Genomic DNA, 52,290 nt, shown 5'->3' with positions numbered 1-52,290 from the left:
TGGCAAAACTCAGTCGTAAGGTGTAATTCTTTAATAAATTCAGACATAAAAATAGGCCACAACTTCTGTTGTAGCCTATTATGAGCCCTTTGAAAGATCGTTCAATTAGCTTAAACGATCTGCATTAAGCGCTAGGCTGGGTTGTATTTATGCGTTATGTAAGCTTACTGCTTTTGCATACGGCTCATTTCTGCATGGCAGCTTTGCATTGTTAATAATGTTTTAGCCAGTGCAGCTTCGCAATCAGCCGGTTGTGGTTTATCCATAGCGGCTTTAATTTCTACAAGCGTTTTATCTTCTACTTCTTCAAGCTCTTTTACATACGTGCTGTCGTTATGTGAGGTGAATGTAGTAAGTAAGGCTGTGTATGCACGTCGTGCTTCAACTGCGAAAGATGAACCATCTTCGCGTTCGCCTTTTTCATTAATTGCATATGGCTGCAAGCGCTCAACACTCACTTTTCGGGCATCTATCATACGCTGAAAAAGTGCGCCAATAGCAGGGTCTTCAACTTTTTCCTGTGCTTTTTGATAAAAGTCGATGCCGCTGTTCATAACTTGAATGATGTCAGTAATATGATTTACTTCTGATCCTTGATGGGTGTTCATAATGACCTCTTTTATTAAATGAATGTATAGTTCAATTTAATAAAAGCAATGTATGTTCCACGTTTTTATTTTTATGTAGTTGTTTGATTTTATTAGTTTAATTGTGTTTCAGAAAGGGGCTAAGTTAATGAGGAAAGTATTAACTTAGCAATTTTTACATTATATTGTGTAATAAAGTTATTTTAGCTCTTCAGCTACTTCAGCTACTTTTTGGCGTAACCAGATATGGCTCGCATCGCGATGTAACAGTGGGCTCCAAATCATATCAAGCTCAAAAGGAGGAATTGGAAACGGTGGCTCTAAAATTTTAAGCCCCGGATCATCTAAGTATATATTTGCGGCTTTTGAAGGAAGGGTCGCAATCAAATTTTTCTCTTTAGCTAAATGAATCGCTACATGGTAGTTACGCGTAAAAGTGGCAATGTTACGATGTTTACCAAAGTGGGCAAGTGCTTCGTCAACCCAACCAAGTTTTTGCACATCTTTAGGGTCCATGCCCACACCTACACCAAAACCTGTTTTACTCACCCATATATGGCGCGCTTTTAAGTAGCTGTCGAGGCTAAAGTTTTCAATAATAGGGTTGTCGGCCTTAACTAAGCAGCAAAAACTGTCTTTCCAAATACGTTTATGATGAAAAGACTGAGGTAAGTTTTCAAAACGGTTGATTGCCATATCTACTTTACCGTTTTCTACATCATGAAAGGTTACATCACTTGGTGTGAGTATATCTAAAGTAGTATCGGGGGCTTCTTCGTGTAGTTTACTTAATAGCTTTGGCGCTAACGTACTTGCAGCGTAATCACTGGCCATTATTCTAAATACACGTTTACTCTGGCTTGCCTCAAATTCTCTATTAGGTGCTAGGGTTTCTTCAAGCGTCATTAATATGCCACGAATAACGGGTTGTAACTCTAAAGCGCGCTCTGTCGGGACCATACCATCGCTGGTACGAACTAAAATAGGGTCGTTAAATAAGTTACGAAGACGTTTAAGGCCATTACTCATTGCGGGCTGCGTAATACTCAATTGATTAGCAGCGCGTGTTACGTTGCATTCTCGAAGCAATGTATCGAGATAAACGAGTAAATTTAAATCTATTTTACTTATATTCATTGTGTGTCCTTTGCGTCTACCAGTGATGGATAAATCGCTGTGCTGTCGGGTATGGGTAAATATGACTTACCTGCCCATTTTTTATATTTTGTTGCGCCTGCTTCCAAAAGCTAACATCTATAAGCTCTGGATGAGTGCTGAGGAAAAACTTTTTATACATAGGATTAGGCATTACAAATGTACATAACTGCTCTGGGAATACATCTTGTGGTGCAACAGAGTAACTTTGTTCATCCATCAAATAGTCGTCGTAGCTCTTTGCTTTTGGTAATGCTCTAAAGTTCATATCTGTTAGGTATTGAACTTCATCGTAATCGTAAAAAATAATACGTTTGTGCTTACTTACACCAAAGTTTTTTAAGAGCATATCGCCAGGAAATATATTAACGGCAATCATTTCTTTTAGAGCTTGCCCGTATTCTTCAATCGCGTCTGCGGCACTTTCTTCATCAGCATTTTCTAAAAATAAATTGAGTGGTGTCATGCGCCGTTCAATATATAAATGCTTGATGATCAACCATTCGCCTTCAATTACCATTGATGAGCCAATTGTTTTATGTAATTGCGCAAGTAAATTACTATCAAAACGCGCCAAAGGAAATACGACGTTAGAATACTCTATGGTATCGGCCATTCTGCCAACGCGATCATGGTTTTTTACTAGTTGATAACGCTTTAATACGGTATCACGGCCGAAGGGCTTACTTTCACCAAATTTGTCTTTTATTACTTTAAAAACATAACCAAATGAGGGAAGGGTAAATACCATCATCACCATACCGGGAGTACCCGGTGCAATTGTAAACTCATCACTAGAGTGAGATAAGTGATTTAAAAACTCTCGATAAAACTCAGTTTTACCCTGCTTATGAAAACCCACTGCGTTATAGAGCTCAGCAAGTGTTTTGTTTGGCATAAGCTGATTCAAAAACCGGACAAGTGCTGAAGGTGCATGAGTCTCTACCATAAAGTAGGCACGGGCAAAGCCAAAAATGACACGCATTTGAGATGATTTAGTTAAAAGTGCATCTAAATATAATCCGTTATCTTCATCGTGTAACACGGCGATTATAAAAGGCTGAACCCCACTTTTTGAAACAACACGACCAACAATATAAGCTGCTTTATTACGATAAAAAGGTGTGTGTAAAATATCAAAGCGCATTTGCCAAGGTTGGTGATGTGTATCGGGTGCTTGTTTATAAAAAGCTTTAACAAGAAGGCGAATATCACGCTCTAAATTTACAAATGGGGCTTTAAAATCAAAATGATTAATAATGCGTTTTATTGTTGGCTTTAGCCCATCAACTACTGGAAAGTATGTCCTATATTCGGCCTCAACAGGTACTGAAGGAGCATCTTTCAAAGTTGCTTCTACAAATATAAAGTCATTATGAAAATAGCGCCTATGGTACAGCCGGCAAAATACAGAATTATAAAAGGTTTCGGCGAGTTCTGCTTGAGGGTGGAAACATAAAAAGTGCTGATATATCTTTTTAACTTCGAGCCATAGGCTTTCATCTAATTGCTCTGTTGGGGTTTCTTTTTTTAGCGCTTGTGTGGTTTCGTTAACACGATCATCATAATAGCTGATACGCAAACGGCTGATATCATTAATTGCTTGCCAATCTTTTTTTGCAAAGGCGAGAGGGGCTTTGGCCGTTGTTTTTTGAAATAGCTGATAGTGCCTTTTAAAACCCGTTAAAATTAATTCAGCAATATGGCGAGGCTGCATTTGCACTCCTTAATAGTCCCTAGAGCTTATACTCTATTGTGTTAAGGGTATGTTATTTTAAGTTTAAAACCAAGATAAATATTATTTGCTAATTAAGAGTGATTTATTGGTATTGAGCTATCTTTTTTTCGAGAATTTTAATTTGTTTAGTAATAACCAATACATCTTTTTTGTACTCTTTATTAATTATTTTTAGTTTTTTAGTAATGTCTTTGGTAATACGCTTTTTATCTTCAACGGCTAGAATATGATTTAACCGCTCTTGTTGTTTGTATTCAGCACGCTGCTTATTACGATCAAGTATTGTTAGTTTATGGTTATTACTGCGAAGCTCTGCCTGTAAGCCAGATAGAAGCCTTTCACGCTCAAGTTCGTTTAGTTGTTTAGTGTAGTCAACCTTAGGACCAGAATACTGATTACCCGTCGTGTTAACTTTATAAGTCGTTGCTTCGTCGTCACACGGCAGTTGAGAAAAGACAGTGCCTTTTTCTGTTACACATTTGTAGTAAGTGGTATCGCTAAAGCTAAAAAAACTGATAAGTAAAAAGCTAGAATGGAGAATATAACGAGAAGTTTTAAACATACATGTCATCCTTGGTTTTTATATCTAACAACAATATAAAACTATAACCTAGCTTGGTGGTATATCAAGCTAGGTTAGGATAACTGTTATTGGGTAAAGGTTTTGAGCTTTTTAATACTCTGTACTAAAAATGGTATATCTAAACCTTGTTCAATAGAAAAACCTTCAGCGGCAGAGATGTTTTTAAAGTTACCATCTGAATCTATTAAGGTAATCCTATCTTTTTTATAGGCTATAACGACACCCTGAGAGTAGTTAACGCCCATATCATCTTTTTTCTTGTATAAATTAACGCCCAGCATTGTTTGCTTGGCAATAGCTTTACAATTTAAATATTGGCCAACGCTTGTTGCAATTAAATCGCTAGGTTGAATAAGTCCATCTACTTTAGAAATACGTTTGTCGGAGCTGTATAAAGTTGAGGTGGTTACTACTTCTTGCTTGTTATTGGCAAGACTAAAAGCAAAAACCTGTGTTTCATCATCTCGAACAGTAGGGTTATCACTCGCTTTAATTACTCGAATAGCACTAGAGCTATGTGCTTGATCATTAATAAAGCTTAGTTCTTCAATGCCAGTTACTTCAATGCTACGGCGCTGACTTTGCCATGCGGGAAGAGTTTGATCTCTTAAAATTGCTGCTTTATAAAAAGCTGGCAAACCATACACTAAGCTAAATAGCATATCGTCGTGATTAGTTGGCTGTAAAAACTGCTCTGTTTTGTGTAAGTTTTTATTATCGGCAACAAATTTAGCGAGTTGTTGCTGGGTTTCAAATACAAAAATATCTACATTGGCTTGTGTGTAGTCTTCACACTTATCAAGCGGGCTTGGCATTTGATAACTAATGTTTTGGTTATTAATTTTTACGTTATGTGCTTGCTTATAGCTTTCTATATCAAGCAGGTCATTTTTAGCTAATAAACTTTTAGCGGTAGTAGGGTATGACAGTGGTAGTACATTATCTTGCTTCGTTACGTCAAAGTTTAAATTTGCGTCAGCCCAAATATGAATACTGTGACTAAGTGAAAAACACACTATTAAAAATGAAATTGCGTAACGTGCAAATTTATATTGTTTTAAGCGTTCAAGGTGTTGCCATGTGTAATTACTCACAAGAAGCTGAAAGCCTAAAATAAGTAATACAATCCCACTGGCTAAAATGGTTGTTAAAGCAGGTGAACTGGTTAAACGATGCCACAGTAGAGAAATAATCTCAGGTAAGGCAGATATACTTAGGTGATAACCCAAATTAACGTAAACATAAGCATCAAGGGTAAGCAGTGAAGCGCCTAGTGTGGCTATAACAGCCGCCATGCCTCGTATATGTCGTGGGTAGGGGAATATTAAACTAAGCGGAAATACCGTCAGCACAAACGCTAAAAAGGCGATAAAACTAGTGTGGCTTAACCACGTTACTAGCATATAAGTAATGCCCATAAAGCTTGTTGGTGGCGAGTCGGCAAATAAGTAGCTTAAGCTAATAAATAGCGCCAAGCCAATATTGGCAAAAGTAAACCAATGGCCCCAGCTTAATAGCTGACTCGCTTTTGATGAAAACTGATTGTGCTGCGATAAATTCATAGAGTTTATTTAACCGACTGTGATAGAGCTTTTGCAAAGTTCTCAGTTACGGCTTGTCTTTTCCCTGTTGGTACATGCTCTTTTAAGATATGCGTGATAGAATTTCCTAAACACATAAGGCTTAAATCTACCGGCGCATTGTGTTTAGTTAGCACATCAATAAGCTGATCGACGATTTGTTCTACTTCTTCATTAGAGTATTTTGATAAGATTGGCATCAGTTGGTTCAATAAAATAGTTATATTCTCGTATTTTAACACTAGAGGCGTGAAAAACAAAGATGACAACAGACGTTAAAAAATTAGTCGTTCATTATGTAGACAAAAAAGACGACGATACGCAAATTCACCTTCGAAATGATGAGATGGTAATTAACGATAAAGTAGCCGTTTTTATCGAACAATTACATCATGCATATAATGGTAAGCCAGGTAAAGGTTACTGTGCTTTCAGTGGTGATAAAAACAGCGTTGTAGCATCTGCAATGCAAAGCTACCGTAACGATGAGCTAGGCTTTTGGCATATGACCGAGCAAGCCTCAACGGTTTTAAAAGAAGAGCTTGATAAGTATGCATTTAGTGAAACAGGCTATTTAGTATTTTGTCATTATCAGTATGTTGCTACCGATTACATGTTAATTGCGATGATTAACATTAAAGAGCATTACTCTATGACCTCTGAGCTTGATTTAGCGGCTTCTCGCCATTTAGATATATCTCGCATGCAACTCGCTGCTCGTATCGATTTAACAGCGTGGGATACGCAAGCTGAAGATAATCGTTATATTTCGTTTATCAAAGGGCGTGCGGGTCGTAAAGTTGCTGACTTTTTCTTAGACTTTTTAGGCTGTGAAGAGGGTATTGATTCAAAACAGCAAAGCCAAGTAATGCTTAGCGCAGTAGAGGATTATTTATCAGAGCAACAGTTTGATAAATCAGAAAAAGACGATTTACGTAAACAAGTATTTGATTACTGTAATGATTGCGTAACCACAGGCGAAGATGCAAGTGTGAGCGATCTATCTGCAACGCTTACAAAAGGCGATGACAGCCCGTTTGATAGTTTTTGCAAAGAGCAAAGCTATGACTTGGAAGAAACTTTCCCCGTTGATAAAAAAACAGTAACCAGTATGGTTAAGTTTTCAGGTCTTGGTGGTGGTGTAAGTGTAAGTTTTGAACGTAAACACTTAGGCGAGCGCGTAACGTACAACGAAGCAACCGATACACTAGTGATTAAAGGCATTCCGCCAAACTTAAAAGATCAGTTACAACGTTTTATGGAAAATGAAAAAGAGTAGTGTTTAAGTACCTAAATTAAAAGAAAAAGCCGTGTTATAACGCGGCTTTATTAATTAGATAACGATAATAACTATTTGTTCGTCTTACAAGTGATTTTCAAACCAATAATTGAACTTTTCGGGTTAAAGTCAGATCGAGCATGACAGGCGAAATTACGATGAGTCCATCTCCAATTACCTCTTCCATAGCGAAGAGTGTTCTCAGTCTGGTCTTCTAATCCCATCTCCATCATTCGTTTATTGATATCAGAAAAAGTAGCATTGAAAAAGCCATTGCTATCAGTTCTAGAAGAAAAATCTTTTGTGTATATTTTCCCTTGGTAAATAATTTCACCCAAACCATTAATAAATCTTGCTGTCACACTATGGATAGGAACAGTTGAGTATTGATAACGACTAGGTGCTAAAAAGGAATGTTCAAAGTTGAAGCTTTTTTTAGGAGTTATATATTGCTGTTCAATTAAGTCTAAATTTAATAACACTATTTGGTTCCAACCCACATAGTTTAGGGCTTCTTTAATAGAATTAACCTCTTTTGGAGTCTTGTTAATTATTGGACTTTGCGAAGTGCTGTTGTTCTGTTGAGGATTGCCTGATTCATCACCTTGCTCACAAGGGATATCGGTAAACGATACTTTGCCCAGTTCGTCTTCACACTTGTATACTTTTGCTTGTAAAACGAAACTTGAAAATAAAAGTATCGTGAACATAATTTTGATCATATCAATCCTTGGTTATTATAGTGAATTTATTTTTTTTTGAATGAGTTCCATATAGCGTAAATGGACTTGGATCTCACATTTATTTTCAGCTATCTGGTCCAGCGAGTTATCAATGGCATATTTAATTGATTCATTTTTTTTATAGTACTCTTGTTGTTTTTCAAGGTGAGTTTGTAACCTCTGGTTTTCTTTTTTTAATTTTTCTTTAGTATTTTCGTGCATTCTTAACCCTACTAGGGCTTTTCTTTTTGGAGTGTCAGAATCATGGAATTTTGAACGAGTAATGCCTTGAAATATATTCCCTTTATATGCAATAAGCTTATTACAGCTGAGCCTAGCTCCTGTTCCTTTAATTATTACTTCAGAGCCCGGAATATGTTTTTCAGGCTCATCTTCAAAGCCATGAATACGGTTATTAGTTTTAACTACAACTTTTTGCACAGTAGGTGTAGATTCAATTCCTTCAACTACTTCTGCTCTTTGATCTGTTGGAACATCTGAGAAATGACGTACACCATTTTTATCGACCCAACTGTAAACTTGTTGTGAACTGGCTGTCGCTGAAAATAATATAAGACCAAAAAATAACTTCCGTTTCATTTGGTTATTGGGCATGTTGCCTTCTTATGGATTGACTCAAATATGTATTTAATTATAGTGTTATATTAGGCTAAAAACCCGTTACTATGTCAAGGAGGAATTATCAATATGAGAGGAGTTATTTATTGTTTATTGGCTACTTTTTTACTATTTGTTTGCTACAGCAAATTAACAGAGAAGAAAATAGTGAGTGACTATTACAAAATGAGCGAACAAATTCAAATTGACGCAAAGCTCAAGAGCTTAACGGCAGATCAAGAGTTCCACCAGCAAATGTTAGATGCTGGCAAGAAAAGTGAAAAGCATTTTTTACTCTATAGTATTGATCCAACCATGCCTAAAGTTGAGGAGTTAGAGCAACGCTGCACAGATCTAACTCTAAAGTCATATAGATCAGAATCTATTTATGATAAAAATATTGCAGAACTTGAATGTGATAAATATGAAGCGTACAAATTGGCGAATGAAAGCTAACTATTAATAGTTTAAGTAGGTATTAAACAAAAAAGCCCCGCTATTTATTAAATAGCGGGGCTTTTTAATAAGTGTTAGTTATTAATCAACACTCAATGTTTTAGTCATTGCAGAACTTGCACGACCAGCAGGTTTGATAGAACCCGCACGTAAACCACTGTCTGGTACTAGTTCACGTTTATCGTGAGCCATTGCTACAGATGTGTGTTTTACTTCGCTATCAGCTACAGGAGTAGGCTGTGCCATTGGCGCACTTGCAGACCCTTGAGTAACCGCTGTTTTAACATGCGGTGCTGATTTTTCAGTTTTCACTTTTGCTTCAACTTTAGCTGGCTCTTCAGTTACTACTGGAGTTTCAACTTTAGCTGGTTCTTCAGTTACTACTGGCGCTTCAACTTTAGCTGGCTCTTCAGTTACTACTGGAGTTTCAACTTTAGCTGGTTCTTCAGTTACTACTGGCGCTTCAACTTTAGCTGGCTCTTCAGTCACTACTGGCGTTTCAACTTTAGCTGGCTCTTCAGTTACTACTGGCGCTTCAACTTTAGCTGGCTCTTCAGTTGCTACTGGAGTTTCAACTTTAGCTGGCTCTTCAGTTACTACAGGAGTTTCAACTTTAGCTGGCTCTTCAGTTACTACTGGAGTTTCAACTTTAGCTGGCTCTTCTACAGCTTCAACTTTTGCTAAGTCTTCAACTGCAACGGCTTGTTCAATTTGCTGCGCTGCATCCACAGGTGTTTCTTCAGATTTAGCTTTAAGCTCTGCTTCATATTCTGCAGCAGCTTGATCAGCAACTGGAACAAATGCAGGGGCTTCGTCAGATTTAACTTCTGCTTCACCTTCAGGACGTCGACGACGTTGACCTGATGCACGAAGATGACGAGGAGAACGGCGTGAACGTGTACGTGTTTGCTCTTGCTCGTCTTCAGTCGTTGCTGCTTCATCGTTAGAATCAACAACGTCAACTTTCTCTTCTTTAATGTGAGCTGTTTTTTCTGCCGGAGCTTGTGTTTGCTTTTCTACAACAGGTGCTTGCTCTTGAACTTGTGGAGTGTCAGTAACTACCGCTTGTTCAGGTGTTTGCTCTGTTGAGTTTGCTTGCTCAGCGTTTTCATCTTGCAGACGTACTTTTTTACGTATGTTACGACGTTGACGGCGAACCTTAGGCTTTTGCTCTTTAGGCTCTACAGCTTGAGCTGGCTTAGAATCAGTTTCTACTTCTACTTCTGCTTTTACAGGGGCTTCAGTTTTAACTTGATCTTTTTCTTCGCTTTTATGCTCTGGGCGCTTACGAGAGTTAGGGTTACGACGACGCTTATTGCGGTTCTCGTTTCTCTCTTGAGTCTCGTTACTTGTTGCTGCTGGTGAGTCTGTTTTAACTTCCTCTTCAGCTGCAGGGCGCTCATTGCGTGGTTTATTAGTGCGCGGGTTATTATTACGACGACGTTGGTTGTTATTACGACGACGATTATCGTTACCACGGCGAGCGTTATTACGCGCTTCTTGCTGCTCTTTTTCTACAGCTTCTTTTTTCTCTTCTACTGTTTCGCTTGCAAATAACGATTTAAACCATTTAGTGATTGCTTCAAACAAGCCACCTTCAGTTTTAGTCTCTGTTACTACAGGCTGAGCTACTGGTGTAGGCGCTGCTTGTGGAGCTGGTGTAGAAGGCATTACAACACCTTTTAGCATTGGCTCTTCACGTACTGGTGCACTTGGTGATTTTGACATCTCAAATGCTTCAGGTTCTGGCGCAACAACTTGTCCGTAACTTACCGTTTCAAGTGTTTCGTCTTTACGTAAACGCATAACTTCGTAATGTGGTGTTTCCATATGTTGATTAGGAATAATCACTACGTCACATTTATGATGCTTTTCAATACGGTGAACACTACGACGTTGCTCATTTAATAAATAAGCAGCAACGGCAACAGGCACTTGTGCATTTACTTGTGCTGTGTTGTCTTTAATTGCTTCTTCTTCAATTAAACGAAGAATAGAAAGTGCGATAGATTCGTTTGAACGAATAGTACCTTGGCCACTACAACGTGGACATGGGCCTTGGCTTGCTTCACCTAATGAAGGACGCAAACGCTGACGCGACATTTCAAGTAAACCAAAGCGTGAAATTTTACCAATTTGAACACGAGCACGATCTGGGCGAGCAGCATCTTTTAAACGATTTTCTACTTCACGTTGATGACGTGGAGGCGTCATATCGATAAAGTCGATAACAATTAAACCACCTAAGTCACGAAGACGTAATTGACGTGCAATTTCATCGGCTGCTTCTAAGTTAGTATTAAGTGCTGTTTCTTCAATATCGCCGCCTTTAGTTGCTTTAGACGAGTTGATATCGATAGACGTTAGTGCTTCAGTTGGGTCAATTACAATTGAACCACCAGAAGGCAGACGTACTTCACGCTGGAACGCAGACTCAATTTGGCTTTCAATTTGGTAATGCGTAAATAAAGGAGTGTCGCCTTGATAAAGCTTAACACGGCTCATAAAGTCAGGACGAAAACGCTCAATGTGCGCTTTAGCTTCTTCAAAAACACGTGGTTTATCAATTAAAATTTCGCCAATATCACGACGTAAATAATCGCGTATCGCACGGAATATTACATTGCTTTCTTGGTGTATTAAAAATGGCGCTTTAGCACTATCGGCTGCTTGTCTAATTGCTTCCCAATGTACTAATAATGCTTTTAAATCGTAGTTTAATTCTTCAAACGATTTACCAACACCCGCTGTACGAACAATTAAGCCCATACCTTTAGGAAGTTCTAAACGACCCAATGCTTCTTTAAGTTCAGTACGTTCATCACCTTCAATGCGACGAGAAATACCGCCAGCACGTGGGTTGTTAGGCATAAGCACTAAGTAGCTACCAGCAACACTGATAAAAGTAGTTAACGCAGCGCCTTTTTGGCCACGCTCTTCTTTATCAACTTGTACTATAACTTCTTGACCTTCTTTTATTACGTCGCGGATGTTAGGGCGACCATGAAAAGTGTAACCTGCAGGGAAGTAAGTACGGGCAATTTCTTTTAAAGGAAGGAAACCATGGCGGTCAGCACCGTAATCAACAAATGCTGCTTCAAGAGATGGTTCAATGCGAGTGATTTTGCCTTTATAAATATTGGCTTTTTTCTGTTCGTGACCTGGGCTTTCGATATCTAAATCATATAGGCGCTGGCCATCAACCAGTGCTACGCGCATTTCTTCTTGCTGCGTTGCATTGATTAGCATACGTTTCATATTGTTACTCTACTTATTTATGTCGCTGACATGACGATGTTTTTCTCGCCTGTTCAGTTGTCCCTATTTTTAGAATGTGCAGCCTCACGACTGGGTCTTTAACGGAACGGCTCTGTTTCTCGTATGCAGTATTTTAAATGCTGGCAAACAATAGCAATTATTATCGCTATTAAATTCTTAATGGTGCTAAAACTGTCGGCTTTTCAGCTACGTTTACAAGTTTTACCCAGAAGTCGGCCTGTCATATTAATCTTACTAAATATCATTCATATTAGGCGCGTAGGGCTCATTAAGTTGGTGAGCAATACATACTGATGTATCGCTAATATCCGTTTTAAGAGCAAAAATCGCTGCCGATGTTAATGAACGCTTATTTATTAGATTTTTTTAGTTCTAAATAAGCTGCTATACGGTACTACAATAATTGAGCTAGTGCTGAACGACGTTTTTTACGTCGTCACTATCAGACAAATTATCTGTTCATTGCTTTCTCTAGCACGTTAAAAATCGCTTCATGTTCAAACTTAACCAGCAATATATTACGCGCATTGCCGTTAATTGATCGCACGTGTTAACTGAGGAGGCATAAAAGCTTTGGAAAACTTAACTCGGATCTGTATGATCGGCTACCCAGAATGTGCATCACGAATGTTTTAATGTGTTAAAAAGCACCGTTGTTATTTGCAAATACTAAATATTTGCGCTGCTGATTATCCCACTATTATTACAGTGTTAGCAACTAAATTATTTTACTTAAATTAGTGATTAGGCAATGTCAGAAAAAAACGACTTACAAGTAACTTATGTCACGATCAACGAAGACCATTTAGGTCAGCGTATTGATAACTTTCTTATTACCCATTTAAAAGGGGTGCCTAAAAGCGCTATTTATAAACTTTTGCGCAAAGGTGAGGTACGCGTTAATAAAAAGCGTATTAAGCCTGTATATAAACTACAGCTTGAAGATGTACTTCGTATTGCACCTATCAGGGTTGCTGAGCGTGAAGAATTTGTCCCATCAAAATTAGACAAAGTAACTCGCCTAGAAAACGATATTTTATTTGAAGATAAATACCTTATCGTAATAAATAAACCATCAGGTATGGCTGTTCATGGCGGCAGTGGTTTAAGTTATGGCTTGATTGAAGCTTTGCGAGCACTTCGCCCAGAGGAACGTAGCCTTGAGCTAGTTCATAGGCTTGACCGTGATACATCAGGTTGTTTACTTATAGCAAAGCGTCGTTCGGTGTTAACAGCATTGCATGAACAACTTCGCGAAAAAACAATGGAAAAAAATTACTGGGCACTTGTAGAAGGGCAGTGGGATTCTAAAACTAAAAACGTAACCGAAGGGCTGCGTAAAAATACACTTAAATCGGGCGAGCGCGTAGTACGCGTAGATAACACTGAGGGAAAACCTTCACATACTCGTTTTAAAGTACTTGAACGTTTTAACGATTGCTCACTTGTACAAGCATCGCCTGTTACAGGGCGTACGCACCAAATTCGTGTGCATACGCAATGTAAAGGTCACCCAATAGCGTGCGACGATAAATACGGTGACCAGGGTTTTGACGATTCTATGCGTAAAGTTGGGTTAAACCGATTGTTTTTACACGCACATGATTTAAGTTTTTATCACCCTAAAAACGAAACAACTATGCGTATTGAAGCGCCCCTTGATAAAACGCTTAAAAATACATTACTAAAATTACGAGATGCAAAACTGTGATAAAAGTGACTCCAATTAAAAAATATAAGCTCGTCATTTTTGATTGGGATGGCACTGTTATGGATTCAGTCACTAAAATAGTTAACTGTATTCGTAGTAGCGCCGAGTCACTTAATTTAGTGCCACCTAGTGACGAAGCCATTAAAAATATTATTGGTATGTCGCTTGAAAAAGCAATTGACGTTTTATTTCCTGATAATGTAGTGCAGCACCAAGCGTTAATTTCAGGTTATAAATATCAATACAGTGTGGATACTACTCCCACGCCTGTATTTGCTAATGTCGTCAGCGTTTTAAATGCCTTAAAAGAGCAGGGCATTGTTTTAGCGGTTGCAACAGGTAAAGGTAGGGGTGGGCTAGAGCGTTTGCTTGAACAAAGTCAATTGCGCCACTTTTTTAGTGCAACGCGTACTAGCGATGAAGCGCAATCAAAGCCCTCTCCAGATATGTTGTATCAATTACTTGAAGAACTTGGCATAAGTGCTCAACACGCTGTAATGATTGGCGACACTCAAATAGACATGACTATGGCAAAAGCTGCGGGCATGGATAGAATTGGCGTAACAATGGGTGTACACAACGCACAGCAGCTAAATAAGCTTAGTCCTGTTGCAACAGTAGATAACTATCTGCAGTTGCAACAGGTTTTGCTTGGCTAATTTATTTAACTAAAACTTGTTTTGAGCAGTAAGTACATCAATACCAAACTCAGCCAGTAGCTGGCTGAGTTTAATTAATGGTAATCCAATTAAGCTATTAGGATCGTCTCCGCTTAGTTTTTCAAATAAACAGATACCCAACCCTTCACTTTTAAAGCTGCCAGCACAGTTATAAGGCTGCTCTGCATCGCAATAAGCGCTAATTTGTGCATCACTGAGTATTTTAAACGACACATTAAAAGGTTCTACGCAGGTTTTTTTAGTGCCAGTAACAATATCGTAAACACAAAGCCCAGTTAAAAATGTTACAGTATTACCGCTAAATAAATTTAGTTGCTTTACAGCATTTTGCTTATTGTGTGGTTTACCTAAAATTTGATTATTGAACACCGCGACTTGGTCTGATCCAATAGCTAACCCTTTGTTAAAGTGTTTATTGGCTGCTGAGGCTTTTAATTCACTTAAACGCTTAACCAATTCGGTAGGTGTTTCGCATTCAAGTGCTGATTCGTCAACGTCTGGTGAAAACGTATCAAATGGTAAATTAAATTTTTGTAATAAAGACTGCCTAAAAGGCGAGCTTGACGCTAAAATGAGTGGATGCTTCACGGACTGTTTTCCTACGATAATTCAGATTGAGTTAGGATAAATCAGATCCGAGAGTAAAACACGTTAAAAACCAAGTAAAAATGGTTTTTTACTTTGACTAACAAACTAACTATCTATATGATGCAGCCCCTATGCAAAAGGTGAAAATTCCCATCACTCTTCATCCAGGCAAAGCAGCGCAGCACCGTTTAAAGTATGACGGAATTGTACCGCTTGAAAAACTTACTCGTTTAGAGAAAGTTGTGCAGGAAGAAGTAGGTGAAATAGCGGTAAAAATACATTGCAAAAACGATGATCAAGGTTTCGCTGTGATTAGAGGCAATTTGTCCACACACGTTACTGTCATTTGTCAACGTTGTAATGGTGATTTAGGGTTGGATTTGGTTCAAGACTTTGCATATTCACCAGTAGGTGAAGATACAGAGTTAGATATTTTTCCAGAAGACTACGATGAAGTAGCGCTTGATGAAAATGGTGAAGTTAACGTTTTTAATTTAATTGAAGACGAACTAATTTTAGCAATTCCATTAGTGGCTACCCACAACGAAGCTTCATGCAGTTATTCAGCAAAGCCTGCCAGCTTTGGTGTATTAAAGGCGGAAGATGATAAACCTAATCCATTTGATATTTTGAAACAACTTAAGAAAGATTCTTAGGAGAAGACTATGGCTGTACAAAAAAGCAAAAAGTCTCGTGCAAGACGCGGCATGCGCCGTTCACACGATGCGATCAGTGGTCCAACTTTAACTGTAGATCAAACATCTGGTGAGACTCATCGTCGTCACCATGTGACTGCAGATGGTTACTACAAAGGCGTTCAAGTAATTTCTAAATAAGAGATTACTTATATGCTGAAAGATCTAACCATAGCGTTAGATATGATGGGGGGCGATTACGGCCCCCGTTCATCTATTCCTGCTGCCGTTTGTGCAGTAAATGCTCATGCCAATTTAACTCTCATTTTATGTGGCAATGAACACGTTATATCTAAAGAACTCGAATCCCTCGATTCTCTACCTCATCCTAGACTCATAATTCGTCACTGTAGTGAAATAGTCACCAATGCCTGTGAACCTGCAATTGCTGTGCGTTCAAAAAAAGATTCATCTATGCGTGTTGCCCTAGATTTAGTTAAATCGGGCGAGGCTCAAGCATGTGTTAGCTCAGGTAATACCGGCGCTCTATTTTTTATGGCTCACTATGTATTAAAAATGCTGCCAGGTGTTAAACGTGCCGCACTCATTTCATCTGTTCCTACAGAGCTTAAAAACCCAGTATATTTACTCGACTTAGGTGCTAATGTGCATTGTGATTCGCAAATGCTCTATCAGTTTGGCATTATGGGCTCTATTGTTGCTGGCCAAGCACTTGGTTTGGATAATCCTCGCGTTAGTCTATTAAATATTGGCGCGGAGGACATTAAAGGCCACGACGACATTAAACTAGCTGCACAATTAATGCAGCAAAGCCCACATATAAATTATATTGGTTACAGCGAAGGAAGTGATATTTTTTCGGGTAAGGCTGATGTCATAGTATGCGAAGGGTTTGTTGGCAACGTAGCACTTAAAACATGTGAAGGCATTGCCAAGCTTATTATGAATAAGTTTACAACCGCGCTCGAAAAGCACCTTTTATATAAATGTATGGCGTTTATATTGCGCCCAATAATAAAAAAACTCTATAAAAGGGTGAACCCCGACCAGTATAACGGTGCTTCTCTGGTAGGATTGCGCGGTATTGTCGTTAAAAGTCATGGAAATGCGTCAGCTAAAGCATTTCAAGCAGCAATTGATGAAGCGGTAAAAGAGGTTGAACGTCAACTTCCTGATAAAATAGCCGCTATTTTCGAAAAAACACATTCTAAAGACACGGCGGTTAATCAATAATTGATGTGCCGTGTATTTCATTATTTATTTGTTTAATTAAAAAGAGCAAAGTATGGCACAAAAAATTGCACTTCTATTCCCAGGTCAAGGCTCGCAAAGCGTTGGTATGTTACAAGAACTACTAGAGAGTTCTGACATTGTTAAAGCAACATTTGCAGAAGCGTCAAATGCACTGGGTTACGACTTAGCAGAGCTAGTTCTTAATGGCCCAGAAGAAAAATTAAATCAAACCCACCGCACACAACCTGCATTACTAACTGCAAGTGTTGCTATTTACCGTGATTGGTTAGCAGCTAACCCTGATGCAGACGTTGTTATGGCGGGTCACAGCTTAGGTGAATACTCAGCGTTAGTATGTAGCGATGTATTAAGCTTGAGCGAAGCCGTAAAGCTTGTTGAAAACCGTGGTTTATACATGCAAGAAGCCGTGCCAGCAGGCGTAGGTTCAATGGCTGCTATTATTGGCTTAGGCGATGAAGAAATTAAAGCGGCTTGTGCTGCCTCAGCGCAAGGTGAGGTTGTATCTCCAGTTAACTACAACTCTCCTGGTCAAGTTGTTATCGCAGGCCATAAAGCGGCAGTAGATAGAGCATCGCAAGCATGTAAAGATGCCGGTGCTAAACGTGCATTACTACTTTCTGTTAGCGTACCTTCACATTGTGAGTTAATGAAGCCAGCAGCTGACAAGCTAGCAGCAGATTTAGCCGCTTTAACATTTAATACACCTAAGTGTGATGTAATTAATAATGTTGATGTAAAAGCTGAAACGTCAGCTGATGCAATTAAAGACGCACTAGTACGTCAGCTATACAGCCCAGTTCGCTGGACAGAAACAGTACAAGCCTTGGTTGCGCAAGATGTAACACAAAGCTACGAATTTGGTCCTGGTAAAGTATTAACAGGACTTGCTAAACGAATTGATAAAGCAATGATCTGTGGCTCAGTAAACGACGCCGCTTCAATTGATGCAGCTAAATAAGAGTATATAAAATGTCTAATTTATTTTCATTAGAGGGCAAAATTGTCCTAATTACTGGCGCCAGCCGTGGTATTGGTAAAGCAATTGCAACAACATTAGTTGCACAAGGTGCAAAAGTTGCAGGTACTGCGACAAGTGAGTCGGGCGCTGCTAAAATCAGTGAATACCTAGGTGACAATGGTAAAGGTTATGCATTAAACGTAACCGATCCTGCATCTATTGAAGCAACACTTGCTGCAATAAAAGCTGATTTAGGCGATATTGACGTACTTGTAAATAACGCAGGTATTACACGCGATAACTTATTAATGCGTATGAAAGAAACTGAGTGGGACGATATTATCGACACTAATTTAAGCTCAGTTTTCCGTTTATCTAAAGCGGTACTTCGTCCAATGATGAAGAAAAAGAAAGGCCGTATTATTAACATTGGCTCAGTAGTGGGTACTATGGGTAATGCAGGTCAAGCTAATTATGCAGCGGCTAAAGCGGGTGTAATTGGTTTTTCTAAGTCACTTGCGCGCGAAGTTGCATCACGTGGTATTACAGTTAACGTAATCGCACCTGGTTTTATTCAAACAGACATGACTGATAATTTAACTGATGAGCAAAAAGCAGCAACACTTGCAAATGTTCCAGCAGGGCGTTTAGGCCAACCAGACGAAATTGCTGCTGCAGTATGTTATTTAGCATCTGACGCGGCTGCGTATGTATCAGGTGAAACTTTGCATGTAAATGGCGCGATGTACATGGTTTAATCGCCATTGTACCTAGATTACTACTTAATAAAGTTAAGCAAGTTACCTCAAAAACATTGAATTATTTGTGAACTTGCTTTAAACATACTTGAAATCGCTGCGAAAATAAGCGATAAAAGACAAAACACACACTCAGAGGTTTGACCAGACAATTATTTATGGTCAAATCATTGAATCAGAGAATTATGCGGCGTAAACTACGCCGCAATCTGAAAATAACGCATTGGCGTTTTTAATAAAGGAAAGAAGAATGAGCGATATCCAAGAACGCGTAAAGAAAATTATCATTGAACAACTAGGTGTTAAAGAAGAAGAAGTTAAAAATGAATCTTCTTTCGTAGATGACCTAGGTGCAGATTCTCTTGATACTGTTGAACTAGTAATGGCTCTTGAAGAAGAGTTTGACACTGAGATCCCAGATGAAGAAGCTGAGAAGATCACTACAGTACAAACTGCTATCGATTACGTTACAGCACACGCTGAGTAATTAATCGCACGTTAAAGGCAGCATCCGCTGCCTTTAATTTTTTATATCCAAACCACCTCAAAGTTCGTGATTCAAAACTTAAATCTCTATGCTCAATTTTAGCTAAAAATTAATTTTGATAGTGTTATGCGTTTTTAATCTATTTTGGGACTAGCACTTTGAGGTAGCTTGGGTATGATCATCCCCTTGTAAAATATCCCTTATTGGAGGCAAACCGTGGCTAAACGTCGAGTCGTCGTAACTGGCTTAGGAATGTTGACGCCGCTAGGTAATGATGTTCAATCAACCTGGCAAGGCTTATTAGATGGTAAAAGTGGCATTCAAACAATAACGCACTTTGATACATCAAAATTTGGTACTAAATTCGCTGGTTTAATAAATGATTTTGATGCTACTGCATACATGTCAGCGAAAGATACTAAAAAAATGGACTTGTTTATTCAGTACGGCATTGCAGCGGGTGTTCAAGCCTTTAAAGATTCAGGCCTTGAAATCACTGAGCAAAACGCAGCACGCATTGGTGTAGCTGTAGGCTCAGGTATTGGTGGGCTTACGTTAATTGAAGAAAACCACATTAAGCTATTAAACAGTGGTCCGCGCAAGTTATCGCCATTTTATGTGCCGTCTACCATTATTAATATGATCTCAGGTCATTTATCAATGATGCATGGACTTCGTGGTCCAAATATTTCAATTGTAACTGCCTGTACTACTGGTTTGCATAATATTGGCCATGCAGCGCGCATGATTGCCTACGGTGATGCAGATGCAATGGTTGCTGGCGGTGCAGAAAAAGCGTGTACCCCAATTGGTATGGGTGGCTTTAATGCTGCGCGTGCACTTTCAACCCGCAATGACGATCCACAAGCGGCTTCTCGCCCTTGGGATAAAGACCGCGATGGCTTTGTGCTTTCTGACGGCGCTGGTGTTGTTGTAGTTGAAGAGTACGAACATGCTAAAGCACGTGGCGCTAAAATTTATGCTGAGCTTGTAGGCTTTGGTATGAGTGGCGATGCGTACCACATGACATCACCACCAGAAGATGGTGCGGGTGCTGCACTTGCAATGCAAAACGCACTAAACGATGCGCAAGTAAACGCTGAGCAAATTGGTTACATTAACGCACACGGTACATCTACAAATGCAGGCGATAAAGCAGAAACTGCCGCTGTTAAGTCTATTTTTGGTAATTCAGCTAAAGATGTAATGGTAGGCTCGTCTAAATCGATGATGGGTCACTTGTTAGGTGCTGCAGGTTCGGTTGAATCGATTATTTCGATTTTATCACTGACAGATCAAAAAGTGTCGCCAACTATCAACCTTGATAACCCAGACGAAGGGTGTGACTTAGATTATATTGCTCACACTGCACGTGATGCAAAGTTAGACTTTGCACTGTGTAACTCGTTCGGTTTTGGTGGTACTAATGGCTCGTTGCTATTTAAAAAGGTATAATCTTTTTTAACAACGAATCAAATTATAAGAGCTCAGTTGTTTAACTGGGCTTTTTTTATATGCCAAACAAAATGCAAACAATAATAGCAGTAGATCAAAACAGCACTTTAAGCACGCGTGACAGGGGCTTAAATTACGGTGATGGCTTTTTTACAACCGCTAAGGTTGTTGATGGGCAAGTACAGTATTGGGCTCATCATAAAGCGCGTTTGATTGAATGCGCACAGCGTTTGGGTTTTCCTGAGTTAGACTTTAATAGCCTTGAAAATCAAATTGCTTTGCATATAAACGCTGCACCACTAAACGTGCTTAAAATACTTGTAACGCGAGGCGAAGGCGGACGTGGTTATGGGCTGCCAAGTGAGTGTAATGTCACTATTTTATTGAGTGTATTAGATTACCCTAGTAATTACGAAGCGCTTACTAAAAAGGGTGTGAATCTCGAAATAAGCCCGATTAAATTAGCGGCACAGCCATATTTAGCGGGCCTTAAAACATTAAACCGGCTTGAACAAGTGCTAGTTAAAAAAGCGATGCAAACGCAAAACTGCGATGATGTTTTAGTGCTTGATTACAATAACAATGTAATTGAAGCTTCAGCTGCTAATATTTTTGCGATTAAAAATAAGTGTGTGTTTACGCCATTGCTTGATGAGTGCGGAATAAAGGGCGTTTATCTACAATCGTTATGTGATAAATTGCCTGTTGAATTTAAACGCGTGAAAGTAGAAGATTTAACCCAAGCAGACGCCGTATTTGTGTGTAATAGCTTAATGGGAGCAGTACCTGTTAAACGTATTGAGCAACAGGTATTTAATACAGACGACAGCCACGCATTACTAACTAGATTATTAGCCAAGGAGGCTGAGTGTTAAAAGTTATTTTATCGGTACTTTTTTTAGCTGTTATAACCACTGCTATTGGTTACCAGCAATTACAAGCAACAATAAATAGCCCGCTAAAAGTAGCGCAAAACACACAATTTGAAGTTAAGCATGGCACTGGCTTTAATAAGTTATGTCAGCAGTGGCAAGCTAACAACTGGGTAGAAGGCTGCTGGCGTTATCAAGTAATTGCCAAATTAGATCCCACACTTACCGACTTAAAAGCGGGCCTTTACGAGCTAACAGATGATAGCGTTATCAACAACGTAAAAAAAATTAATCAAGGCCAGCAAATCAACTTTAGTTTTACCATAATTGAAGGGCAAAACTTACGTGAAGTACTAAGTGCTATTAAAAAAGCCGATAATTTACAAAACGATTTAAAAACTGACGAGCTAAGTACACAAATACTGGGTAATAATACACAATTAGAAGGTTGGTTATTCCCCGACACTTACCACTATCATAATAACGATACTGCAAGCAGTGTATTAAAACGTGCAGCACAAAAAATGCAGCAAACGTTAGACGGTGCTTGGCAGCAGCGCGCAGCTGAGCTCCCTTACAAAACAGCATATGAAGCACTTATAATGGCTTCAATTATTGAAAAAGAAACAGGCCTTGCCAGCGAGCGTCCGTTAATTGCATCAGCGTTTGTTAATCGATTAAACACCAATATGCGCCTACAGACCGATCCAACCGTAATATACGGATTAGGCGCTGATTTTGATGGCGATATTAAACGCAAAGATTTACGCGATTATACGCCTTACAATACGTATCGTATTAATGGTTTACCACCAACACCGATTGCAATGCCATCAAAAGCCGCTATTTTAGCTGCAGTTAATCCGCCACAAAGTGAATATGTTTACTTTGTATCAAAAGGCGATGGTAGCCACCAGTTTTCAACCACGTTAAAACAGCATAACGCAGCAGTTAAAACGTATATATTAAATAAAAAGAATTAATTTTTATGAAATCAAAATTTATAGTAATAGAAGGGCTAGAAGGCGCTGGTAAATCAACCGCTATTTCGTTATGCCAAGACTTTTTAAACAAACAAAAAATAGACTTCATTAACGTCCGCGAACCTGGCGGCACACCGCTTGCTGAATCGCTTCGGACGCTTGTAAAAGCAGAGCACGAAGAAGAAATTGCCTTTGAAACCGAGTTGCTTATTATGTACGCAGCACGTTCGCAATTAATGCACAATGTTATTACCCCAGCGCTCGATAAAGGCCAGTGGGTACTTGCCGATCGTCATGACTTATCGTCTCAGGCGTATCAAGGTGGTGGGCGTGGTATTAGCTCAAATACATTAGCTTCACTTTCGTCAATGGTATTAAAGGGCTTAAAGCCTGATTTAACTATTTACCTTGATATTGACCCAGTGATAGGCCTTGAACGTGCAAAAGGGCGTGGCGAGCTTGACCGTATTGAACAAGAAGCCATTGAGTTTTTTCAGCGTACACGTATGCGTTATGTTGAACTTGCTAATGACGACAACACAATTAAAACAGTTGATGCAAACCAAAGTATTGATAAAGTACATCGCGATATAACCAATGTATTGCATTCATTTTTTGAAGGCCTAAAATAATATGCCATTGCCGTGGCTACACGATACTCAAGCACGTTTAGCGCAAAGTTATCGCGCAGAGCGTTTTCATCATGCGCAATTATTTTGTGGGCCTGTTGGCGTAGGTAAATTTGAGTTAAGTGATGAGCTTGGTAATGCTTTGTTATGCCAAAATATAGCTAAGCAGGTAGCTGCGCAAAACAGTATGCTAAAACCTTGCGGGCATTGTAAAAGCTGTTTACTTACACTTGCGGGTACTCATCCCGACAAGCGCTTAACGCAAGTTGATGGGCAAAGCATAGGCGTAGATGATATACGCGGCATTAGTGATTTTATGAATCACTCAGCAGCGCAAAATGGTAATAAAGTAGCGATAATCGAAAATTGCGAAAAAATGACCACAGCAGCAGCTAACGCATTATTAAAAACACTTGAAGAGCCAACTAGTAGCCGCTTTTTAATATTAACTACAAGTCAACCAGCACAGCTCCCTGCAACTATTTTAAGTCGATGCGCTAAAAGTGACGTAAAAATAACAAATACAGCCCTTGCTCAGCAATGGTTAGAGACATTAGATATTCCTAACTATAGTTGGTTAGCACTTTTTTATAACCAACCGCTGCAAGTAAAGCATTGGCAACAGCAAGACCAGCTAAAAAATATTGATACACTGTATAAGTTTGCAACTGAGTTTAAACAAAGCCATAATTTCAAAGCGTTAGTCGATATAATAAATAAACAGCCTGAGCTTGTTCGTATATTTACTTTATTTTTAAGCGTGCAACTAAAGCATCAATTGCTGCAAGGTATGAGTTTTGACGCTTATCAAAGTGCGCAAAATGCATTAGGCGAGTTTTTACAAAATAACACACAAGTACTTGGCCTTAATTTACCGCTTGCTGTATCACGATTAGCATACACATTGCGAAATTCTTAAAAGGATTAATCATGCAAGAACTACTAGTAGACATAGACGATTTAGACGAGTTATACCGTTGTTATATGCCTTACTTAAAAAAAGGTGGCTTATTTGTACGTACTAATATGCGTTACGAAGCAGGGCATTCATTAGCGCTTAGAGTTACCTTGCCCGATGCCTTAGAAGATGATGTAGTAACAGGTAAAGTGTCGTGGATCACGCCACAAGGGGCACAAAGCTCTAACCCTCCAGGTATTGGTATTAGCTTTTTAGACGATAAAACAAACCTAAACGCTAAAATCGAAAAGCTACTTGGGACTATGTTAAACTCAGGCGATCAAACATATACCATGTAGTTATAGGGTCGGTTTTTCATTGAGATTAACGCCGCCCTATATTGGGTTCTTTTAATTATTAACATAATAAATTAAACGAACAAATTTAAACCCTGAACATAATACAGGCCTTATAGTGATTGTAGATTCTCATTGCCATTTAGATCGTCTTGATTTTGATAAATTAGACTTAAACCTTGACCAAGTTCTTGATAAAGCGCGTGCAAAGCAAATCGAGCACTTTTTATGTGTAAGCGTAACGCTTGATCAGTTTCCAAGCATGCTTGATAAAATTAAGCACTACGACGATGTTTCAGCCTCATGTGGTGTACATCCACTTGATCAAAAAGACGCCCTTAATAAACAGCAACTAATCGACTTAGCCTCACACGAAAAAGTCGTTGCTATTGGCGAAACGGGTCTTGATTACTACTATTCAAAAGATACTCACGCAGTGCAGCAAGCAAGCTTTGTTGGGCATATTGAAGTGGCTAACGAATTACAAAAACCGTTAATTATTCATACTCGTGATGCCCGCGCCGACACCATTAATTTAATGCGCGAGCACAAGGCCGAAAACTGCGGTGGTGTGCTACATTGCTTTACTGAAGACTGGGATATGGCTAAAAAAGCCATAGACATGGGCTTTTATATTTCTATTTCGGGCATTGTTACCTTTAAAAATGCTATTGAGCTAAAAGAAGTAGTAAAACAAATACCGCTAGATAGATTACTAATAGAAACCGACTCGCCTTATTTAGCACCAGTACCGTATCGTGGGCAAACAAACCAGCCAGCGTACGTAGAAGATGTTGCTTATTACATTAGCGAACTTAAAGGCATTAGCTTTAATGAACTGGCTAAAGCCACTACCGAGAACTTTTATTCTTTATTTGAATTAGCAGCTAAAGGCTAAATACATGATTTCTCACACGGCAAACCTTCCTATTTTACTAATGGGGCCAATGGTGCGCCGTGCAGAGCAAACTGGAGTCTGCATTCAGTTTGCTACCTCCAAACCTGCAAACTGCCAAATAAACTTATTAAATGTTGAGTGTTATAGCGATCAACACACTGTTTCTTTAGGCGAACATTTATACCTGCATTTCGTCATTATAAAGCCAATAGACAACAAACTCCCTCTAGATAGCTTATTAAGCTATGAACTTGTAATTGATGATATAGCAGTCGATTTGTCGCCTTGGTGCTATAGCAATCAAACAGCGCCTGCATTTGTAATTCCCAAAAAACTGAGTGATATTTTGCATGGCTCGTGCCGTAATGCACATCATCCAGCAAAAGACAGCTTAGTGTCTGCAAGTCACTGGCAAAATACTCAGCGCGGTAATAATAATCAAGGCGCACAATTGTTATTACTGAGTGGTGATCAGGTTTATGCCGATGACGTAGCAGGGCCCATGTTATTAGCTATTCATCAGTTAATTAAAGCGTTAGGTATCTATAAAGAGCAACCACTTGCCATTGAGCTGCCCGCCGACATAAATGAGCAACTTTATAATCGCCATTTATTTTTACCAAAAACGCCTTGGCAAAAACGCTCAAAGTTAGGTGTGGGCTACTGGCTAAAAAAAGACGAACCTCACTTTTCAAGTGTAAAAGCTTACAATCACCTTATCCACTTTGAAGAATATATAGCACTTTATTTATTAAATTTTAGTGCTGCTGCTTGGCAATGCGTTGATATACAAAACACAACGTATTTAGGTCAAAGCGAGCAAAACAAAACTATTTTTAACGCTGAAAAAACAGCACTGATTGATTATGCAAAAGGCTTAAGTGAAGTAGAGCGGTTGTTTGCCAATGTATCGACATTAATGATGTTTGACGATCACGATGTAACCGATGATTGGAATCTCACCGCTGGGTGGGAACAAGCTATTAATGAAAACCCAAGTAGTAAACGAATCATTAATAACGGCTTAATTAGTTATTGGCTTTTCCAAGGGATGGGGAACGATGCACTAAATAAAACAGGCGAGCTACTTACACCTTTTAAGCAAAGCCGTACTGCTAATAATTTATGGCAGTTTAAAGCATTTGATAAACCACTAAACGATTTTAGTTTTTGGCATTACGAACTTACTACAATACCCAAAGTAGTGGTGCTAGATACGCGTACGCACCGCTGGCGAAATGAGCAAAACTTTAACGAGCCATCAGGTCTACTTGATTGGGAACGTCTCACAGAGCTTGAAGAAAGCCTATTAAGCCACGACCAAGTTATTATTGTATCGCCAGCCCCTGTGTTTGGTGTGAAATCAATAGAAGCCATTCAAGCCATGTTTAACATATGTGGCCAACCCCTCATGGTGGATGTAGAAAACTGGATGGCGCACGAAGGCTCAGCCAAAAAGCTACTCGATACTTTTAGACGAACCGACACCCCAAACGAAACCCTTATTTTATCGGGTGATGTACATTACTCTTTTTGCTTTTCAGTGCAAAAGCGTTTTGGCGATCACCCTAATCGAATTTGGCAACTTACCGCCAGCGGTATTAAAAACGAGTTCCCGCGTAAATTAATAAACATACTCGATAAACTAGATTCAATTCTATACGGCCCAAAAAGCCCATTAAACTTTTTTACCAAACGTTGGCATATGGAAGTAGATAAGCACCAAACCATAGGCGAAGGGCAAAAATACTTAGTAAGCGACTCAGCTATTAGTTTAATAACACTAGAGCAAGGAAATTTAGCCCGCTATCAACTCATACATGGTGAAGGGCATTTAACTGAGTTTGATTTAGAAGAACAGTAATTTTTAATCAATAATTAATTAATTAAATAAATTAAAGGCCTATTTGCACAAAGAGAAGCGAAAGAGGAGTAAATGAGAAGACACAATGCCAATCAGAATACAGTTTCGGTGTTTATTTTCTTCTCTAAAAGCGCAGCGCCTCATAACCTCTTTGTGAATAAATTACTAATTACAGGCTTTGCTTGTTACGCTAACAAGTTAACCGTAAATTGAACCTTGGCGGTATACGCTGAGCTTGCTCGCGTGAGAAGCGCAGCTTCTAATTACTTTGTATTAGGTAATTACTTGGCTTTGTATTTAACTATGCTCTTTTCGGCTTCGTTTAGACGCGGGTAATTTACTACTTAATATCGCCAAACATAAAATAGTCATAAACAATATTGAGTTTGCACCGGCTTGCAAAGAATAATCTACCAACGAGTGTAGCAGCATATCTATAATTGCAATGGCACAACCAAAGGCAACACCCTGAAACAGCGCTGTTTTACGCTTTCGCATAGTCGCTATACATAACCATAAACAGTAGAGTATAAGTGAGCCCAGTGCAGCTGTAGTGGGTATACCCAGCTCTACTGCAAACTGTACGTAATCGTTATGGGCGTTATCGTAGTAACCTGAATAAGGCTCAGACTGATGCGCCGGAAACGCAGTATAAAATGTACCACCACCAGAGCCTAACAAAGGCTTATCTAAAATGAGGGGTATTGAATCACGTACAACTTCGTCGCGGGTTTCTGATGAAATACTGGTTTCGCTTATACGCTGTTTAACTTTTTCTACATCAAATATAGCGCCGATAATAATTAAATCGATTATAAAAAAACTAACTATAAGTAGTTTAAACGCTTTAGGCTTTTGCCTGTAAATAAAAAACGCGAGTAAGCTAACAACCATTAATGCAATAAAAAATGCCGAGTTACCCATACGGCTACGCGTTAAAATTAACGCAACAATGATAATAATTAACGAAATACGTAAAATTATTTTTGAGCTTAAAAGTATTTCAGTCCAAGCACGAAGCGTTTGTTTTAATGTGTGTTTGTAATCGCTAGTAGAGCGCTTTAGCTCGCTAACTAAAGCACCAATACCTAAACACAAACATAAAGCTAAAAAGTTAGCCAAAAAGTTAGAGTAAGTAAACGTACCAATAGCACGGTCGGTATGTTTATAGCCAAATAACGGGCTAATTATATCTGGCGATAAATTTAAATAAGTGGCATATAAAGCCTGAAAAACGCCGGCACTTATAATTGCATATATTAAATTTTTAATACGCTTTTCAGTATTACAATAAATAAATAGTAGCCAACAAAATAAAATCATAAAACTTGTTTTAATAAGCATTTGTTTAGTTTGAAATGGGTCAACACTTACGGTAAATATTTGTACTGCGCATACACCCGCAACTATACCGAGTACAGTAAATAAGGGCCAAGAATATAAAGGAGGGTATAAAGGGTGCTCGTTATTAATACTGCTGTAAACTAAATGGATGAAAAAGGTAGCGCTAATTAAGATCCCCATTGCTAAAATTGCCCAAGGGCGGTAACTACCTAATGGTAATGGCAGCAAAAATAAAATTGCACATAGTAAAAAAAATATAAAACGATTCACAGGGTTCTCTAAACTAAGAGCCTAAAAGAAGGGCTAAAAAAATAAGCCATATAAAGTAAAACGCAGCCAAAAGGCTGCGTTTTTATTATTTTATTAACGATTAGTTACCGACTTCAGATATACCTTCATCGCCACCTGTGCCACCGGCACCTTGTGGTACTGGAGTTGTTGGTAAAGTAACAATTACCGGAGCTACTGGAGTTGGAGCGCCACCTGGGCCAGCTGCTGTTGCTTCAGAGGCAACAGTGGCATCAACGCCAGCGGTAATAGCAGCAAGTGTAACGGTATCGCTGTCAACGCCAGCGGCTACAAGTGCAGCTAAAAAATCAGCAATAAGTGGGCTATCAGCACCAATAGCGTCTACAACTACAGTCATCATAGAATCAACTTGGGCAGCAGTACAATTTGTACATACGCCGTTAATAGCCGCTACTAAGTCTGCTTTAAGCTGATCTGGAGCTGTTTCAACAGTTGCGCTATTTAAAACGTTGACTAAATTAGTCATGCCTTCAGTTTGTACGACTGCATCAGTATCCGTTTGTGCATAACTTGGTAAAACTGTAAGTGCAGATGCACCAGCGATTAAGCTGGCCAATATAAATGATTTCATCTCTTGTCCCTTGGTAGAGTATTAATTACAAAATTTTAGCGCATCGGTGCAAAAAGTAAACTCTTTATTTGCGCCATTATCATTAGTTTTTATTATTTTGGTTGGCGGCATTATCAAATTACCCTGTACACCATCACAACCTAAACCCTCAAGTACCTTTAAAGTTTCAGGTTTTTCAATTAAACAGGCTAAAACCTTAATACCAAAGCCATGACAAATATTATTAACGGTTTGAATAAAAAATTGGCTTTGGGTGTTATCTAATAAATCTTGAATATAGCTACCATCTATTTTTATATATTCTATATCTAACCCTTGTAAGTATCTAAACGAGGTTAAACTAGTACCAAAGTGTTCAACACACACATTTATGCCAATATCTTTTATTGTATCTATATGTAAAGAAGCAACATGTACGTTATAAAGTAAGCTAATTTCATGCAATTCAAAAATCAAGTTTGTTTTAATAATTGATTTAGTGTGAGCATAAAGAGTAAGCCATTCAATAAAGTCAGTTGAATACAACGAAGCTTTACTAATATTTAATGCGAATGTATCGTCAGGGTATTGCTCTTTAATGTTTACAAAGTTACGAATTATTTTTTTGTCTAACTCTTCGGTTAAGTTAAGCTTTTCGGCCATAGCAAATAAATGGCCATTATTAACCTTTTCGCCTTCATGCGTAAAATGAGCAAACACCTCAAAGTAGCACTGCTTGTTTTGTGAGTTAGTGCGTTTAACTGGCTGCACCGAAAAACTAACTTCACCAGTAGCAATAATTGACTGAATAAGCGAACGCCACTCTTTAACACTAAACAAAGTATCTTTATCTACTTTATTTACAGCCGAATCGCCAATAGTACAGCCAGTATCAAGAGCTGAAAGTACACTCCCAATAGACGAGCCTTTATCAACACTTACTAACGCTAAGTTAGCAAAACCATTTACGTGTAAGCTGTTTTTCTTTTTACTAAAAGCATCATTTATATCAAGGCGTGTTCTATTTAAAAATTGCATATCGAATGGTGCTAAAGCAATAAAAGTACTACCGTTAAGTCTAAATATTTTAGAATTAGTTAAAGCACCAATTACATTTTGCAAAGTAACGCTTACATCATGTACGTGCTCGTCACCATCTTGGTAACTTACAGTTTGGTTAATATTAGCAAGTGAGGGGAGAGTAATCATCATTGCAGTGATTGGAGTGTCGCTAGTAATGGCGTCAACCACTGAGTTAAAGTGATTTTCAAACGAACGGCGGTTACCCAGCCCTGTGAGTGAGTCTACATATACTTCATCGGTAAGTGCTTGTGTTTGCTTTGTTAAGGAGTCAAAGGTGCTTTGTAGGTTCATTACCATATTATTAATGGCTTTTGTTACAGTACGTAGCTCGCGCGCAACAGGTATTTCGTCGTTTAATGTAAAGCGTTTACGCGTTACCAGGTGGGCTTGGTTTTCTACTGCCTTTAAAGGTTTAAATACAGCACGTAATATTAAATATGCCACAGCAAGCGACGCTACTAATAAAAATAAAGAGCCATAAAAACTGCGTTTAGTATGTTCCCATAGCGTTAAATACGATTGCCCAACATGGCTTGTTACTTCAAGCACTCCAGCCATAATCCAGCCATTGTTTAATTCTGATTGCATAGTAGGGGCTTTAAGCTTTACTGCTGTAATAAACCAATTAGGTACAGACTCAACGCGTTTTGGGCTTGTTAGGTTAAATACCACGTTACTATCAGCGTTAGTAAATTTTATTTGTTTGTAATAACCTGAGTCGAAAATAGCGGTTGCCATGGTTTGGGCAATCATTAAGCTATCTTCTTCAAGGTAGGGGGATATAGAAAGCCCTAAGCTTGTTGCTGTATCTTGCGCGTGGCTACCCATTTGTGTTTGTAAGTATTGACGAGTGGTATCAACGTCGGTAATTACGCGTACAAAAAACGAAAGTACCGAAATCAATATAATAAGGCCATATACTTGGGTTTTTAAACTCAATCCATTTTTAAAAAGTCGAGACATAACTCGGTGTTCCTTTATCACTTTTGGCGGGCGCAAGCTCACCTTGTTCAATTCGCTCTAGCATGGTGTTCCAGGCAGAAACACCACGGCTATTTTTTACTTTATTGCCTAACCCTTTTGATTTGGCTAACCATAAACCTTGGCCATTAAAACTATATATAGGTGTTAAATCAGGGCGTTTATTAGCGGGCAGTAGTTTAGTATTAAAGTTACCTAAAACAAAGGGGATTTGATTAGGAGTTTCAATATATATAAGCACCATGTGAGGTTGATTAACTGTTTTTTGACGTACATACATTAAACGTACTTTATCTTCGGGTACGCCAAGTGCTATTAAGGTAAAATATTTGGCAATCACGTAGTCTTCACAATCACCCATACCCACGCCTAAGCTTTCAAGCGGGGTAGCCCAATAATCTTTTTGGTGCCAAAGCTCATCATCGGTTTTGTATTTAATGTGCTTATTAAAAAAGTCATTCACCAAATGGATTTTTTGCCATTCACTTTTATCAGCCGATTCATCTATAAAACTTAGCCAGTTTTTAATGCGTTTATGTCCTTCATCACCATACTGTTTTTGAGCGCGCGCAATTATATCGCTATTGCGTAAATACAAAAGCATATCTTGTGCGCATACAAAAAAAGACACTAATAATAAAATGTAAAACCTTAAACGCACAAATGTTCCTTTAAGTCTGTGATCCCTAATAACTAAACAAGGCTAGTATAGTATTGGTAGCTTTGGAAAGGTAGATCACCAAAAAGTATGGGAGTACTGAAATAGTGTGATGAAATCGAATTCGATGCAACATAAATTTAACAAAAAAACAATCAAAAAGTACTCTTTAATTATTGAGTGCATTATTGTGTTGTGTATAATAGCAATTTCACAAGGCTTGTGAAGCGCTTAAAAGGGATTCAGCTTTAGTTATCCCTTTTTTTGCTGTTAGCAAAATAATGAAAGGAATTAAAGTGAAAGTTTTAAAAGCAGTATTACCTGTAGCAGGCCTTGGTACGCGTATGTTACCAGCCACAAAAGCCATCCCTAAAGAAATGCTCCCTCTGGTAGACAAACCTTTAATCCAATATGTAGTTAACGAAGCTGTAGCCGCTGGCATAAAAGAAATAGTATTGGTTACACACGCTTCAAAAAACTCAATAGAAAATCACTTTGATACTAGCTTTGAGCTAGAAGCCACGCTAGAAGCACGTGTAAAACGTAGCCTGCTAGAAGAGGTTCGCTCAATAGTACCAACAGATGTAACGGTAATTTCTGTGCGCCAATCAGCACCACTAGGCTTAGGCCACGCGGTATTAGCAGCGCGTCCAATTGTTGGTAATAACCCATTTGCGATAATGCTACCCGATGTAATTATCGATAAATATAAATCAAATTCAAAAACTGATAATTTAAGCCAAATGATCGACCGATTCGATAAAACAGGCTTCAACCAAGTAATGGTAGAGCCAGTGCCTCAAGAGCAAGTGCATCAATATGGTGTGGTTGATTTAGCCGGTAAAAAAATAAATGCAGGCGAAAATACTGCTATTAAAAACATGGTCGAAAAACCTAATACCATTGATGCCCCAAGTAATTTAGCTATTACAGGGCGCTATGTTGTATCTACCGCTATTTGGGATTTGCTTGAGTACACCCCACCGGGTGCGGGCGGTGAAATACAGCTTACTGATGCATTATTACAATTACGTCATTTGGAAACTCTAGAAGCATACCATCTAAGAGGTAAGTCACATGATTGTGGTTCTAAGTTAGGTTATATGCTTGCTAATGTCGAATATGCAATGCAATCAAGCCATATGGGTCAAGAGTTCACTGGGCGAGTTAAAGAATTACTTACTTCAAGTAATTAATAAATTAAATTATTTAAATTAAGGACAGTCATGGCTATTAAAATATTAAGTATTTTTGGTACGCGCCCTGAAGCTATTAAAATGGCGCCATTGGTAAAAGCATTAAACTTAGCTGATGGTATTGAAGCTAAAGTATGCGTTACCGCGCAGCATAGAGAAATGCTAGACCAAGTTTTAGACTTATTCGAAATTGTACCAGAATACGACTTAAACATAATGAAGCCAGGCCAAAGCTTATACGATGTAACTACAAACATCCTTTTAGGTTTAAAACCTATTTTGGAAGAGTTTAAGCCAGACCTAATACTTGTTCATGGCGATACAAGTACAACACTTTCAGCAAGCCTTGCTGCATTTTATCAACAAATTCCGGTAGGGCATGTAGAAGCAGGCTTACGCACAGGTAATTTAGGGTCTCCTTGGCCAGAAGAAGGAAATCGCAAATTAACAGGTGCAATTACAAAACTTCACTTTGCACCAACCGATACTTCACAGCAAAACTTACTTAACGAAGGTGTTAATTTAAGCGACATAGTTGTAACGGGTAACACCGTAATAGATGCACTATTACAAGTTGTTGATAAAGTAAAAACAGATGAAGTATTAATAAGTACGTTAAAAGCAAAGTTTCCAGAATTAGACGAAAGTAAAAAGCTAATTTTAGTAACAGGCCACAGACGAGAAAGTTTTGGTGGTGGTTTTGAACGTATTTGCGAAGCACTAACAGAAATAGCACTTGCACATCCAGAGGCGCAAGTACTTTACCCTATGCATTTAAACCCAAATGTACGTGAGCCTGTAAATCGTATTTTAAAAGACGTTAAAAACGTACAACTTATAGAACCTCAAGACTACTTGCCATTTGTATACCTGATGAGTAAAGCCCACATAATAGTAACTGACTCAGGCGGCGTACAAGAAGAAGCGCCAAGCTTAGGTAAACCTGTTTTAGTAATGCGCGATACAACTGAACGTCCAGAAGCAGTTGCTGCAGGTACAGTTAAATTAGTAGGCACCGATAAAAATCGAATTATAGATGAAGTTAAAAACCTACTAACAAATCAAGCTGATTACCAAACAATGAGCCGAGCTCATAACCCATATGGTGATGGTAAAGCGTGTGAGCGTATTATTTCAAAAATTAAACAACACTTTAACGTGCAATAAAACGTTTTTTAAAGGATTTTGTAATGACAATTAAAACAGTATCAGTAGTAGGTTTAGGCTACATAGGGTTACCAACAGCAGCTGTAATAGCCTCAAGAGGGATTAACGTTATTGGTTTAGATGTAAATCAAAAAGCGGTTGATACAATTAACGCTGGTGAAATACATATTGTAGAGCCTGATTTAGATATTATTGTACGTGGTGTTGTTTCTACAGGTAACTTACGCGCTACAACTGTTCCTGAAAAAGCGGATGTATTTATGGTTGCAGTACCAACACCATTTATCCATAGCGAAAGCGGTGATCATAAAGCAGATCTAAGCTACATAGAATCTGCAGCTAAAACTATTGCCCCTGTACTCGAAAAAGGGAATTTAGTCATTTTAGAATCAACTTCACCAGTAGGTGCAACAGAGCAGCTAGCACAATGGCTAAGTGAAGCTCGCCCTGATTTATCGTTCCCACAAGATAAAGGCGATGCAGCCAACATTAACGTCGCACATTGCCCTGAACGCGTATTACCAGGTTATGTACTGCAAGAGCTGGTATCTAACGACCGTGTTATAGGTGGTATGAGTAAAACATGTAGCGAAAAAGCAGTAAAGTTATACGAAACATTTGTACGTGGTGAGTGCATAGTAACAAATGCACGTACAGCCGAAATGGCAAAGCTAACAGAAAACTCGTTTCGCGATGTAAATATAGCATTTGCTAATGAATTATCTGTAATTTGCGACAAGCTTAAAATTAACGTGTGGGAATTAGTTAAATTAGCTAATCGCCACCCTCGCGTAAATATACTTAACCCAGGCCCGGGTGTTGGTGGACACTGTATTGCTGTTGACCCGTGGTTTATTGTTGCTAGCTGCCCAGACGAAGCAAAAATAATTAAACAAGCGCGTTTAACAAATGATGCAAAACCGCATTACGTAATAAGTAAAATAGCTAAAGCCGCTGACGAGTTTAAACGCCCAGTTATAGCGTGTTTAGGGCTTGCATTTAAAGCCGATATTGACGACTTGCGTGAAAGCCCTGCATTACAAATAGTACAAGAGCTAGCCACACAAAACGTAGGTAAAATTTTAGCAGTAGAACCTAATATACAAGAATTACCTGAAAAGCTTTCATCAAAAGGTGTAGAGCTTACAACATTAGAAACAGCATTAGAGCAAGCTAATATTATAGTAGTGCTAGTAGATCACAAACAATTTAAAGCAGCAGATAAAACAGAATTTGCCTCAAAAGTTGTTATAGACACGCGCGGGATAATGTAAGTTAAATGATGACTCCATTTGAGCTAATTAAAAGTGACTTAAGCCGTCAAACTGGCCGTTATTCAAATAATTTATTAATAAAAAATTTATTAAACAATAATCGATCTTTTAAATATACATTTTGGTTAAGGCTTACTAGCTCCAGTAATTCGATATTAAAACTTTTTGCTCGATATATGCATACTCATCTTTCAATTAAATATCAGATTCAAATACCTAAAGAAGCAAAAATTGGCGCCGGACTTTATTTAGGGCATGCAACTGGAATCGTTATTAGCCCATCAGTAGAAATTGGAATTAACTGCAATATCAGTCAATTTGTAAATATAGGCAGCAATCACGGCAAAGCTGCCTCTATTGGTAATAATGTATACATAGGGCCTTTGGTATGTATTGTGGAAGACGTTGTTATTGAAAGTAATGTTACCATAGGTGCTGGTGCTGTAGTGGTTAAAGATATACCTAAAAATGCAACTGCAGTAGGGAATCCAGCTAAAGTAATAAACTGTAATTCACCAGCAAAATATATAAATAATATGTTCGAAAAATGAAATCGAATAGAGGGATATAAGCAGATGATATTAGATTTTATAAAATATATTATTAAGGCTATATAAGTCGATGTCTAGAAAAAATAACATCGGAAAAATATTTTGGTATGGGTTGGAAAATCTTACTACCATAGCTTTTGGACTATTGAGTGTTGTACTAGTTGCACGCTTATTTGGTCCTGAAAGTTTGGGTAAGTTAAGTTATATTCAAGCTATATCTGCTTTAACAGTATTTATAACTGTACTTGGTTTAGACCATATTATTGTAAAAGATTTAGCCCGCCAACCATCTAATACTAAATATATATCAACAATATTTATAACTCAGTTATTAGCTTGGGTTACTCAATGTGCAATTATTTATACCATTATATGGCACATGGGTGATGGGCATGTAGAAACCGACGTGTTTGTTATTTTTTGTTGGATTTCAATTTCGGTGTATTTCTCCAGAGCTACTGTTATAAAACTTTACTTTCAATCAGTTAACTTACCAAAAAATATTGGAATGTCAGCATTAAGCTCAAGATTAATAGCTCTAATGTATCTTTTTTATGCTTTATATTTAAAGTTACCCTATGAATATGTAATTGCCTTTATTCCATTGCAAGCAGCATTTCAATTTTTATTCTTGTTTTATGAGTATAAAAAAACACAAAAAATAGAGCTGCATTTTGATTTTAATATTTTAAAAAAAGTACTAAAAGAAGCTAAACCCTTGTTAATTGCAGGTGCGATATATCCACTTTTCATACAGGCAGATATTGTATTAATAACAAGTATGATGACCGAGGCTGATGCCGGTATTTACAGTGCTGCGGGAAAAGTAATTATGCAATTTGCTTTTGTGGGTACAATCATTACGATGGCGTTTTACTTGCCTTTAGTAAAAAAAGTTGATGAAAAAAGTGAAGATCTTGATTATTTTTTTTCAGGTCTTATAAAAATATTATTTGTTTTAGGACTTTTTAGTGCAATATTTGTAGGCATATTTGCTGACGATATTGTTAAATTACTGTTTGGTGATGATTTTATTGATGCTGCACCTATTTTAAAAATTCTCATTTGGAAAGTAGTAGTTATATATTTAGCTGCAGTATTTTCACGTATGTTAATTTTAATGAATTTAGCCAAATTTGAATTAATAAAATCTATAGTCGCTGCAAGTTTTAGCTTAAGTATGAATTACTTATTAATACCAATGTATGGATTATATAGCGCAGCAATAGTCTCAGTTTTATCTTTTTTTATTGCGGATTTATTTTTTTATGCTGTATTTAAAAAAACACGTCATATTTTTACCATGGCAATGCGAGCTATATTAGGGGTGTTTATTGCTCCAATTCAAACCTATAAAAATATTAACTATGTATTAGCGAGTAAAAATTAAATGTTAACATTGTCAATTATCATGCCCGTCTATAATGGTGAAAAGTACATTATAGAGTCTTTAAACTCTATTTTAGAACAATGGAATTGCTCATTTGACGTTGAAGTAATAATAATTAACGATGGCTCTACTGATAAAACTCAAGAAATAATTGAGAAATGCTACAATGATCAGCTTGAATCAGGATTATTTAAAGTAATTAATCAAAGTAATTCAGGAGTAAGTACAGCAAGAAATAATGGTATAAAAAAATCCACTGGTGATTATATTACGTTTGTTGATGCGGATGATTATATATTACCAGGGTATTTTTCTGATATTTTCTTTAACCTTAAAAGGTACTCAGTAGATATTTTAGAGTTTGGCTGCGTAAGTTTTAAAACTGATGCTGATATAAATGAAAACCCTATTATTTATACGCATGATAAATTTGGCTTGTTAGATACTAGTAAAGTTATAGCTGATATTTTCAGCAAATCAATATTTTATCCACCTTTGAGAGTAATTCGACGTCGTTTTTTTGAGGTTAATTTATTCCCTGTTAACGTTAAATTTTGTGAAGATCTAATTCTTTTGCAAAAAATATATAGTGAAAGTGAGAGTATTTATCACATAAATAAAAAGCTATATGCTTATCGTTATAATGTAAATGGAGCTACAAGGAATGTTAAGTATGAATATATACCAACTATGATTAATTTTTACATAAGTATTATAAATAGAAAAGAACCTGAAATTAATCACCTTAAACTGAATGTCTTATTTGTTATATATAAATTGCATGAAACTTTAGGTTTGAATTTTACCCTACCAAAAAAATTAAAAAGAGACAGTAATAAAGTATTTTTAAAATTGATTTTTGATAAAAAAATTAGCTATAAGAAAAAAATAATAATTTTCTGCCCTTCACTTTTTATGAGATTAAGAAATATATTAAAAAATAAACTTGGATTGTTATGATTTCAGAAAAAAATTGTTATAAAATTATGTTAATAATGCCTATGTCTACACTTAATTTTGGAAGTGAAAGTACAGGTGGAGTTGATTCTGTATGTCAGCTGCTATTAAAAGGTTTCCTTGAAATAAATGATCCACGCTTTACATATAACATCCTAATGTTTGACCCTAGTAATCGTGTTGAAATAAATGGCATGGTAATAAAGTTGAATGAAAATATATCAGTAACTCTTTTTAATGTTAACAATGGAAGCTTTTTACCTAATATAATCACTATATATAGAAATATTAAAGATCAGATATCTATTTTAAAACCTGATTTAGTGCATAGTCATTTGATGGCTTGGGGAGTAAACTTTTCTATAAAATCTAAATCAGTTATAACAATCCATGGTTATAAAAAAATAGCAAGAAAATCGCGTTCTTTTTTGAATAATATTATATATGAAGATCTAATACCATTTTTAGCAAATAAGATGGATAATAATTATACGTGTGTAAGTAACAATTTAAAAAACGTTATAAAAAATGAATTTAATAAAGATTTAGAAGTAATTTATAATCCAATTATTGAAGATTACTTTTCTACTAATTCAGAAAGAATGAGTACTGTAAGCACAGGAACTTTAAAACTAACTACATGTGGGCTATTAACGCAAAGAAAAGGTATCCACCATATAATAAAAGTTATGGAGATTTTAAAAAATAAAGGTGTAAAAGCTTCTCTCACTATTATTGGACCAATAACAGATCATGTTTATTTCAATAAATTAAAAAAAATGATCAAAGAAGCCAAATTCACGGATGATATACTTTTTAAAGGAAAGTTAGAAACAAAAGATATCAAAAAACTGTATCTAAATTCTGATATTGGGATTTTTTTATCAGAAGAAGAAACTTTTGGGCTAGTGCCGATCGAAATGCTTTCTACAGGCTTACCTACCATAGCAAGTAAAACTGGCGTAATAGAAGATTTTTTTTCATCAAAGCAAACTATAAAAAATCTTTCGATTGTTAATTATGACGATTACGATGGGATTGCTCAAATAGCATGCGGCCATGCAAAGTTTGGAAAACGACCCACAAGTGAAGACTGTGTCGATGTAAAAGATCTCTTTTCAAAAAAAGTAATTTGTGAGTCTTATAACGACTATTACATTAGAATTATTAAGGATGATTAAAATGAGTATATTTCAAGATTATTCAGTAAATGTTGATCCAAAATCTAGGTTAATCATGATCCTATACAGGAGTGGTAATCTTCTATACAGGAAAAGAAAAAAAATATCTCCTTTACCATATTATTTATTTCAAGTTTTTTACAGAGTTTTAGTTGAGTGGGTATTTTGTGTAGAATTACCATTAAAAACTCGAGTAGGAAAAAGACTTTCTATATATCATGGTTTTGGTTTAGTAGTTAACCCAAAGGTAACGTTAGGTAATAATATAAAACTTCGTAATGGAGTTGTTATTGGTAATAACGGTAAGTCCAAGACAGGCTCTCCAGTAATTGAGGATAATGTAGATATAGGAGCTAATGCAGTTGTTATTGGAGAGATTACAATTGGGTATAATACCAAAATTGGTGCAGGAACGGTTGTAACAAAAACTATAGAAAGCAATAAAGTGGTGGTTTCAGGAAAAGTGCGTATTTTATAATTTAAAGGTTAAATATGTTAGTTAAACTATATAAAAAAACAATTCCTTTTTCTGAAATTGTTTTATTCTCTTTTTTTTCAATATATATAATTGGAAATGGTCAGCATAATAAAAAATTTCTATTCTTATTTTTTTCTTATCTGCTTTTTATAAATATAAAAAACATAGTCAATCTATCAAAAATAACGCTCTTAAATTGGCCTTTTATATTAGTAATAATTTGGTGCTTCATTACATCGCTATGGTCTATTTGGCCCTCAGAGTCAAGATACACATCAATAACGCAAGTATTGCTTTTGTTTACTTGTGTACTTGTGACTTATAGTTACACCGTAGATAGAATATTACTAAATTTAAAATTAGCAGCTATTTTATTCATTATTGTTAATTTAGTTTACTTTTTTATTGCTCCTCTATCGTTTATTTCTTTAGATGGTGCTAAGGGAATCACGAATCATAAAAATTCATTTGGTTTTATAATTGCGATATCAATAATTATAATTTTTTCGTACTCTGAATTTAAAATCTTAAATCTAAAAATTTATGATAAATTATATTTATGTGTAGCTTTAGTTTTCTTGCTTCTTTCTCTTTCAAAAACATCAATATCACTTGTTTTTATTAGTATAATAGTTACATATTTATTAAGTAAAATAGACAATAAAAATTTAATTTTAGTAAGTTCAAGTTTAAGAGTTTTTTCTTTACCATTTGTGTTTTTTTTATTCACAATAATATACATATATCAATATGAAATTACTGATTACCTATATTACCATTATAATGACGACTTTTTAACGGGTAGAGGGCGGATTTGGATGACTCTGATACTTGATAATGTAGATCGTATGAATTTTGGGTTAGGCTTCGGCTCAGTTTGGGATAAGGGTGAGTATTCAGAGATATTTTTTACTGATATTTATGAGACTGATCCTTTATGGGCAGCCGGTTTAGCTAGTTCAGATGGCGGTTATACTGATTTGCTATTATCTATTGGGATTGTTGGAGTGGGTATATTTACATACTTCTTATTGACCGTATTAGCTGGGATTCTTTTGCTGAGAGAAAGTAAAGCTTTCTTCTTAATTTTACCGCTTTATATATTCATTATTTTACATAATATCACTGAAACCTCTTTCTTACTTGGCTCGGTAAGTATCTGGTTTATTTTTGTGTTAATTAGCTGTATTGCTAATCACAGAAAAATTTAGGAGATTATACATATACCAAACTGGATAATACTTTTCCAAAATTATCACAATTGTTTGTTTTTATAATTATCGTGTCATTACAAAATAAGTATCTCTCTTGCCAAAGACATAGGTGTATACACAATAACACAATTATCTGGCGAAATTGCAGTATCGAGATTGGTGTTGAAGCAGCTATGTTATATCTATTTCTTGAGATATCTAAAATTTGTAATGATATATTTATAGGTTTTAAATCTGTTGCAATTGCGCCAAGTTCAGTTGTTACAAAAAGCATAAGGGCTGATCGTATAGTGGGAGGAGCTTCTGCTAAATTAATTGGCATTTTCTTTATTATATTTAATTTTAACAATACGGCGGGAAAACATAATGCTACTGCATAAATTAGGTCACTTTTTTTATAGTAAGAGAATTCCATTATTACCAAAGTTTTTTACTGTTTTAATTAGACTTATTCATAACTGCGCTATCTTCTCTGAAACCAAAATAGGTAGCAAAACTATCTTCGCTTATGGTGGTATAGGTGTTGTTATACACAAAAAAGTTGTAATAGGTAATAATTGTATAATAGGCTCAAATGTTACTATTGGGGGCAAGTCAAGGTCGATTAATGTTCCGGTGATCGGTGATAACTGTTTTATAGCTACAGGAGCTAAAATTTTAGGGGAAGTAAAAATTGGTAACAACTGTGTTATTGGTGCTAATAGCGTTGTAATTATTGATGTGCCAGACAACAGTGTTGTAGCTGGTGTACCGGGTAAAATAATTAAATCGAACGTTCCAAAGGACTACTATTAATGTTTACGAATAAAATATATCAATTAAGCCCTATTTTAGTTCAAAATTTTTTATTAAGTATTAGAGCTTTCATAAGGCAGAAACTACGTGAGAATAAAGAGTGCGCAAAGCTTACTAGTGAACTGATGACTCACGATTTTGATATTAACGCATTAAGTAGTTACCAAACTAAAATGCAAAAAAAAATAATTAATGAAGCGACCCAAAATACTGAGTTTTATAAAACGAATGCAAAAGAAATAAGCGATTTTTCTTTTATAGATAAAAAAACTATTAATGAAAATAAAGACCAATTTTTGTCTTCAAAAAGAAATGGACCAATAATTAAAGGTGCAACTAGTGGGACTACAGGCTCTCCTTTGACAATCTTACAGAATATGGAATCTGTAGTTATTGAGCAAGCATTCGTCAACAGGATGATGGCTTGGGCTGGCTTTAAGGATGGTGATAAAAGAGCATGGATAAGAGGGGATATGATTGTTCCTTTAAATCAAAAAAAAGCGCCATTTTGGCGTTACTCTTATTTTGAAAACATGATTATGCTTTCTTCATTTCATATGAGTCAGCAGCATTTATCTAGTTATATTAAAGCAATGGCTGATTTTGATGCGCAAATAATTCAAGCATACCCATCTTCAATAGTCACACTCGCAAAATACTTAGATACTAATGATTTATATTACCCAGGTGTATTGAAGTCGATAGTTACCTCATCGGAGTCTTTGGCAAAAGAAGATAAAATATTAGTCGAAAAAAGATTTAAATGTACAGTATTTGATTGGTATGGCCTTTTTGAACGTGTTGCAGCTATTGGCAGTTGTGAGCACGGGTCTTATCATATCCTAACGGATTACTCTCACGTTGAATTAATTTCGGCAGGTAAAAACGAAGAAGGCAAGGAAAGAGCTGAAATAATAGGTACTAATTACAATAATTCACTTTACCCATTAATACGCTATAAAACGGGTGATCATGTGATTTTATCTGATAAAACTTCATGTGCATGTGGAAGAGTATTCCCTATTGTTGAGAGTATAGAAGGTCGGGTTGGCGATTACTTGGTCGCTGAGGATGGTCAAAAGGTACATATACTAAACCATATACCTAAAGGCGTTAATGGTTTGCTAGGTACACAATTTATTCAAAAAGAGTTAATGAAAATAGAAGCTCTAGTTACTTGTAATTCAGATTTTACCGACTCTGAGCGCTTAAAATTAATAATTAATATTAAAGAACGGTTAGGCCATAAAATGGAAGTCACTATAACTGTAGTTAATGATTTTATTAGAACTAAAAATGGCAAAATGAGACAAGCTATTTGTGAATTGCAAAGGTAGCAATATGAAAATGTTACAGTTATTAAAACATACAGTTATGGAAAAAATTCGGTGCCTTTATTTAATTAAGTTTAATTATAGGTACAAAGCAAATATGCAGCGTTTTAAGCAATCTACGGATAAAAAAGACATTGCTGTAATGAAGTTTGAAATTAAAGCATTGAAAAAGTATTGGGGGTGTTTTCCCTTGCAATATTTTAATCATGATTTTTACTCAGCTAACTGTACGTTGACCATTGATGAGATGAAGCAATTTATACCTAGTTATTATTTTTATAAGATTATATTTCCGCAGTATGATGACTCTAAAGCATTACTTAATATTGTAGAAGATAAAATAGTAATGGATGTTTTATTTGATGGAATGAACTTCCCAGCGGCAAATGTCATAGCTAAGAAAAAGACTCACTATATTTTTAATTCAAAAGGTATTGCACTAAATAACGATAGTTTTTCAGAATTATTGAGCTTCTCACATAGTGCTAAACTATTTATTAAACCTGCAAATGGGCGCGGGGGGAGCGGAATTTTAATTGCTAAAAAGCAAGACGATGTTTATAAAATTAAAGGCTCTGATTTAGAGTTAAATTTTGATTATGTTAGTAAGTTGAAAGGTGATTTTGTTATAGAAGAAGCTATTTCACAGCATTTGGATATCGAAGCCGTCTATGCTCACAGTGTAAACACACTTAGAGTTATTACAAAAAGAAATACCCAAGGGCAAGTAGAGATAATAGCTACGACGCTTAGAATGGGGTCGAAGGGTAGTGAAATAGACAATACATCTGCAGGAGGCCTTGTTATAGGTATTGATTTATTAACCGGTCACGCTTTTAGAGATTATGCGACACAAGAATATGGTTTAGAGCGTTTTTATGAACATCCAGACTCCGGTTTTAAATTTAAAAATTTAAAAATTCCTAATTGGTTAAATATTCAAAATGAAATATTAGAACTTGCGAATAAAAATATAATTTTGAATTTAACCGGCTGGGATATTGCTATAACAAATAATGGAATTGTAGTGATTGAAATCAATACATTATTTGGTATTGACGGATTACAGTCCGCATTAGGGGGCTTGAAAAATAAGTTTATGGAAAATTATACAGTAAAACTGTAAGGGATTATAAAATTGAAAAGTAAAATTTTAGTCATTAGTGTTTCTAATAAAGCTAAGGGTGGTGTTGCCTCAGTAGTTACCACATTTATGGATAATGATCTTTTAAATAAAGAGCATGATATAGAATATTTTCACTCTCACAACCCAAGTGGGTGGGGTAATAAGTACTTTTCGTTATTAATTTCGGCAATATATTTTCCTTTCTTACTATTATTTAAACGATTTAATGTTGCGCATATACATGGTTCGTTAAAAGGAAGTTTTCAGCGTAAAAGTTATTTTTTATTTTGGTTGAGACTTTTTTCCATACCAACGATTTATCAATGCCATGCAGCGCAAGTGGATAAATTTTTTGATAATTTAAATAGTAAACAAAAAAGCAGAGTAATTAATACGTTTAAAAAATATGAATTATGTTTGTGTTTAGGAACTAGTTGGGTAAAAGAATTTGAGCGATTAACGGATAGAAATTGGAATGTTTTATTCAACCCAGTTCCTGAAATTAAATTAAATAAAGTACAACACGATACTTGCAACTTTACTTTTATGGGAGAGTTATCACAGCGTAAGGGCATTAAAGATTTGTTAAATGCTTTTGCATTGTCATCTTGCGATAATGCTCGTTTACTAATTGCAGGGAATGGCAACATTCAAGAAATCCATGATTTATGTAGCACATTAAAAATTGCAGACAAAGTTGAAGTTTTGGGCTGGATCGATAAAGAACAAAAACTGGAGCTACTATCTCGCACTGATGTCGTTGTACTACCAAGTTATGCTGAAGGCCTACCTATGAGTATTCTTGAAGCTATGTCCGTAGATTTGCCTGTTATAACAACACCCGTAGGTGCAGTAGAAGATGCAATTACACACAATGTTCATGGCTTGTTAGTACAACCAGGTAACATAGAGCAAATTTCTGATGCATTAAATGAGCTCACACATAACATAGACAAGCGAATTCAATTTGGAAAGGCTGCCAAGGGTAAGTTTTTAGAGTGTTTTAAAGATGATGTAGTAGCTAAAAGCTTATCAAATTACTACCAGAAATTAATTATAAGGGCGGAGAAATGAGTTGTCAGGTTGGTTTAATAACAAAAAAAATGTTTCTTATCGCTAAAAGTGATGATTATGCAGGACAAGACCCATTTGATGGACTCAATAGTAAGCTATTTGAATTATTCCCTCGTTTAAAAAGGGGTCTTGTTGGGCTTGCTTGGATTCAGTTACATAAACGTTCAGCAGTAAACTTAAGACCATTATGCGGGGTACCAAAAAAGCGTAATCCTAAAGGAATTGGTTTATTTATTTTAGGTTTACTGGAAGACTATAAAGCAAAGAATGAGCAAATATATTTAGATGAAGCCATAGAACTTGCTGACTGGTTACTTACCCAGCAAAGCGATAAAACTACTTGGTTACATAGTTGTTGGGGATATCATTTTGACTGGAATGCACGCGCTTTTTTTGTGCCAAAAGGTAAGCCCAACGTTATTACTACTATTTATGTGGCACAAGCTTTATACGCATTAAGTGAAGTGACCGGCGGAAATAAATATAGAGAACCAGCGCTTGATAGTGCTCATTTTATAGTTAAAACTTTATACAAAGAAAGTGATGATAAACAGTTTTTTGGCTACATACCAGGTGAAAATACATTTGTACATAACGCTAGTCTATGGGGCGCTGCATGGGTAGCAAAAGTGGCTACACTTACAAGCAATGAACCTTATAAACAGCTTGCTTTAAACGCTGCGCGCCAGTCAGTAAAAGGTCAGGGAACTGATGGCTCTTGGGTTTATGGCGCTCGCCATCATCATCAATTTATAGACGGTTTTCACACAGGCTACAATTTAGAAGCATTACGCTTATTAAGTGACACTCTAAATACAGATGAATTTGAAGAGTCTATTAAGCTAGGATTACAATATTACAAAGAGCATCTATTCGAAAAAGACGGTACAGCTAAATATTATAATAACAACCGTTACCCATTAGACATGCATAGTGTTTCGCAAGCTATTTTTACGTTATTAAAAGTCGGTAAAACAGCCGAAGACTTTGCTATGGCTGAAAAAATAATAAACCGATCTATTGAAACATTGTATTTATCAAAAGAGCAGCGCTTTATTTATCAAAAAAATAAGCTTTTTACTAATAAAATAAACTACGTACGTTGGACCCAAGCGTGGGTTTATTATTCGTTTGCTTATTTTAATCGTAAAAAAATGAACAGCACAAAAAGTGCGGCTACTGAACAACTTTAAAAGCGGACACAGCAATGAAACGTATTGAATTTTTAAAAGCGCCTATGGATATAGCAACAATGGAAGAAACAGTTTCTTTTATTGAAAGTAGAATAGAGAAAAAGCAATTTTTACAACACGTGGTAGTTAATGTGGCAAAAATTGTGAACATGCAAAAAGATCCTGTTTTAGCTGATTCAGTAAGAGCGTGTGATTTAATAAATATAGATGGTATGGGCGTCGTGTTTGGGGCCCGCTTTTTAGGTCATGATGTACCAGAACGTGTTGCTGGTGTTGATTTATTTCATGAGCTCTTAGCCATGAGTGCCAACCGAGATTTTCCTGTTTTTTTACTCGGCGCTACCGAAGAGGTCGTTACTAAAACAGTTGATAATGTGACAGCGCAAAATCCTAATCTAACAATCGCGGGTTATAACGATGGTTACTTTTGGGATAATGAGGAAGCTGTCGTTAATAAAATACGTGAGTCGGGAGCTAAGTTATTGTTTGTTGCCATTACCTCACCTAAAAAAGAAAATTTTATCAATAAGTGGCAAGACAAACTTGGTGTTGATTTTGTAATGGGTGTTGGTGGTACGTTTGATGTTGTTGCAGGGAAGGTAAAACGTGCACCGCAGTGGATGCAAAATGCAGGTCTCGAATGGTTTTATAGGATTTTACAAGAGCCGAGGCGGATGTGGAAACGTTATTTTATAACTAATTCGAAGTTTGCTTTATATTTATTCAAAACGAAATTTTTTAGTTAATTTATTTATAGAACTAGCTTTAAATAATTTTATTTTAACTTTGTGGTTTAATTAATTATTAATTAACGGATTTTAATAACTTGTCGAAATTAAAAGCAGATCCAGCTATCCGTAGTTTGTTAAACCGCATGCCTAGTGATGTGCAGGATAGTTTTACCGAAGAACAGCTAGTTCATCTAAAAGTGGCTATAGGCGCAAGGCAGTGGGGTCAGCATGCAGTGGATTGCAGAGGTGTAATTAAGTTTTTTAAATACAGATACTATTTCGTTTTACTGGCTGGTCGTAACAGAAGAGAACTTAGTAAAAAAGAGCAAAAAATAGCAGCTATATCGCAGGCAATTACTATATCTATGTTTAGTTTTTTTGTTATTACAATTTTGCTACTTATTATTTATTTAGTTAAATCGGCTTTAGGTATTGATATATTTAGTAATTACTCTTTTGGGATATGGGCTTGGTTTAAGGAGTTGTTTAAATAAAAATAAGATGCTTCTGTTTGGAGGGGGTTTATAAATGTTTATGTAAGTTTATATTTGTTTTGTTTTGTGTAAGTTCCTCGCTACTTAAAGACATTTTGCATAATATTACTATATATAAAGTCATCCTTAATGTTGAATACTTTAGTATGATACTGTAACATTTGCCGCACAGTTTTGTGGAGCTTATTTCACTTTTAAGATATCTATAGGGATACATAGTATGACATCTTCAAGGACGTTTAAGCCTAATGGCTCGTCGGATGCAAATTTTTATCGATTATTCGATATTTTTGCATTGTTTTTAGCCTTTCAATGCTCAGCTTTGTTCTATAGTTTTGAGCTCACTCCTATTTATATGGTCTCGGTTTTAACCGTTGCTTTAAGCTTTTTATACTGTGCTGAAATATTCTCGGCTTATCGCTCTTGGCGTGCTGGTAAATTTAGAACTATGGTGCTTTGTGCTTGGGGCTCCTTATTTGCTGCATTTTCTGTTTTATTAGTTATATCGTTTGCATTTAAGTTTACTGAGTCGCTTTCGCGTATTGGTCTGGGTTTGTGGTTTTTGTTAAGCGTAACTTTTTTATATGCTTGGCGCCTTGCTGCATACTTATTTAAAAGAAGTAGACGTAAACTAGGGTTAAATTTGCGTAATGTTGCCATTGTGGGGGCTACTGAGTCAGCAGTGCATTTATATAACGAAATTACAAAAAATGACGAACTCGGCTTTAAGTTTTTAGGTTTTTATGACGACCGGGAACCAGAGCGGCTTTTTGAAAACTCAACAAAACACGATGTAGCAGGATGTATTCAAGATGCGGTTAATGCAGCTCGCAATGGTGAAATAGGTGTGTTGTATATTGCATTGCCAATGAAGGCAGATAAACGTATTGCCGATATTTTATTGCAGTTAGGCGATACAACGGTTGATGTGCATATAATTCCTGACTTTTTAATATCTAATTTAATACATGCACGTATTGAACATGTGGGTGATGTTGACACACTAAGTGTGTTTGAATCACCGTTTATAGGTGCTCGTGAATTTATAAAGCGCACTGAAGATATAATAGTAGCCTCTATTATTTTAATGCTGATTTCTCCAGTACTTGTTGCAATTGCGTTTGCTGTTAAATTTACCTCAAAAGGCCCTGTGATTTTTAAGCAAGACCGGTACGGGCTTGATGGGCGTAAAATTAAAGTATGGAAGTTTCGCTCAATGAGTGTTACCGAAAACAGTGCAGTGGTAAAGCAAGCCACAAAAAATGATGTGCGTATTACACCTTTAGGTGGCTTTTTACGCCGCACAAGCCTTGACGAGTTACCGCAATTTATAAATGTTTTAAAAGGCGATATGTCGATAGTTGGGCCAAGGCCTCATGCGGTTGCTCATAATGAGGAATACCGTAAAAAAGTAGAGTTTTATATGTTTAGGCATAAAGCAAAGCCAGGTATAACAGGCTGGGCTCAAATTAACGGATGGCGCGGCGAAACCGACACGCTAAACAAAATGGAAAAGCGTGTAGAATTTGACTTACATTATATTAAGCACTGGTCGTTATGGTTTGATATAAAAATTATTTTTATGACAATTTTTAAAGGATTTAAGAATGCGAATGCATACTAAAACACTTGCACCTATATTTGCTTTGTTAAGTGTAGGCGTTGCAGCACCTGCAGCTGCTAATTTAAAACCAGGTAGTTTTATAACTAAAGATGGCGCCGAAATCACGCCAACGTTACAAACGGGTATAAGCAATAATAACAACTTTTTTAGTACGCCAGAAAATGAAGAGTCGCGTACAATTTGGACTATTACTCCTAATATAAAGGCAGCTATTGAAGACGGCCCCGATAGTTACAACCTTGATTTAGGCACAAGTAGCTCTTTACACAATAAAGATTCTGACGATAATTTTACTCAAGTAAATATTGGTGCTGGTGTACATAAAGAATTTACCAGCCAACATCGTTTAGATTTTAATGGCAAAGCCGACTGGCTATACGAGCCACGTGGTAGTGGTTTAACTGAAGGCTTAGGTGACGCAGTAAACGAGCTTGTAAAGTATCAGCAACAAAATATTACAGCACGCTATGAATATGGTGCGCAAAGCTCAAAAGCGCAAGTTGCTTTAAACGCTGGTTTTTATAGTAAAAAATATCAAAACTTTAGAGTCGTGTCACAGTTTCGTGATTACGATAAATCGTTAATTGGTATTACCGGTTATTACAACACTCAAGCTGCTACACGTACATTTTTAGAGGTTAAGCAAGAAAATTACCGTTACGATTTTTTAGCAAGTAGCGGTATATCACGTGACTCAGACGACGTAAAAGTGCTGCTCGGTATGGAGTGGGAAGCAACAGCACTTACTTCAGGTTCATTTAAATTGGGTTATCAAAATAAAGACTTTAGCGCTAATGAGCGTGAAAGTTTTAGCGGTTTAAGCTGGGAAGCAGGGGTTAACTGGCAGCCACTTAGTTATTCTACAGTGCAATTAACAACAAGTCGCTCAGCTAAAGATCCGCTAGTACAAGGCGATTACATTAAAGAAAGTACATATGGGATTAATTGGACACATAGCTGGAGCGATTATTTAAGCTCACTTGCTGGTATTAATTACACTAACGAACAATACACTGGCGATGTTGGTCGTAAAGATAAAACTAAAAGTGCACGCTTGGGATTAAACTATGTTGCGAGCAAGTTTGGTATGGTTTCTACTTATGTCGATTTTATTGATAAAAATTCTACACAAAATGCAATTGAGTTTGATCGAGTCGTTGTAGGTGTTAATTTTACGTTTGCTTTAAAGGCTAACTAATGAAGTTTATTTTTAGTTTAACACTACTAATATTTAGTAGTGTTAGCTTTGCGCAAACAGCGCAAAGTTATGTAATTGGTGCTGGTGATAAGGTAGAAATAAAAGTATTTGGCCAACCTGATTTAGAGGTTACTGCACTCTTAGGTAATAGTGGTGAGGTTAATTACCCTTTTTTAGGTAAAGTAAAACTTGCCGGGCTCAATACCTCTGAGATTGAACAAGTTATAACGCAAGGTTTAAAACCTGATTATTTAGTAAATCCAAATATATATGTGCAGGTAATTGAATACCGACCTTTTTATATTCATGGTGAAGTTAAAGAGCCTGGCGCTTATCCTTATCAACCCGCAATGACAGTTAATCAAGCGATTGCGCTTGCCGGTGGTTTAACTGAGCGCGCCTCTATTGATAAAATATACATATTTAAAGAGCAAACTAAACAGCAGCAACAAAAAGGTAGTTTAAATAGCCAAATTGCAGCGGGCGATACCATAAAAATTGAACAACGGTTGTTTTAAGCAGTTTACAGGGCAGTATTTAATGAACCAAACAAATGAAAACCTAAGTAATAATGAAGAAATTATTGATTTAGGATCTTACCTTAATGTAATTAAACTCGCTAAATGGCGTATTTTAGGGTTTGCTACTGTAGTTACTTTGTTAACTATTATGGTGGCTTTGACCTTAGTGCCAAAATACATTGCGACGGCTACTTTACTTATTGAGGCTGAGCAAACCAAAGCTGTTAGTTTTGAAGAGATTTATGGTTTAGATTCGACTAAAAAAGAATATTATCTGACGCAGTTTGAGGTGATTAAGTCTGATAGTATTGCTCGTGAAGTAATTACTAAACTTAATTTAAAAGCGCATACAGACTTTATAGCTAAGCCCTCTGTTTTAGGTGAGCTTAAAGCTACCGTAAAAGAGCAACTCCCTTTTTTAAATAAAAAAGAAGTAACTGTTTACGCGCCTGAAGAGCAAGCTGAGCGTGAGATGTTAGGTTTGCTAGCTGCATTTAAATCGCGCCTTTCGGTATCACCTATTCGTAAAACTCAATTAGTAAGAGTGAGCTTTGAATCGAGCGACCCTAAATTAGCGGCACTTGTGGCTAATACAGTTGGTGAAGTATATATAGAAAGCCAAATGCGCGCAAAAATGGGTATTACACAGCAAGCTTCTAGCTGGTTAAATACACGCTTATCGCAATTACGTATTCAGCTTGATGACTCAGAAGTACGTTTACAAGAATACCGAGAACAACAAAAACTAGTTGATATTGAAGGTATAGCAGGGCTCGCCACGCAAGAGCTTGAGCAAATATCACAACAGTTAATTGTTGCCCGC

52 protein-coding genes (1 of these 52 cut by a window edge) are annotated in these 52,290 nt (G+C 36.8%); 38 read left to right on the top strand and 14 right to left on the bottom strand.

Going from position 1 to position 52,290, the window contains the following annotated elements:
* Positions 1-164: 164 nt before the first annotated feature.
* The 6 genes from QL995_RS18990 to QL995_RS18965 form a co-directional block, all read right to left on the bottom strand.
* Positions 165-608, bottom strand: coding sequence for a PA2169 family four-helix-bundle protein (locus tag QL995_RS18990; protein WP_007585695.1), 444 nt, complete (start codon positions 606-608; stop codon positions 165-167).
* A 177-nt stretch (positions 609-785) separates the two neighbouring features.
* Positions 786-1,724: a LysR family transcriptional regulator gene (locus tag QL995_RS18985; RefSeq protein WP_002961484.1), complete on the bottom strand. Its 939-nt coding sequence runs from the start codon at positions 1,722-1,724 to the stop codon at positions 786-788.
* 16 nt (positions 1,725-1,740) lie between these two features.
* Positions 1,741-3,459, bottom strand: coding sequence for a bifunctional isocitrate dehydrogenase kinase/phosphatase (gene aceK / locus QL995_RS18980; RefSeq protein ID WP_007585698.1), 1,719 nt, complete (start codon positions 3,457-3,459; stop codon positions 1,741-1,743).
* A 103-nt stretch (positions 3,460-3,562) separates the two neighbouring features.
* The gene (locus QL995_RS18975) at positions 3,563-4,042 is read right to left on the bottom strand and encodes a DUF4124 domain-containing protein (protein ID WP_290294873.1); all 480 of its coding nucleotides are present in this window, start codon (positions 4,040-4,042) and stop codon (positions 3,563-3,565) included.
* Positions 4,043-4,128: 86 nt separating this feature from the next.
* Positions 4,129-5,625 (bottom strand): DUF3413 domain-containing protein, encoded by a 1,497-nt coding sequence (locus QL995_RS18970; protein WP_010554080.1) that lies wholly within the window; start codon positions 5,623-5,625, stop codon positions 4,129-4,131.
* 5 nt (positions 5,626-5,630) lie between these two features.
* Positions 5,631-5,843, bottom strand: coding sequence for a DUF1414 domain-containing protein (locus QL995_RS18965; protein WP_007375276.1), 213 nt, complete (start codon positions 5,841-5,843; stop codon positions 5,631-5,633).
* 62 nt (positions 5,844-5,905) lie between these two features.
* Here QL995_RS18965 and yejK point away from each other — a divergent pair, with 62 nt between their 5' ends.
* Positions 5,906-6,922, top strand: a complete 1,017-nt coding sequence (gene yejK / locus QL995_RS18960) for a nucleoid-associated protein YejK (protein ID WP_121955650.1) — start codon at positions 5,906-5,908, stop codon at positions 6,920-6,922.
* Positions 6,923-6,993: 71 nt separating this feature from the next.
* Here yejK and QL995_RS18955 read toward each other — a convergent pair whose 3' ends face one another.
* Both QL995_RS18955 and QL995_RS18950 read right to left on the bottom strand, forming a co-directional pair.
* On the bottom strand, positions 6,994-7,644 hold the full coding sequence (locus tag QL995_RS18955) for a DUF4124 domain-containing protein (RefSeq protein ID WP_197189275.1): 651 nt from the start codon (positions 7,642-7,644) through the stop codon (positions 6,994-6,996).
* 15 nt (positions 7,645-7,659) lie between these two features.
* Positions 7,660-8,259, bottom strand: coding sequence for a DUF4124 domain-containing protein (locus QL995_RS18950; protein WP_290294871.1), 600 nt, complete (start codon positions 8,257-8,259; stop codon positions 7,660-7,662).
* Between the two features lie 93 nt (positions 8,260-8,352).
* On the opposite strand from QL995_RS18950, the gene QL995_RS18945 reads away from it, so the two are divergent.
* Positions 8,353-8,718: a hypothetical protein gene (locus QL995_RS18945; protein ID WP_007585713.1), complete on the top strand. Its 366-nt coding sequence runs from the start codon at positions 8,353-8,355 to the stop codon at positions 8,716-8,718.
* 81 nt (positions 8,719-8,799) lie between these two features.
* Here QL995_RS18945 and rne read toward each other — a convergent pair whose 3' ends face one another.
* Entirely contained in the window at positions 8,800-11,976 is a 3,177-nt protein-coding gene (gene rne, locus QL995_RS18940) for a ribonuclease E (RefSeq protein WP_290294870.1), read from the bottom strand.
* 772 nt (positions 11,977-12,748) lie between these two features.
* Between rne and rluC the strand changes: the two genes are divergently transcribed.
* On the top strand, positions 12,749-13,708 hold the full coding sequence (gene rluC / locus QL995_RS18935; RefSeq protein ID WP_010554171.1) for a 23S rRNA pseudouridine(955/2504/2580) synthase RluC: 960 nt from the start codon (positions 12,749-12,751) through the stop codon (positions 13,706-13,708).
* Positions 13,705-14,367 (top strand): HAD-IA family hydrolase, encoded by a 663-nt coding sequence (locus tag QL995_RS18930; protein ID WP_290294869.1) that lies wholly within the window; start codon positions 13,705-13,707, stop codon positions 14,365-14,367. The genes rluC and QL995_RS18930 overlap by 4 nt, the downstream gene beginning before the upstream one ends.
* A 9-nt stretch (positions 14,368-14,376) precedes the next feature.
* On the opposite strand, the gene QL995_RS18925 is transcribed toward QL995_RS18930, so the two are convergent.
* Entirely contained in the window at positions 14,377-14,976 is a 600-nt protein-coding gene (locus QL995_RS18925) for a Maf family protein (protein ID WP_290294868.1), read from the bottom strand.
* A gap of 131 nt (positions 14,977-15,107) precedes the next feature.
* On the opposite strand from QL995_RS18925, the gene yceD reads away from it, so the two are divergent.
* The 14 genes from yceD to QL995_RS18855 all read left to right on the top strand — a co-directional run bounded on the left by yceD (position 15,108) and on the right by QL995_RS18855 (position 27,044).
* Entirely contained in the window at positions 15,108-15,632 is a 525-nt protein-coding gene (gene yceD / locus QL995_RS18920) for a 23S rRNA accumulation protein YceD (protein ID WP_007585727.1), read from the top strand.
* Between the two features lie 9 nt (positions 15,633-15,641).
* Positions 15,642-15,812 (top strand): 50S ribosomal protein L32, encoded by a 171-nt coding sequence (gene rpmF, locus QL995_RS18915; RefSeq protein WP_002962381.1) that lies wholly within the window; start codon positions 15,642-15,644, stop codon positions 15,810-15,812.
* Between the two features lie 12 nt (positions 15,813-15,824).
* A complete protein-coding gene (gene plsX, locus QL995_RS18910; protein WP_290294866.1) occupies positions 15,825-16,865 on the top strand; it encodes a phosphate acyltransferase PlsX in 1,041 nt (346 codons plus the stop codon).
* Positions 16,866-16,917: 52 nt separating this feature from the next.
* Positions 16,918-17,844 carry an ACP S-malonyltransferase gene (gene fabD, locus QL995_RS18905; RefSeq protein ID WP_290294865.1) on the top strand — a complete coding sequence of 309 codons (927 nt, stop codon included), beginning with the start codon at positions 16,918-16,920 and terminating at the stop codon, positions 17,842-17,844.
* A gap of 11 nt (positions 17,845-17,855) precedes the next feature.
* The gene (fabG, locus tag QL995_RS18900) at positions 17,856-18,602 is read left to right on the top strand and encodes a 3-oxoacyl-ACP reductase FabG (RefSeq protein ID WP_007585730.1); all 747 of its coding nucleotides are present in this window, start codon (positions 17,856-17,858) and stop codon (positions 18,600-18,602) included.
* A 250-nt stretch (positions 18,603-18,852) separates the two neighbouring features.
* Positions 18,853-19,089: an acyl carrier protein gene (gene acpP / locus QL995_RS18895; RefSeq protein ID WP_002962377.1), complete on the top strand. Its 237-nt coding sequence runs from the start codon at positions 18,853-18,855 to the stop codon at positions 19,087-19,089.
* Between the two features lie 216 nt (positions 19,090-19,305).
* The gene (gene fabF / locus QL995_RS18890; RefSeq protein WP_076923842.1) at positions 19,306-20,544 is read left to right on the top strand and encodes a beta-ketoacyl-ACP synthase II; all 1,239 of its coding nucleotides are present in this window, start codon (positions 19,306-19,308) and stop codon (positions 20,542-20,544) included.
* A 59-nt stretch (positions 20,545-20,603) separates the two neighbouring features.
* Positions 20,604-21,419, top strand: coding sequence for an aminodeoxychorismate lyase (gene pabC / locus QL995_RS18885; RefSeq protein WP_197192407.1), 816 nt, complete (start codon positions 20,604-20,606; stop codon positions 21,417-21,419).
* Complete coding sequence (gene mltG, locus QL995_RS18880; protein ID WP_290294864.1) at positions 21,413-22,399, top strand: endolytic transglycosylase MltG; 987 nt, start codon at positions 21,413-21,415, stop codon at positions 22,397-22,399. The genes pabC and mltG overlap by 7 nt, the downstream gene beginning before the upstream one ends.
* A gap of 5 nt (positions 22,400-22,404) precedes the next feature.
* Positions 22,405-23,031 carry a dTMP kinase gene (tmk, locus tag QL995_RS18875; protein WP_007585737.1) on the top strand — a complete coding sequence of 209 codons (627 nt, stop codon included), beginning with the start codon at positions 22,405-22,407 and terminating at the stop codon, positions 23,029-23,031.
* A 1-nt stretch (position 23,032) separates the two neighbouring features.
* Positions 23,033-23,947, top strand: a complete 915-nt coding sequence (locus QL995_RS18870; RefSeq protein ID WP_290294862.1) for a DNA polymerase III subunit delta' — start codon at positions 23,033-23,035, stop codon at positions 23,945-23,947.
* A gap of 11 nt (positions 23,948-23,958) precedes the next feature.
* Positions 23,959-24,285, top strand: coding sequence for a PilZ domain-containing protein (locus QL995_RS18865; protein ID WP_002962367.1), 327 nt, complete (start codon positions 23,959-23,961; stop codon positions 24,283-24,285).
* Between the two features lie 115 nt (positions 24,286-24,400).
* On the top strand, positions 24,401-25,180 hold the full coding sequence (locus tag QL995_RS18860; protein ID WP_290294861.1) for a YchF/TatD family DNA exonuclease: 780 nt from the start codon (positions 24,401-24,403) through the stop codon (positions 25,178-25,180).
* A gap of 4 nt (positions 25,181-25,184) precedes the next feature.
* Positions 25,185-27,044, top strand: a complete 1,860-nt coding sequence (locus QL995_RS18855) for an alkaline phosphatase D family protein (RefSeq protein ID WP_290294860.1) — start codon at positions 25,185-25,187, stop codon at positions 27,042-27,044.
* 297 nt (positions 27,045-27,341) lie between these two features.
* On the opposite strand, the gene QL995_RS18850 is transcribed toward QL995_RS18855, so the two are convergent.
* From QL995_RS18850 to QL995_RS18835, 4 genes are all read right to left on the bottom strand, one after another.
* Positions 27,342-28,658, bottom strand: coding sequence for an O-antigen ligase family protein (locus QL995_RS18850; protein WP_290294859.1), 1,317 nt, complete (start codon positions 28,656-28,658; stop codon positions 27,342-27,344).
* Positions 28,659-28,758: 100 nt separating this feature from the next.
* On the bottom strand, positions 28,759-29,268 hold the full coding sequence (locus QL995_RS18845; protein WP_290294858.1) for a hypothetical protein: 510 nt from the start codon (positions 29,266-29,268) through the stop codon (positions 28,759-28,761).
* A gap of 21 nt (positions 29,269-29,289) precedes the next feature.
* The gene (locus tag QL995_RS18840) at positions 29,290-31,293 is read right to left on the bottom strand and encodes an EAL domain-containing protein (RefSeq protein WP_290294857.1); all 2,004 of its coding nucleotides are present in this window, start codon (positions 31,291-31,293) and stop codon (positions 29,290-29,292) included.
* The gene (locus QL995_RS18835; RefSeq protein WP_290294856.1) at positions 31,277-31,972 is read right to left on the bottom strand and encodes a transglutaminase-like cysteine peptidase; all 696 of its coding nucleotides are present in this window, start codon (positions 31,970-31,972) and stop codon (positions 31,277-31,279) included. Before QL995_RS18835 ends, QL995_RS18840 begins: the two co-directional genes overlap by 17 nt.
* 293 nt (positions 31,973-32,265) lie before the next feature.
* On the opposite strand from QL995_RS18835, the gene galU reads away from it, so the two are divergent.
* The 20 genes from galU to QL995_RS18735 all read left to right on the top strand — a co-directional run.
* Positions 32,266-33,165 (top strand): UTP--glucose-1-phosphate uridylyltransferase GalU, encoded by a 900-nt coding sequence (galU, locus tag QL995_RS18830; RefSeq protein WP_290294855.1) that lies wholly within the window; start codon positions 32,266-32,268, stop codon positions 33,163-33,165.
* A gap of 30 nt (positions 33,166-33,195) precedes the next feature.
* A complete protein-coding gene (gene wecB, locus QL995_RS18825) occupies positions 33,196-34,332 on the top strand; it encodes a UDP-N-acetylglucosamine 2-epimerase (non-hydrolyzing) (protein WP_290294854.1) in 1,137 nt (378 codons plus the stop codon).
* 23 nt (positions 34,333-34,355) lie between these two features.
* Positions 34,356-35,606 carry a UDP-N-acetyl-D-mannosamine dehydrogenase gene (gene wecC, locus QL995_RS18820; protein ID WP_290294853.1) on the top strand — a complete coding sequence of 417 codons (1,251 nt, stop codon included), beginning with the start codon at positions 34,356-34,358 and terminating at the stop codon, positions 35,604-35,606.
* A 5-nt stretch (positions 35,607-35,611) separates the two neighbouring features.
* The gene (locus QL995_RS18815; RefSeq protein ID WP_290294852.1) at positions 35,612-36,157 is read left to right on the top strand and encodes a serine acetyltransferase; all 546 of its coding nucleotides are present in this window, start codon (positions 35,612-35,614) and stop codon (positions 36,155-36,157) included.
* A gap of 70 nt (positions 36,158-36,227) precedes the next feature.
* On the top strand, positions 36,228-37,547 hold the full coding sequence (locus QL995_RS18810; protein WP_290294851.1) for a flippase: 1,320 nt from the start codon (positions 36,228-36,230) through the stop codon (positions 37,545-37,547).
* Complete coding sequence (locus QL995_RS18805; protein WP_290294850.1) at positions 37,548-38,507, top strand: glycosyltransferase family 2 protein; 960 nt, start codon at positions 37,548-37,550, stop codon at positions 38,505-38,507.
* Positions 38,504-39,685, top strand: coding sequence for a VpsD family glycosyltransferase (locus tag QL995_RS18800; RefSeq protein WP_290294849.1), 1,182 nt, complete (start codon positions 38,504-38,506; stop codon positions 39,683-39,685). Before QL995_RS18805 ends, QL995_RS18800 begins: the two co-directional genes overlap by 4 nt.
* Position 39,686: 1 nt before the next feature.
* Positions 39,687-40,163: a serine acetyltransferase gene (locus tag QL995_RS18795; RefSeq protein ID WP_290294848.1), complete on the top strand. Its 477-nt coding sequence runs from the start codon at positions 39,687-39,689 to the stop codon at positions 40,161-40,163.
* Positions 40,164-40,177: 14 nt separating this feature from the next.
* On the top strand, positions 40,178-41,374 hold the full coding sequence (locus tag QL995_RS18790) for a hypothetical protein (RefSeq protein WP_290294847.1): 1,197 nt from the start codon (positions 40,178-40,180) through the stop codon (positions 41,372-41,374).
* Positions 41,375-41,743: 369 nt separating this feature from the next.
* The gene (locus QL995_RS18785; protein WP_290294846.1) at positions 41,744-42,172 is read left to right on the top strand and encodes a DapH/DapD/GlmU-related protein; all 429 of its coding nucleotides are present in this window, start codon (positions 41,744-41,746) and stop codon (positions 42,170-42,172) included.
* Positions 42,172-43,509, top strand: coding sequence for a phenylacetate--CoA ligase family protein (locus QL995_RS18780; RefSeq protein ID WP_290294845.1), 1,338 nt, complete (start codon positions 42,172-42,174; stop codon positions 43,507-43,509). Before QL995_RS18785 ends, QL995_RS18780 begins: the two co-directional genes overlap by 1 nt.
* 4 nt (positions 43,510-43,513) lie before the next feature.
* Positions 43,514-44,632 (top strand): sugar-transfer associated ATP-grasp domain-containing protein, encoded by a 1,119-nt coding sequence (locus tag QL995_RS18775; RefSeq protein WP_290294843.1) that lies wholly within the window; start codon positions 43,514-43,516, stop codon positions 44,630-44,632.
* 12 nt (positions 44,633-44,644) lie between these two features.
* Complete coding sequence (locus QL995_RS18770; protein ID WP_290294842.1) at positions 44,645-45,706, top strand: glycosyltransferase family 4 protein; 1,062 nt, start codon at positions 44,645-44,647, stop codon at positions 45,704-45,706.
* The gene (locus tag QL995_RS18765) at positions 45,703-46,899 is read left to right on the top strand and encodes an aspartate-semialdehyde dehydrogenase (protein ID WP_290294841.1); all 1,197 of its coding nucleotides are present in this window, start codon (positions 45,703-45,705) and stop codon (positions 46,897-46,899) included. The genes QL995_RS18770 and QL995_RS18765 overlap by 4 nt, the downstream gene beginning before the upstream one ends.
* 14 nt (positions 46,900-46,913) lie before the next feature.
* Positions 46,914-47,645: a WecB/TagA/CpsF family glycosyltransferase gene (locus tag QL995_RS18760; protein WP_290294840.1), complete on the top strand. Its 732-nt coding sequence runs from the start codon at positions 46,914-46,916 to the stop codon at positions 47,643-47,645.
* Between the two features lie 80 nt (positions 47,646-47,725).
* Positions 47,726-48,124, top strand: a complete 399-nt coding sequence (locus tag QL995_RS18755; protein ID WP_290294839.1) for a 3-phosphoshikimate 1-carboxyvinyltransferase — start codon at positions 47,726-47,728, stop codon at positions 48,122-48,124.
* Between the two features lie 220 nt (positions 48,125-48,344).
* Positions 48,345-49,748, top strand: a complete 1,404-nt coding sequence (locus QL995_RS18750) for an undecaprenyl-phosphate glucose phosphotransferase (RefSeq protein WP_290294838.1) — start codon at positions 48,345-48,347, stop codon at positions 49,746-49,748.
* Positions 49,732-50,946, top strand: a complete 1,215-nt coding sequence (locus QL995_RS18745) for an outer membrane beta-barrel protein (RefSeq protein WP_290294837.1) — start codon at positions 49,732-49,734, stop codon at positions 50,944-50,946. Before QL995_RS18750 ends, QL995_RS18745 begins: the two co-directional genes overlap by 17 nt.
* Positions 50,946-51,464, top strand: coding sequence for a polysaccharide biosynthesis/export family protein (locus tag QL995_RS18740; protein WP_290294836.1), 519 nt, complete (start codon positions 50,946-50,948; stop codon positions 51,462-51,464). The genes QL995_RS18745 and QL995_RS18740 overlap by 1 nt, the downstream gene beginning before the upstream one ends.
* 22 nt (positions 51,465-51,486) lie before the next feature.
* On the top strand, positions 51,487-52,290 hold the 5' end (the start) of the coding sequence (locus QL995_RS18735) for a polysaccharide biosynthesis tyrosine autokinase (RefSeq protein ID WP_290294835.1). It continues 1,404 nt past the right edge of the window; the window shows 804 of its 2,208 coding nt (coding positions 1-804); it begins with the start codon at positions 51,487-51,489; its stop codon lies off the right edge, out of view.

Source organism: Pseudoalteromonas sp. APC 3358 (genome assembly GCF_030408075.1).
Classification (GTDB): Bacteria; Pseudomonadota; Gammaproteobacteria; order Enterobacterales; family Alteromonadaceae; genus Pseudoalteromonas; species Pseudoalteromonas arctica.
This window is presented reverse-complemented; position numbering and strand designations above follow the sequence as displayed.

Coding starts and splice junctions, on each gene's coding strand:
- QL995_RS18990 (WP_007585695.1), bottom strand. CDS start 608: ATGAACACCCATCAAGGATCAGAAGTAAATCATATTACTGACATCATT.
- QL995_RS18985 (WP_002961484.1), bottom strand. CDS start 1,724: ATGAATATAAGTAAAATAGATTTAAATTTACTCGTTTATCTCGATACA.
- aceK (WP_007585698.1), bottom strand. CDS start 3,459: ATGCAGCCTCGCCATATTGCTGAATTAATTTTAACGGGTTTTAAAAGG.
- QL995_RS18975 (WP_290294873.1), bottom strand. CDS start 4,042: ATGTTTAAAACTTCTCGTTATATTCTCCATTCTAGCTTTTTACTTATC.
- QL995_RS18970 (WP_010554080.1), bottom strand. CDS start 5,625: ATGAATTTATCGCAGCACAATCAGTTTTCATCAAAAGCGAGTCAGCTA.
- QL995_RS18965 (WP_007375276.1), bottom strand. CDS start 5,843: ATGCCAATCTTATCAAAATACTCTAATGAAGAAGTAGAACAAATCGTC.
- yejK (WP_121955650.1), top strand. CDS start 5,906: ATGACAACAGACGTTAAAAAATTAGTCGTTCATTATGTAGACAAAAAA.
- QL995_RS18955 (WP_197189275.1), bottom strand. CDS start 7,644: ATGATCAAAATTATGTTCACGATACTTTTATTTTCAAGTTTCGTTTTA.
- QL995_RS18950 (WP_290294871.1), bottom strand. CDS start 8,259: ATGCCCAATAACCAAATGAAACGGAAGTTATTTTTTGGTCTTATATTA.
- QL995_RS18945 (WP_007585713.1), top strand. CDS start 8,353: ATGAGAGGAGTTATTTATTGTTTATTGGCTACTTTTTTACTATTTGTT.
- rne (WP_290294870.1), bottom strand. CDS start 11,976: ATGAAACGTATGCTAATCAATGCAACGCAGCAAGAAGAAATGCGCGTA.
- rluC (WP_010554171.1), top strand. CDS start 12,749: ATGTCAGAAAAAAACGACTTACAAGTAACTTATGTCACGATCAACGAA.
- yceD (WP_007585727.1), top strand. CDS start 15,108: ATGCAAAAGGTGAAAATTCCCATCACTCTTCATCCAGGCAAAGCAGCG.
- rpmF (WP_002962381.1), top strand. CDS start 15,642: ATGGCTGTACAAAAAAGCAAAAAGTCTCGTGCAAGACGCGGCATGCGC.
- plsX (WP_290294866.1), top strand. CDS start 15,825: ATGCTGAAAGATCTAACCATAGCGTTAGATATGATGGGGGGCGATTAC.
- fabD (WP_290294865.1), top strand. CDS start 16,918: ATGGCACAAAAAATTGCACTTCTATTCCCAGGTCAAGGCTCGCAAAGC.
- fabG (WP_007585730.1), top strand. CDS start 17,856: ATGTCTAATTTATTTTCATTAGAGGGCAAAATTGTCCTAATTACTGGC.
- acpP (WP_002962377.1), top strand. CDS start 18,853: ATGAGCGATATCCAAGAACGCGTAAAGAAAATTATCATTGAACAACTA.
- pabC (WP_197192407.1), top strand. CDS start 20,604: ATGCCAAACAAAATGCAAACAATAATAGCAGTAGATCAAAACAGCACT.
- tmk (WP_007585737.1), top strand. CDS start 22,405: ATGAAATCAAAATTTATAGTAATAGAAGGGCTAGAAGGCGCTGGTAAA.
- QL995_RS18870 (WP_290294862.1), top strand. CDS start 23,033: ATGCCATTGCCGTGGCTACACGATACTCAAGCACGTTTAGCGCAAAGT.
- QL995_RS18865 (WP_002962367.1), top strand. CDS start 23,959: ATGCAAGAACTACTAGTAGACATAGACGATTTAGACGAGTTATACCGT.
- QL995_RS18855 (WP_290294860.1), top strand. CDS start 25,185: ATGATTTCTCACACGGCAAACCTTCCTATTTTACTAATGGGGCCAATG.
- QL995_RS18845 (WP_290294858.1), bottom strand. CDS start 29,268: ATGAAATCATTTATATTGGCCAGCTTAATCGCTGGTGCATCTGCACTT.
- QL995_RS18840 (WP_290294857.1), bottom strand. CDS start 31,293: ATGTCTCGACTTTTTAAAAATGGATTGAGTTTAAAAACCCAAGTATAT.
- wecB (WP_290294854.1), top strand. CDS start 33,196: ATGGCTATTAAAATATTAAGTATTTTTGGTACGCGCCCTGAAGCTATT.
- wecC (WP_290294853.1), top strand. CDS start 34,356: ATGACAATTAAAACAGTATCAGTAGTAGGTTTAGGCTACATAGGGTTA.
- QL995_RS18815 (WP_290294852.1), top strand. CDS start 35,612: ATGATGACTCCATTTGAGCTAATTAAAAGTGACTTAAGCCGTCAAACT.
- QL995_RS18810 (WP_290294851.1), top strand. CDS start 36,228: ATGTCTAGAAAAAATAACATCGGAAAAATATTTTGGTATGGGTTGGAA.
- QL995_RS18805 (WP_290294850.1), top strand. CDS start 37,548: ATGTTAACATTGTCAATTATCATGCCCGTCTATAATGGTGAAAAGTAC.
- QL995_RS18800 (WP_290294849.1), top strand. CDS start 38,504: ATGATTTCAGAAAAAAATTGTTATAAAATTATGTTAATAATGCCTATG.
- QL995_RS18795 (WP_290294848.1), top strand. CDS start 39,687: ATGAGTATATTTCAAGATTATTCAGTAAATGTTGATCCAAAATCTAGG.
- QL995_RS18790 (WP_290294847.1), top strand. CDS start 40,178: ATGTTAGTTAAACTATATAAAAAAACAATTCCTTTTTCTGAAATTGTT.
- QL995_RS18785 (WP_290294846.1), top strand. CDS start 41,744: ATGCTACTGCATAAATTAGGTCACTTTTTTTATAGTAAGAGAATTCCA.
- QL995_RS18780 (WP_290294845.1), top strand. CDS start 42,172: ATGTTTACGAATAAAATATATCAATTAAGCCCTATTTTAGTTCAAAAT.
- QL995_RS18775 (WP_290294843.1), top strand. CDS start 43,514: ATGAAAATGTTACAGTTATTAAAACATACAGTTATGGAAAAAATTCGG.
- QL995_RS18765 (WP_290294841.1), top strand. CDS start 45,703: ATGAGTTGTCAGGTTGGTTTAATAACAAAAAAAATGTTTCTTATCGCT.
- QL995_RS18760 (WP_290294840.1), top strand. CDS start 46,914: ATGAAACGTATTGAATTTTTAAAAGCGCCTATGGATATAGCAACAATG.
- QL995_RS18750 (WP_290294838.1), top strand. CDS start 48,345: ATGACATCTTCAAGGACGTTTAAGCCTAATGGCTCGTCGGATGCAAAT.
- QL995_RS18745 (WP_290294837.1), top strand. CDS start 49,732: ATGCGAATGCATACTAAAACACTTGCACCTATATTTGCTTTGTTAAGT.
- QL995_RS18740 (WP_290294836.1), top strand. CDS start 50,946: ATGAAGTTTATTTTTAGTTTAACACTACTAATATTTAGTAGTGTTAGC.